Origin of the sequence: Chryseosolibacter histidinae, from assembly GCF_018598225.1 — a bacterium.
Taxonomy (GTDB): Bacteria; Bacteroidota; Bacteroidia; order Cytophagales; family Cyclobacteriaceae; genus Chryseosolibacter; species Chryseosolibacter histidini.
In genome coordinates this window covers 1-57,671 of the sequence record NZ_JAHESF010000008.1, presented here as the reverse complement: position 1 = coordinate 57,671, position 57,671 = coordinate 1, and the positions used below count along the sequence as shown (strand labels likewise).

Below are 57,671 nucleotides of genomic sequence, written 5' to 3'. Positions count from 1 at the left end.
CGGGCTCTATCTCGGAGCAGGGGTTTTATCACGATGCCAATGCTGCGTATGATTTTCTGATCGGCAAAAAGATCCAGCCGGATAACATCATCATCTACGGAAGGTCTATCGGTACAGGTGTTGCTGTTGATCTCGCTTCGAAACGACACATCAAAGGTCTTGTGCTCGAAGCACCATACACTTCGCTCGGCGCGCTGGCCAATGAAAAGCTCCCCTTCTTCTTTCCTTCTCTTTACCTGAAGTACCGGTTCGACAACCTCGGCAAGATCGACCAGGTAAAAAGTCCGGTGGTGTTCATTCACGGCACTGAAGACACGCTCATCCCTCCGGTACACAGTGAAAAATTGTTCCGCGCCTTTCAAGGCAAAAAAGAAATGATCGTGGTCAACGGCGGTTCGCACAATGACCTGAACGATTACCCTGCCTATCGCAAGTTTGTAAGTGAAACCCTTTTGTATTTTTTTGCCGCACCGTGATGCCCCCATCTAGCAACGGTACATCAACCAGCCGCACTGATCTGTAACAGGCGGACAGTGACACAGAAAGTGTAACGCAACACGTCTAAATCGTACTTCGTTCCCGATAGCTATCGGGATCGTGCCTCGTACCTGCGAGGGTTCTGGCATTTTATTTTTCATGCTTCTGCGTTAACCCCCGGATAAATATTTACACCGGCTGATGATGCGCATATGAAATTCAACGGACGTTCCTGTATGCTGATGATGTTGCTGTGCGCAGCGGTGAGCTGTTCAAGAACAGAGGATCCGGCACCGGAACCACCGCCGGTAGTCAACAAGGGAACTTCCTCTACCGAAACAGATACAACGGCTGTGGCCGGCCAATACCATGAGTACAAAGTGCTGGCCCACAAAACAGACTCGGCCATCACCAGTTCTGACGAGCCTCACTATGTTTACATCGATACACGTACCTCGCTGCGCAAGAAGTTGATGCTCTTTCTTGGCGGGACCAATACAGCACCCAAATCCTTTACGGAGTTCTCGAAGACCGCGGCTGCCATGGGCTACCATGTGATCAATGTAGAATATTCCAACGCGGTGACTGTACGCGTGTGTGAGCAGGCTGAGGATATGGAGTGTTTCACCCGCTATCATGACGCGGTGATCGACGGTGGTACACATAGTGACCTTGTTCACGTGACGGAAGCAGATGGTATCATGAATCGTGTTATAAAGCTGCTGAAGTATCTCAATGCACAGGACACAACGCAGGGGTGGAACCAATTCTATACCGGCGACATGCTGCAATGGCCAAAGATCGTAGTGGTCGGCCATTCGCAGGGCGGGGACCACGCAGCGTATCTGGCCTACAAATATGCCGTTGACAGGCTTGTTGTGTTATGCTCACCCAACGACTTCTCACGCAAGTACAACCAACCCGCCGACTGGTGCGGACAGCCTTTTGCGACTTCTGTTGGCAAGATCTATGGGTTGATGCACAAGCGCGATGAGCTGGTACCACCTGAAGAGCACTATGCGGCCTGGAAAGCCATGCGCTTGCTCGATGCTGCTGACACTACTGCAGCCGACAAGGACTCGTACAAGGGTGCCCATGCATTGTATACCGATATAGAGCCCAATCCATCCGCCAGTAAGTACAAGTCAAAGCACAATGCACCTATTATCGACGAAGCGATCCCCACCGGTGAGAAAGGTGAACATCTAAAGCAGGTGTGGAAATATCTGCTGGGCGAAGAAGGCCCTTCGGAGTAGAGATGTACTTATCCCCTCAGCAAACCCAGCACAGAGAAAAAGTGAAATGTGCTGCCAGCCAGCACAAAGATGTGCCAGATGCCATGGTAATATTGCTTGCTGTCTTTAAGGAAGAAGTAGGTGCCGGCCGTATAGAACACACCGCCCAGCATGAGGTACACAAAGGTCTGGAACGACAGGCTGCAGTAGAGTGGCTTGATGGCGGGAATGATGAGCCAGCCCATTAAAATATACAGAAAGGTGGAAGTGCCCTCGTGCATGCCCGTGTGAAACATCTTCAGCACAATGCCTGTGACGGCACAGGTCCATACAATGATGAGAACGGTCCACCCAACCCAGCCCGGGAGCGCGGTAAGGCAAAAAGGTGTATAACTTCCCGCGATGAGCAGGAAGATAGACATGTGATCGAATTTTCGGAGTAAATATTTAGTGCTTGTGCTGGTGATGCCATGATACAGGGTGGAAGCCAGGTATAGCGTAACCATGGTAACGCCGTAAATGGTGAAACCCACAACATGCGCTGCGGTTCCTTCGATTGCAGCAAATACCACAAGCACTACAAGGGCAGCTATGGCCAGTCCGGTACCGATACCATGTGTCACAGCATTGACAATCTCCTCACGTTTCGAAAAAAAGGCTGTATCCATCTCAACAAGATCTACGACGGGTATAACGGCGCTTCCCGCGATAATATTGTTTTAGACTGAGGAAGTTTCACCTCACGCTGCTGATCGGAAAAAAGGCAGAGATGTAATAATTGTCGCTTAAATGCAGGTCACTTTTTTTATTCTTGTTTATATTAATCACCTGTTTAGAAAAATATAACAAAATGCAAAGAGTCATCATTGCGGTCCTGGTGCTGGCTGCGTCTTTCAGCTGTGAGGAGGTTGACAAATTGCTCACCTTCTCTGTAAACAATGAAGTAACCATTCAGATCCCGGCTTCAACGGTGATCGATCTGCCGGTAGGTATACCCACGCCAGATGTCACGACCAATTCAGATCAGACCTTTCAGAACAACAATACAAGAGCGTCGCTGGTAAAGGACGTAAAGCTTCAGGAGATGAAGCTGACCATTACAGCCCCCACTGGCAAAACTTTCAGTTTTTTAAAATCCATCTACATTTATATCTCTACCGGTCAGAACGATGAGCTGCTGTTGGCCTCCCTTGAAGATGTTCCGGCTAACGTGAACAACATTACCCTCAAGCCTACCGGTGAAAAACTCGATCCGTATGTGAAGGCATCGAGCTACAAGCTGAGAACGTCGATCATAACCGACGAAACCCTGACGCAAAACGTTGATGTGAAGGCAAACCTGAGATTCAAGGTCACCGCTGCGCCCCTCTAGAAGACCAGACAGATATCCTTAAAATAAAAATCAGGGTAAGCTTACGGGCATACCCTGATTCATTTGCAGTAGCTTCTAAAAGTTGTGGTCTTAAAAGCTATTGTATATAAGTAGGTTTCTGTTCTGTATACTAAAAAAACAATGCCACTCCTTTTTCAGACTTAGCTGGCCCTCAGATCGCGGAATACCTGCGCAGCAGCCTGCCTGCTTACCCCTACCCCCTGCGTTAAAACTTTGTGTTTACACGCCGGATTTTATTGTTAAATTTAAGATGTGAGCCCCCAGACCGTCCGCTTTTTTATCGGTGCCCTTCTCTTTTTGCTGATACCCTTTGCGGGGATGGGACAGCGCGCTGTTGGTGGAAAGGCCGATCTCTCACAAGTCAACTTCGACACAAACGGTGCGGCCAATCTCTCAGGAACATGGGAATTTTACTGGAACCAGTTACTGACGCCGAAAGACCTGATGCGGAGCGAACATGCCCCAGTGCTGATCTTTGTGCCGGGTTCGTGGCACCGGCAGGGCGATTACAATGTGCTGGGTGTTGGTACGTATCGGCTGCAGGTAACCCTGCCCCCCAAACACAAAGGTCTTTCATTTCATTTTCCGGTGATCAACTCGGCGGCGAAGATCTGGATCAACGGGGAGCTTGCACACGAGGTGGGTACTGCAAGCGAAGACCCCGAAAAGTATGGGCCGATGTTCATGCGCACCATTGTGCCGATACCCGATAATGTTGCCGAGGTAGACCTGGTGGTGGCGGTGGCCAATTTCACCTATTTCAGAGGAGGCTTCGGGGCCACGCCGCAGGTCAACAAAGCGTCATCCATCTACACGGACATCGGCAGGTCGCAGGGCACCGTGAATTTCTTCGCGGGTTGCCTTATCGCCATGTGCATCTACCAGCTCATCCTGTTCTTTATGTATCACCGCGGTAAACCTTACCTGTGGCTTGCGCTGATCTGCCTGGGCGTGGCGTTGCGGTCGCTGATCGTACATGGAGGCTCTTACCTGCTGCCGAACCTGTATCCGTCGGTGCCGTGGGAGTTCTGGAAGAAGATCGAGTTCGGAAGCGTGTATGCCATGGTGGCTTTGTTCCCCTTGTATGTGTATAACCTGTTTGTGGAACATGCTCCGAAGAAACCGATCTATTTTTTCATTGGCGTGTCCACCCTGCTGCTGGTGACCGTTATCGTTACGCCCCAGTACGTCTATGGCAGGCTGCTCGAAGTGGGTCACATTTCACTACTGCTGATGTTTATCTATGCGGTGTATGCGATCGTCAAGGCATGGCGTGCCGGTAACAGGGATGCCCGCATCATACTCTTCGGCGTGCTTGCCTCGTTTCCATTTGTGATGGGAGAGATCATGAAAAATTCACTGTTGTATCCGCTCAACATCAGGTTCGCGCACCTGGTAGAGATGGGTGTTCTGGTGTTCCTGCTCTTCCAGGTATACCTCCTGGCCAACCATTATGCTAAATCGTATAAGAACCTGGAGACCCTGAACCTGAACCTTGAGAAGATGGTGCAGGAGCGAACCGGCCAGCTCATCACTGCCAATACTGTCAAAGATCGTCTCCTGTCAGTCATATCGCATGATATCCGCAGTCCGCTGCAGTCCCTGCGTGGCATTCTGCAGGTTTACAACAAAGGCGCTATCAGCAGAGACGAGTTCGATCATTTTGCGCAGCACATCGAAGGCGACCTCGATAAAACAAGCATGCTGGTTGAGAACATCCTTTACTGGACCGCGAACCAGCTGAAGGGCATGCAGGTGAAGATGGAAACGTTCGACCTCCAGGTGCTCATCAATGAGAATGTGCAATTGTTCGAGACCATCGCCGCCACTAAAAAGATCAGGCTGAACCATACCTCTGAAAGTATGGTGATCACCACTGACCGCAACATCCTGAACCTGGTGCTCAGAAATCTCATTTCCAATGCCATCAAGTTCTCTTATGAGCACGGTGAAGTGAACATTCACGCCAACCTTCACAACAAGGTGCTCACCATGTGTGTGAAAGATCACGGCGCGGGCATGGATGAAGAAACATTGCGGGCATTGACGGATCCCACGCTGCAGGTGAACATCAACAATACCACCAAAGAACAGGGCACAGGCCTGGGCCTGCTCCTCTGCCGCAGCTACCTCGAAAAAGCAGGAGGGCAGCTTTTTATTGAAAGTGATGCAGGGAAAGGGAGCAGGTTCAATATTGTGCTGCCGGTAATCTAAGGGATGTTGGTTTAAAGTTACAAGTTTGAAGTTACAAGTTGGGTCCCCTTGAACTTGGATGCACCAACCTTAAACTTTAAACTTTAGACTTTAAACTTTTAATTAAAGAGCTTCTTAAAGAATCCCTTCTTCGACTCTTTCTCGTGGAGGTTGTCAAGCGCGGAGCGAAGCCTTACCAGGGAGGCTGAGTTCTTGATGATGTATTGTTCTGCGCCCAGCGACATTACTTCGGCGCGTACAGCCTCATCGTCGAGGGTGGTATAGTAGATCACCGGTATGGAGCTGTGGTTCTTTCTCATGAGCCGGAGGTAATCCAGTCCGGTCTTGCCCATCTTGTCTGAAAAGAAATGATCGAGCACTACAGCAAAAGGTTTTTCGCGGAGGTGCTGCATCATGTCTTCAGGATTTGAAAAAGTGCGGGCAGTGTAGTTGCCCAGCATATCTTCAAAGTGCACCTGCAACATTTTCTGTTGCACAAGATCATCCTCAATAATAAAGACCAGTTTCTTCATTCCTCGTGTGGGTTTCGGGGCCTAATTTAATGTGTATAAATTACTTTGTTAATACTTTCCTGTACAATTATAAGTAAGTTGCAACTTGTAATCACGGGGAGCCCAATGAAATTATCTGAATTTCCTTTCAGGGAGAGTAATCATTTTGTAGTGATGGAGTATTACTGGCTGATCATGAACCGCACCTTTCTGGTGATCCTCATCGACGGTTTTATGATCGGCCTGAAAGCAAACGGAGTGATCGGTGCGTCGACGGATGGCGACCCTGTTACCAATATCGTGACCCATGTTTTGGCTAACAACGGTGACCTTACCAATCCTTACTCTTATGTCAACAGCCGGTATATTGCTGAAATGGAACAGGACAACCTGTTTGGAGAGAAGGTTCTGAAAATGCACCGTTCCAACTTCAGGATCGGCCGCAAAGACATTGTTGATGTGGAATACCGCAGTGGAAAAAAATGGGGAATGGGCAGTTATCCGCACGACGGTACCGTAACAGTGCGCACCCGGGATGGACGCAGGAGAGAGTTCATCGTGTTGGGAAATCAGTCGGGAGAAAATATCCGGCAGTGGATACTGGACAACCGAACAATTTTGTAAGTTAACTTACCGAACAACAGCCTTTTAAATAAAGCATCCATGACCAAGTTCATCGAATTGAAAGTTTCAGACGAATCCGAAACAAAAACCCAGCTGGTCAATGTGGCCTGCATCGGAAGGGTATACGCCAACCCGCAGAGCAATCGCAAAAGTATTGTGGAGCTCAATTATCAAAGTGTGACCGATGCCCCCGTATACCTGGAAGTGGAAATGGCGTATGAAACATTGCGCGCTTACCTGGTTTAATCATTCATGCCCATGAAAAAAGCTGCGATCTTTTCAGTGCTCATCGCCGTTGGAATCTCGTCCGGTTACAACGCAGGCGCACAACCTCAGCCAAAGAGCCTGTTCAACGGCAAAGACCTCACCGGCTGGCATGCCGATGTTCCTGCGATGGATAAGGATTCCGGTGTGCAAAACCCGTTCATCGTACGCGACGGACTGCTCGTGAGCCTGGGTACGCCCAACGGACACCTGATCACGGATGCCATTTACGAGAACTACCGGCTGGAAGTTGAATACCGCTTTGCCGGAAAGCCGGGTAACTGTGGTGTATTGGTACATGCCTCCACACCACGGTCGCTCTACAGCATGTTCCCTAAATCGCTCGAGGTGCAGATGATGCACGAGAATGCCGGCGATTTCTGGTGTATTGTTGAAGATATCAAGGTGCCTGACATGGAAAAACGGCGCGGCCCGCGCGAGAAGTGGGGCATCACAGAAGGAAAGGAACGTCGCATCATTAACCTTACCGATGGATCGGAGAAGCCGCTGGGAGACTGGAACACCATGGTCATCGAATGTGCCGGCAACACCATCAGGGTATGGGTCAACGGCGACCTTGTAAACGACGGATTTGAGTGTACCGCCACCAAAGGCCAGATCGCTGTGCAGGCAGAAGGCGCCGAAGTGGAGTTCAGAAAGCTCCTGCTGACACCGCTGAAATAAGAAGGTACGAGGTACGATCCCGATAGCTATCGGGAACGAAGTACGTGGTGCCTTGATTGTAAACCCTGCTTGTATCAGATCGTACCTCGTACCTTCCAAGATCGGTAGAATTCCCTCCCTTCAAATAATCTGCCTTGTGCATCGCCCTTAAATTCCATAGATTAGGTAGCAACGTTCTTCAAACCTAAGAGAATTATGGAGCTTCTGATCAACAACAAAAAGTATACGGTTGAGCCGCATCAGGATGAAAGCCTGCTGAGTGTGCTGCGTCATCAGCTTGATCTCACTGGCAGCAAATATGGTTGTGGTGAAGGTGCCTGCGGTGCCTGTACGGTGCTGATCAATGGTACTGCCGTACGTTCTTGTATGACCAAAGCTGAAAGCGCTGCGGGCAAGAACATCACAACCATTGAAGGATTGGAGAAGAATGGTAAGCTTCATCCCGTGCAGCAGGCTTTTTTGAAAGTGGATGTCTTTCAGTGCTCCTATTGCGCTTCGGGTATGATCATGTCTGCCGTATCGCTGCTCGAAAAAAATCCAAAACCCTCAACACAGGACATTATGAGATCCATGCAGGGAAATATCTGTCGCTGTGGTACCCATCCGCGCATTGTCAAAGCCATTCAGGAAGCATCGAAAGTTTAACCGTATTGTTATGAAAAAACATGAACAGGACCTCATAGCTCCGGAACAATACGAGCTGCATGCAGCCCCGGCGTATGATTTCAGCATGAACAGGCGCAAATTCTTCAGTGTGCTGGGCAGTGGCGTGGCGGTGGCCTTCACAGCGAGTAACAGTCTTGGCGCGGCGCTCACAGATACTTCCACAGCGCCCGAAGACCAGGTGAATGCGTGGATCCACATCGGCGAAAAAGGAAACATCACAGTTTATACCGGTAAGGCCGAGGTTGGTCAGAACATCCGCACATCGCTGGCGCAGATCGTTGCAGAAGAGCTCATGGTCCCGGTCGACAGGATCAGCATGGTGATGGGAGACACAGCCCTTACACCGTATGACAGGGGCACTTTGGGAAGCCGTTCCATTCCGTATATGGGGCCACAGCTCCGCAAAGCAGCGGCCACAGCACGCGAGCTGCTTGTGAACATGGCCACCGAACAATGGAAAGCTGATCGTGCTTCTCTGGCCGTTGCCGATGGCGTGGTAAAGAATATAAAGACCGGAGAGTCCATTGCGTACGGCGGGCTGACGAAAGGAAAGGAATTGCTGAAGCCGGTGGATGACAATGTTCAGGTGACCCCGGTAGACCGTTGGCAGGTAGCGGGCACTTCAGTCCCGAAGGTCAACGGTGTATCATTTGTTACCGGCAAGCACCAGTATGTTTCTGATATGAAGCTGCCCGGAATGTTGTATGGAAAAATACTTCGCGCACCCGCCTACGGTGCATCACTGGTGTCGGTAGATGTGAGCGCGGCAAAAAAAATGAAGGATGTGACCGTTGTGCACGATGGTGATTTTGTGGGTGTGGCGGCACCAAGTCCACACGCGGCAGGTGAAGCGCTGAAGGCTATCAAGGCAGAATGGAAAACCACACCCCAGCCTTCGCGCGGTGAGATCTTCGACTACCTGAAACAAAAATCAGGACAGGCAAACGGTCGCGACAGCAACGTGAAAGGTGATGTCGATAATGCTTATGCCAGTGCCGACATCAAAATTGCGCAGACCTTTTACATCGATTATATCGCGCACGCCCCGCTGGAGCCTCGCGCGGGCCTTGCAGAATGGAAAGACGATAAGCTCACGGTGTGGACAGGCACGCAGCGGCCGTTTGGTGTGCAGGAGGATCTTCAACAGGTTTTTCACATCCCTAAAGAAAATATACGGGTGATCCAGCCTGACACAGGTTCAGGCTATGGCGGAAAACACACAGGTGAAGCCGGCATAGAAGCGGCGCGACTGGCCAGGGATGCGCAGAAACCCGTGAAGGTGGTTTGGACGCGGGAAGAAGAATTTACGTGGGCGTATTTCAGGCCCGCAGGTGTTATTGAAGTGAAGGCCGGTGCAACAAAAGATGGCATAGTGACCTCCTGGGAGTTTCATAATTACAACTCTGGAGGTTCGGGCATCGAGACACCTTACAACGTTGCCAGCAAAAAGATCCAGTTTCACCCGGTTGATTCTCCGCTTCGTCAGGGTTCTTATCGTGGCCTGGCAGCAACAGCCAATGTGTTTGCGCGCGAGTCGGTGATGAATGATCTCGCAATAGAATTAAAAATGGATCCGCTTACCTTCCGTTTGAAGAACCTGACTGAGCAAAGAATGAAAGATGTGCTCGAAGCTGCTGCCAAAGCTTTCGGATGGAATAATATGAAACCTGCACAGGGTCACGGCTTCGGCATTGCGTGTGGCACTGAGAAAGGAAGCTTCGTGGCCACGTGCGCTGAAGTTGCCATCGACAACGAATCGAAAGAAGTGAAGGTTATCCGTGCGGTGACGGCTTTCGAATGCGGCGCGATCATCAATCCCACGCACCTTGAAAATCAGATCCAGGGTTCCGTGATCCAGGGACTCGGCGGCGCGTTGTTCGAACGTATCGATTTCAAAGAAGGCAAGATCCTCAATCCAGCCTTCTCAAGGTACCGTGTGCCACGTTTCAGTGATGTGCCCATAGTGGAAACGGTAATGCTCAACCGCAAAGATCTTCCATCGGTTGGCGCAGGCGAAACACCCATCCTCGGTATAGCACCCGCAGTACGCAACGCCATTGCTAACGCAACCGGCAAAAAATTATACACACTTCCCTTGGCACCGAATGGTGTGGAGGTTTAAGATAATGGTGCAGTATCAGACAGGATAGACAACATCTATTGGGCCTAGCTTGTTAAGAGCCCTTTTAATTCTTTAAGGTAATTTTTACGCTTGTCTATTTTTACGATGGTGATATTGTCTTTAGTCAAAAACTCTCTCACAAGGTCCGGAACATTGCACAAAGTTAGCATGATGAAATTATTGTATTGCTGGTTCAGGGACTGTTTCCATTTGCGCATGATTGGAATGGTGGCAATCGGCAAGTCGCTTTCTGGTACTGCTCCATGCAGGTCAATCACCGTTCTTTGAGCTGTTTTTTTATTCTCAACAACAAGGTCAACAAGGTCAGGGTGCACCAAATAATTATTAGTATCAACCGAAATGCTGTAATCATCACCTAATAATTTGGGTAACTCTTCCTTCAGTTGCTTTATGTAGTTTGGTCTTAATCTCATAAAACTATATTGTGCTTGAATTTCAACCCCTTTTTAAAAGTAAGAATTTGCCAGATCAGCCACACAAAAGTTGCACCCACCGAGATCAGCGCATTAACAAAGGCTTTTTTAACATCGTGATCCATCCAATAGCTCACAATCAGTGCTACCAAAGGTATATAAATTTTCAGGAAAACATCCGCTTTCAACAACTCGATAAATTTATTTCCCCTGGTTATATAAGCTCCCTCAATAAGATTACAGCCTTCAGCGTGCATAGATAGTTCCGCTGACAGAAGTGACATATCAATTGTCTTTAAGAATCTTTGAAATTGATGGAAAGTATCATTAACCCCTTTCGTCAGTAGATCTACACGACTTTTGTAATCTGAATGTTCAACATGGATGCCGAGCGTATTGGAATCATTATTGAAGACAATGAATATTTTGTCGTATGAACTATAAGCATAGACTATCCGTGGCATAAGATCATAACTACATTTAAAGATAGTTTCATCCAGAACACTTCTGAGGTCTGCTGAAGGACTGAAATAGGCTTCGAGAGATGATTTTAAATTTGCTGGCAGTGGTTTTCTGGTTTGTATTTTTATTCAGTATGCATTTTTCGGATTCATCGAAATTAGTACCATTAGAAATCTAATCATTTTTTAAATGATAAAATGATCATCTGGTGATATTTCGTGATCAAAGTTTCGATGCGGTAAATGCTTAAAAAAAAATGCAAGAGACAGCGGTGACTTCCATCTCCTGCATATGTTGTTATAATTGTTCCTGTTATCGCGACTAATACTTATATCGCTTTCTATGCGTCTTCGCCTCACGCGTTATCCTGCCGAATTGTTTCTCCATTCGCTTTTTGTCTTCGGCGTTGATGGTGAAACGCCTTTGCTCCCGGATGAGCTTCAGATAACTTTCATAGACCTGTGCGTCGAGATTGCCGGAGGCTACCGCTTCTGTTACGGCACATCCCGGTTCGCTCATGTGTGTGCAATCTGAAAAACGGCACGATGAAGAAAACCGTTGGATGGCCGGAAACAAGTCATCGGTGCTGTGTGCTTCATCGCCCGTGAGTCCGAATTCACGCATGCCCGGTGTGTCAATCATCAGGCTGCCGTTAGGTAACCTGAAGAGATCGCGACGTGTGGTGGTATGTTTGCCTTTGCTGGACCAATCGCTCGTGCTGTTGGTTTGCTGAACATTGGTATTCATCAGCGCATTGAGCAGTGAGCTTTTACCAACACCCGAAGACCCGATGAGAATGTAGGTCTTGTGCGCTTCGAGGATCTGGTGATTCAGCGCATCTATGCCGAACCCCGTGTACGTGCTGCAGAAATGCACGCTGCAATCGCGCATGAGCCGTGCTATGGCAAGCCTGTATTCCTCCTCGTCGCTGATCAGGTCTGCTTTGTTAAGGATCACGATCGGCGCAATACCACAGGCCGCAAGTTGTACAAGGTATCGTTCGAGCCGCATCAGGTTAAAATCGCGGTCAAGGCCCTGCACGATCAGCGCAAAGTCTATGTTGACAGCCAGCACCTGCCGTTCTGTTTTGTTGCCGGCGCTTTTTCTCGATAACACGTTCACTCTTGGAAACACATCGATGATATAGCCCGCGTCATCGTACTTCATAAAAAATACCCAGTCGCCCACCTTCGGCAGATCTTCAGGTGACGTGGCATACAGGAGCTTTCCGGATAGTTCTGTTTCTAGCTCGCCGGTCTCTGTGATGAGCATGTATTTGAATCCCTTGACGGAGATCACCCTGCCCGCAGGCAGGCCGTGATTTGAATGCGTGAAATATTGTAGATGGAAATCGCTCCAGCCGAAATCTGTTAATGATATCATGGTTGAAATAAAATTAGCGCGATCGCCAGTCCCTGGCATTGGAAATGGACATTACGATCGACTTTGTAAGACGATAAATGGAATTAAGAAAGCGGGATCAATTGCAGACTGAAAAAATGAACTCAGCCCGCAATCAGGCCACCATTATTCCGGCGATGAGGCGATATGTGGAAATTGTGGTTTTCACGTCACAAAAATAGTAAAAAGTGATCATATTGCGATGGCTCGTGATTTTTACGGCTTAGCGAAACAAATCCTCATTGATGAAAAAGTTTTTGATCCTGTTCTTTGTGCTCACCGCACTCACCCTGCGCGCACAGGAACCTCCGTTCTGGAGAGAAATACAAGCTTTTAAACGCCAGGATAGCATCAGCTTCCCTCCCAAAAAGGCGATTGTGTTTACCGGCAGTTCGTCTTTTGCCTTCTGGAAGGACCTGCAGCACGATTTCCCCGGTCACAAAGTGATCAATCGCGGATTCGGCGGCTCGAGCCTGCCCCATGTGATACGGTATGCCGATGACATCATCATTCCTTACAAACCCAAACAGGTGGTGATCTACTGCGGTGAAAACGACTTCGCTTTAGACACAACACTATCCCCGGAAGCAGTAGCCAAACGGTTCGAGGAGTTGTTCACGCTCATCCGGAAGGAAAGACGCAGGGCAAACATCGTTTATGTTTCCATGAAACCCAGTCCGCGGCGCCAGTCGCTGATGCCTAAAATGGAGAAAGCCAATGCATTGATCAGTGATTTTCTGAAGAAGCAACGCAAGGCTTCTTACGTCAACATCTACAACGCCATGCTCGATGCCCAGGGTGCACCGCGCAAAGAATTATTCCTGAACGATAACCTGCACATGAACGAAAAGGGTTATGCGATCTGGATCGAAGCGATTGAACCACACTTGAGGTAGTTGCCAGTTGCCGGTTGCCGGATGGCCAGTTCAGGGAGGTACATGAATCTTTCCTGTGTTATTTAAATCTTGACCACGAAGGGCGGTATGGTTTAATGAACGCCGAACAAACCGGTAACCGGCAACTGGCTAGCCGGCAACTTTTACAGTTCTTTGATTTTTATATTCCTAAAATAGACCGGGGCTTTATGATTCTGCAGCGAGATGGAGCCGGTTTTGAACTTGTTCCAGTCCGGGTATTCTGACCATTGGCTGTTGCTGAGGCGTTCTTTGAAGTCTTCGCTGTTCTCGTCGAATTCTACAGTCTTCTCACCATTAAGCCAGTGCTCAACGTGACCGTTATTGTAAATGATGCGGGCCGTGTTCCATTCACCTGCAGGCAGGAGCCTTTTGCCATAGGGCGCGCCATACATACCATAGTTGCTGCCGGCTTTCTGTGTATCTCCGAGCGAGTGACCTTTAAAACCCACGTCGTCAAGCACCTGGTACTCGGGGCCGGTAACATGGTCGAACTCGTATTCGGGTTTTTCCATCACATGATAGAGGATGCCGCTATTGGCGCCGGGTGAGACCTTCCAGTCTGCCGTAAGCTCAAAGTTACCGAACTGTTGTATGGTGATCAATGAGCCGCTACCGGTCTTACCTATGCCTTCGACAAGCCCTTCGCCATTGTACACGATCATACCATCCTGAACAGTCCACAACGGGCCGATGCTATCGTGGTTGTAGCGTTTCCATCCGTCAAGCGTTTCGCCGTTGAACAACAGCTTCCATCCTGCTTTTTCTTCCTCCTCCGTCAGCGTATTCAGCGTTGAAAGCGAAGCCCTGGACTCCTGAGGTGATCCCGATTTCTGGCATGACGATAATAGCGCCGCGGCCATGGTGAAGCAGGCAAGCAGACCAACAATTTTTCTCACAGGTGAAACTGGTTTGATCATAGCTCAAGTTAGTTTGTAAATAAGTAGCATCAAAACCCCTGTCCTGAAACGATCGACGAAGACGATCTACTTGTAGAAAAACGCCACATCAATAGTACACATTAGTTACATTTGTGTTGCCAGTTTTGTAGCTGGAGAAAATTATAAATTCTTACTACCCTGTCCAATGAGACTTATCGGAATTTTAGGAACCATTCCCCAGATCATTGTCGTGATCGCCGTAGCGATGTATGCCGCCAAACGTTCTACAACCGAAGCAGTGCTGCTGCTGATCGGGGCCACTATCGGATTGATATCTTCTGTCTTTTATTCGGTTGCACTGCCCTGGCTGTTCGAGACATACGGTTCAGCATGGTACGAATCGTACATCTCGATTATAGCCACCATTGGTATGGTTGGGGGGCTTTGCTTTGCCATCGGGCTTCTTTTGCTGGTGCAAAACATTCTGAGAAACAGATCTTAAGCGAATCAAAGGAGGAACGGTTGCAGGTAACATCGAAATCAGCTGGCATCTTGTGTGAAATCACATGACGAAACCGTTATGCGCAGAAGGAAGATCATCCATATCGACATGGATGCCTTTTATGCTTCCATCGAACAGCGTGATCACCCGCAGTATCGCGGCAAGCCCATCGCTGTAGGTGGATCGCCCGACGGTAGGGGTGGTGTGGTGGCAACGGCGAGTTATGAGGCCCGCAAATTCGGCGTGCGCTCTGCCATGCCATCAAAAAAAGCGCAGCAGCTTTGTGCCGACCTGATCTTTGTAAGGCCGCGCTTCGATGTTTACAAAGAGGTCTCCCGTAAGATCAGGGAGATCTTTCAACGTTACACAGACCTGATCGAGCCGCTTTCGCTGGATGAAGCATACCTCGATGTCACGGAAGACAAACAGAACATCGGATCGGCCATCGAGATCGCCAAGCTTATCCGCCAGGCTATCCGCGATGAGCTGCAGCTCACAGCTTCGGCAGGCGTATCCGTAAACAAGTTTGTGGCAAAGATCGCGTCAGACATGAACAAACCCGATGGCCTCACCTTTATCGGGCCCTCGCGCATCGAACGTTTTATGGAGCGCCTGCCCGTGGAGAAATTTCACGGCGTAGGCAAGGTAACGGCCGAGAAGATGAAAAAGATGGGACTGCATACCGGTGCCGACCTGAAGAAGCTCACGGTGGCGGAATTGATAAAACACTTCGGTAAAACGGGCCGTTTCTTTTATAAGATCGTGCGGGGCATCGATGACCGCGAAGTGCAGCCCAACCGTGAAACGAAATCCGTGGGCGCCGAAGATACTTTTCCCTACGACCTCGTTGCGCTGGAAGAAATGCATGACCAGATCGAGCGCATCGCAACAATTCTTCATGAACGTCTCGAACGTTACGGATTGAAAGGCCGCACCGTAACACTGAAGATCAAATATCATGATTTCAGGATCGTAACGCGCAGCCAGTCTTTCGCACAGCCAGTGGGTGATCTGGAAACGATCATCGCTACCGCGAAGCAGTTGCTGGAAGCCACCGACCCCGTTGACAGCAAGATCCGCCTCCTCGGCGTTTCACTTTCCAACTTCGAAGGCCTCCGGGTGAGAACTGATGATGATTCCGATCAGCTCAGACTTGAATTGTAATATGAGTCCACAGACCACAGTCGACAGTCCACGGCCGGGTGGTGCTGATACCTAATTTACCTGACTGTGCTTTGCTTATTGCCTACTCGCGGAAAGCACGAGGCACGTGGGTCGAAGTGCAATTTGTAGAATCATGGTGCGCTACTATCGATTGTCGACCGTGGGCCGTGGACTGTTTCAACGGCTGTAAAAGTTATTCACCGGAATAAAAGTTGTTTTCACACTTAATTCACTCAGGCATCTGCCACTGTGCTGCCCTGCGTCATCATCATTTCAAATTTTTTGAAAAATGCGCAAACGATTGTGGTAAAATTCTTTTAAATTGTGATAGCAGTACAACATGCAACACCAGGCCGATCATAACGAACAGATGTTACTGGAGAAGCTGCGTCAGGGAGATGCAGAAGCTTTTGAACGAATTTTCCGGCTCCACTGGCACCGGTTATATGTCCTTGCAAAAACAAAAGTTCAGTCGCACGACGAAGCGGAAGAGATCATTCAGCACATCTTTTCTTCACTTTGGGAGAAACGCGAAACACTGCTCATCACCAACCTCACATTTTATCTTAACACGGCCGTGCGAAATCATGTCATTAACTTGGTGAGGAACAGGATCACGCATGAGAAATACTGGACGTATTATAAAACCTTCATCCCGGAATACCGGAATGTGACCCACGAAGAAGTTGAGTTCGGCGATCTCAACAACGCTGTAGAAGAGGCCGTGAACCGGCTGCCCGAAAAATCCCGTAAGGTGTTCAAACTGAGCCGCATCGAAGGCCGCTCAAATGCCGAGATCGCTGACCTGCTGCACCTCTCTGAAAAAGCCATCGAATATCACCTTACCCAGTCGCTGCGCAAGCTTCGCGTGCACCTGAAAGACTTCATGGTGCTGTTTCTGCCGTTTTTTTTCTGAGGGACCTTACTTTATTTCAAAAATCCAGCAAAAATCCCTTTGCTCCCTTTAGGGATGCTCCGGAGTTGTGTGTCTTCTGGGTATGGAACCCCAAGAATTCAAAAAACTTCTAGACAAATATTCCAAAGGTGAATGTGACGCTGCAGAAGAAAAGATCATCCTGGAGTGGTATGAGAACATCGGCGCAAAAGGTCAGTGGCAGAAAGAAACGGTCTCACCCGAAATGGAAGCCAGGCTCTGGTCTAAGATCCGGCCCCAGTCTCCCCCAAAGCGCAGTCTTTTCTTCTACGTGGTAGGTGCCGCCGCAACATTTTTAGTGCTGGCCGTTGCTGCCGTCGGCCTCTACCTCACCTCCGGAAAAAAGAGCACATCACAGCAAGCTACGCCGGCAGACCGCTGGGTGGCACAAAACCATTCTCTTTCTTTTGAAGCCAACACCGGAGACACACCCCGTGAGGTGCGCCTGCCTGACGAAAGCATCGTTACCCTGAAGCCCGGCAGCGAGCTGCGTTTTTCCGAGAACTTCAGTGGCGATAAACGCGAGGTATATCTTTCGGGTGAAGCTTTTTTCCAGGTGCAGAAAGATGCAACGCGCCCGTTTCTGGTCTATTCCAACGAAGTGGTCACAAAAGTTCTGGGCACAAGTTTTAACATCAGGGCGTATGCCAATGATCAGGAAGTTACCGTGGCGGTGAAGACGGGCAAGGTATCGGTATACACAAACATGGACGATGCTGAAGGCAAAGGTGATGTGAAGCAGACCCAGCCCGAGGTGATCCTCACGCCCAATTACCAGGTGGTTTACAATCGCCAGAAAGACCAGGTTCGCAAGCAGGTGGTTGAAATGCCGGAGATCATATTGCCTGAACCTACGCTGTTTGAGATGCAATACGATGGCGTGCCTGTGTCGAAGATCTTTGCGGTGCTGGAAGAGAACTATGGTGTTGATATAACTTTTGATGAGTCGCAGCTGAAGAACTGCACGCTCACAACGTCGATGTCTGACGAAGGTTTTTACGAGCGCATCGAGATCATCTGCAGGGCTATCGGAGCTGAATATGTTGAAACAGACGCTGGCATTACCATCAGGAGTCACGGCTGTTTGTAAAATGATAAACCCAATTAACCCAAACCATTTTTGCCTATGACATAACCATACCCAATCAATCAAAACCCAACTAAAAGGGCCAATGATGCTGGTACCATCATCGGCCCGTCATGCGTGCCCCGGGAAACCCGGGACAGCACCAAGTTTTTGTCCGTTTTGTCAAAACAAAAACATTATCAATTTATGAAGATTAAACCTAAACCTAATAGCAGGACACTGCTATTTATTATGAAAATCACGCTGATTCAAATGTTGATTACCTCCTGTACCCTGGTGTTTGGATATGCCTTGGATTCGAGCGGGCAGGGGGTTCTTGAACGCAAGATCACATTGAAGGTGGAGAATGCGAAGGTGAAGGATGTTCTGCTCGTGCTCGAGCGGAGCGCCGGTGTTAACTTCACGTATCGCCCCAGGGTACTAAAGAACATCGCGAACGTAAACCTCAATGCCCGCGAGCTCCGGCTGGGCGATGTCTTATCACAGCTGTTTGATGAATCTGTTCGTTATGAAGTGATCGGAAAACAGATCGTGCTGAAAGAAACACCTGTGTTTATCGAAGAAGAAGATGACACTCCGCCGCCGGCCGTGTTCCAGGGAGTTCAGGTAAGCGGAAGAGTTGCTGATGAAGCCGGCAACCCCATACCGGGTGTAAACGTGATCGAAAAAGGAACCACCAATGGAACCGCTACCGACACCGACGGAAAATACAACCTGCTGGTGAGTGGTCAGAGCTCCATTCTCGTATTCTCTTTCATCGGCTACACCACACAGGAAATGCCGGTGAACAATCAATCCACCATCGATGTAACCCTTCCGCCCGACACCAAGACTCTGGCAGAAGTGGTTGTAGTAGGTTACGGTGAACAGAAGAAAGAAACCGTTACAGGTGCAGTAGCCATGGTGAAAGGAACCGAGCTGGTGAAATCGCCGGCGGTGAACCTCACCAACTCCATTGCCGGACGGATGCCGGGTGTGATTGCTGTGAACCGCAGTGGTGAGCCTGGTTATGACGGCTCCGGCATCAGGATCCGTGGCTCCAATTCACTGGGAAGCACCGAAGCGCTGATCGTGATCGATGGTCTACCGGCACGTCCGGGTGGCATCGCAAGGTTGAACCCCGCCGACATCGAGACCATCTCAGTTTTGAAAGATGCTTCTGCAGCGATCTACGGTGCGCGCGCGGCAAACGGTGTTATACTCGTTACCACCAAACGTGGCAAGTCGGGCAAACCGGAGCTCACGTATTCTTACAACCAGGGATGGGCGCAGCCGACACGCATTCCCAAGCTGGCCAACGCCGTGCAGTATGGAGAGATGCGCAATGAGCTGGAAGTATTCAACCTTCCGGTAAACGAGTGGTCTGCGGCAACGCAGGCATTCAAAGCAACGGGAAGTTACACCCGTCCCAATGGATCGGTGGTAGCGGCACCTTACAAGCCCGACGATTTTCAGAAATTCCGTGACGGGTCCGACCCCTGGGGACATCCCAACACCGACTGGTATGGGGCTACGCTAAAAACATGGTCACCACAGTCTGTACACAACCTTCAGCTCAACGGTGGCAGCGACAACTTCAAATACCTGTCGTCACTCTCCTATCGCAACCAGGATGCTTATTACAAGAACTCGGCCACCGGGTACAAGCAGTACGATCTGCGCATCAACCTCGATGGAAATATCAATCAGTACATCAAGACGAGCATCGGTGTGCTGGCGCGCCAGGAGAACCGTTTCTTCCCTACGCGCAGTGCCGGCGCCATCTTCCGCATGCAGATGCGGGGCATCCCGACACAACCTGCTTACTGGCCCAACGGAATGCCTGGACCTGACATCGAGAACGGTGAGAACCCGGTGGTGATCACTACCAACGAAACAGGTTATGACAAAGACACACGGTATTACCTGCAGTCGAACGGCTCCATCGAGATCTCCATTCCCGGGGTGAAAGGTTTGAAATTCACGGGCACTGCTTCCGTGGACAAATACATCAAACAAACTAAAAAATGGGAAACGCCCTGGTACCTCTATACGTGGGACAAAACATCTTACGAAGCTGACGGTGTTACGCCCGCGCTGGTGCGTGGCAAGCGTGGCCCTTCGGAGCCTCGCCTCACACAAGGCAATGAAGATCAGCTAAACATCCTGCTCGGTGGCTTGCTCACCTATGAACGCAAATTCGGCGATCATGCGCTCACCTTCCTCGCCGGTACCAACCGCGAAACCATTGAGAACTCCAGCTTCGGCGCATACCGAAGGTTCTTCATCTCCGATGCCATCGATGAGATCGCAGGCGGTGGTAACCCTGAGAAAAATGCTACCGGTGGCGCATGGGAACGTGCCCGCCTGAACTACTTCGGTCGTGTGGCTTATAACTTCAAGGAAAAATACCTCGCAGAATTTCTCTGGCGTTACGACGGATCGTACATGTTCCCCGAAAATACACGGTACGGTTTCTTTCCCGGTATTATGGCCGGATGGCAGATCTCCGAAGAAGACTTCTTCAAGAATAACATCGGCGTCGTGAACTACCTGAAGCTGCGCGCTTCTTATGGACAGATGGGTAACGACCAGATCTTTTACGACAGGAATGCCAACGGTGTGATCGATAGCGATGAACCTTTGATGGAGTATCAGTACCTCTCCACCAATGGATTCCGCAGTTACATCGTCGGCGGACAGGAAGTGCTTACGTTGTATGAAGCCCGCGTGCCGAATACTTCCATTACCTGGGAGGTGGCCAATAACTTCAACGTGGGTCTTGAAGGCCAGCTGATGCAGGGAAAATTCAACTTCGAGCTGGATTATTTTTACAACAAGCGCACCAATATCCTGTGGCCCAAGTTCGGTTCCATTCCACAGACCACGGGTATGACCCTGCCACCGCAGAACCTCGGAGAGCTCGCCAACAGGGGTGTTGATTTCCTGGTGGGTTATCATGCACAGGTGGGAGACCTGGCCCTGAATGTCAGCGTCAACGGAGGATTTTCTAAAAACAAAATACTCTTCTGGGACGAAGCTCCCGGCGCACCGGAGTGGCAAAGAACCACGGGCAGACCCATGTACACGTATCAGGCTTACATCTATGACGGTGTTTTCAAAGACCAGTCAGAAATCGATGCCAACACGCTCGATTACTCCGCCATCACCAATACACTTCGTCCTGGTGACATGAAGTACAAGGACTACAACAAGGATGGAGTGATCAACCCTGACGACAGGGTACGGAACGACAAGAACAATGTTCCCACTTTCCAGGGCGGTCTTAATATCGGCGCCACTTATAAGAACTTCGACCTGAGCATTCTGTTCCAGGGCGCAGCAGGGGCGCAGGTATACATCGGCGTGGGTGAAATGGGAAGCATTGGCAATTATCTTGAAGATATGTATGTCAATCGCTGGACGGTGGAAAAACCCAGCAGCACCCATCCCCGGATCGCTGACCGTGGCAACCAGTATTTCTCAAGTAACAACACGTACTGGCTGAGGGACACAGACTACATCCGTCTCAAGAACATCGAGCTGGGTTACAGTATCCCGGCGGTGCTTCTCAAGCGGGCCGGCGTGAGCAGCCTCAGGATTTATGCCAACGCACTGAACCTGCTCACTTTCGATAAGCTTGATCTCTACGATCCTGAGAATGCCAACCCTTCAGGCCAGTATTATCCGCAGGCCAGGGTGATCAATGCAGGCGTAAGTGTAACATTTTAACAACCAAGCCATGAAGAATATGAATAAGATAAAAGTAATATCATTCAGTGTTATCATCGCTTTGTTCACCGTTTCCGGTTGTAACGACGACTTTGTCAATACCAAGCCGCTTACGGAAGTGCTGAGTGAAGAAGTATGGAGAGACCCGGGCCTTGCCGATGCATTTGTTACAGAGATCTATGGCGGTCTCGGCAACGGTGGCTTCGATGAGCAGATGCTGGCGTCGCTGACAGATGAAGCGATCTTTACACACCCGGGCAGGGGCATCAATACCATCACCGAATCGCGTTCCAATCCAGCCGATCCGGGATGGATCAATAACACCATCGCCTGGGGAAACATGTATGCGCGCATCCGTGCCTGCAACCTCGCGCTCAAAAACCTGGAGACACCACAATTCAACGATGAAGCACTGGTGGCCCGCCTGAAAGGTGAAGCGCTTTTTATGAGGGCATATTTCTATCATCAGCTGGTGCGCTATTACGGTGCTGTTCCGCTGGTGAGCACCTCTTATGAGCTCGATCAGCCTGACTATTCCATTGCGCGGAACACCTTTGAAGAGTGTGTTAACTTCATTGTGGCCGATGCCGATGCTGCGGCTGCGTTGCTCGAAGGAAGAACCATGGTGAGTGGCCGTGCCACAAAAGCCGCCGCGCTGGCGCTCAAGTCGCGCATCCTGTTATATGCTGCAAGCGATCTCCACGATGTGCCTACTGCTACAGCCAAATCAACACTGCTGGCAGACTTCGCCAGTGCTGGCAATGCCGCATTGCTGGGTTACACTTCCGGCACGCGTATGGAGCGGTGGCAGAAAGCGCAGGCTGCTGCGAAAGCTGTTTTAGACCTGCCTGGTTTCGGCTATGCGCTCGGCCTCGCAGCTCCGGCAACCCCGGCGGAGGGAACAAACAATTACATGAACATTTCGCTGGCGCGGAACAGCGGTGAGAATGAGCTCATCTTCGCGCGTTATTTCATTAACTCCAAACCGGAGAATGGCGGAAGGCAGGGATTGTTCAATGGCCCGAATGGTTATCACAACTGGGCAGGTAATGCGCCGATCCAGAACCTTGTGGATGATTATGAGATGATGGATGGAACCCGGTTCGACTGGAACAACCCGGCACAGGCAGCAGCACCTTACAACAACAGGGATCCGCGCCTCGCTGCCACCATTCTTTACGATGGCGCCACCTGGAAACCGCGCCCCGCCGACGTTGCCGCTAAAGATCCGGCAAACCAGATCCAGACCGGGCAATACGAAATAATCGACAACACCGGAGCCAAACGCGCTTATTTCGGCCTCGACACCCGTCAAAGCTCTGTTGAAGACTGGAACGGGACACGTACAGGTTACTATACCCGTAAGTTCATCGATCCCAATCCTGCTGTGGTAGACCAGAACACCTGGCAGCAAATTCCGTGGCCGGTGTTCCGTTACACAGAAGCAGTGCTCAACTATGTGGAAGCTTCGATAGAGCTGGGGCAGGAAAACGAAGCCAGAACATGGCTGAACAAGATCCGGTTCCGTGCAGGTATGCCCGCCGTTGTGGATGCCGGTGATGCCCTGCGGCAACGTTACAGGAATGAACGTCGCGTGGAGATGGTGTATGAAGAGCAACGTTATCACGATGCACGACGGTGGATGATCGCATCGGAAACGTTGGGTAAAAAAGCGCGAAGGATCAACATTACCGCCACGCTGTTGCCGGGCAAGGATGTGAAGCTCTACAAATATGATCCAACGAGCTACCTGTACAAGTATGAAGTGTTCGATATCGATCCTGGAATTGAAAATCGCCTGTGGCTCGACAAGATGTATTTCCTGCCGATCCATCGCGATGAAATGAACAGGAACAGTAAGCTGGTGCAGAATCCCGGATTCTGACCCTGTTGTTCTTTCTTTGTTTGGGTTTTCTGGAGGCTGTCTCATCTTGAGGCAGTCTCTGGATTTTTATAAGCGATAGCAGATACATCCCGTTCATGAACATGCTCAAAAATTACATTGGTCTTTTGCTTCCCGCGATGCTGTTGGTGAGCTGTCGTACGCAGCCTGTGAATGAAGAAAAAGCACCCGTTACGCAGCAGGCTGACCCCCTGTTTGTATCGTTGCCACCCGAGCGTACCGGTATCAGCTTTAAGAATTTGCTGGAGGAAGGATTGAACACCAACGTGCTCATGTACGAGTACTTTTACAATGGCGGAGGTGTTGCCTTGGGCGATGTGAATGGCGATGGGCTGGATGATATTTATTTCACCGCGAACATGACGGCAAACCGCTTATACCTGAACAAGGGAAACATGCAGTTTGAAGATGCGACCCAGGCGTCAGGCGTTGCGGGCAGGGAAGGTCCCTGGAAGACCGGTGTTACCATGGCCGATGTGAATGGCGACGGCCTGCTCGATATTTACGTGTGTTATTCCGGCAACGTGAAGCCGGAGAACAGAACACAGAAGCTTTACATCAATCAGGGTGTGAATGAAAAGGGCGTGCCTGTTTTTAAAGAAGAAGCCGCACAATACGGACTTGCCCTTTCAACTTCTGCAACCCAGGCGTTCTTCTTCGATTACGACAATGATCACGACCTCGATGCGTTCCTGCTCAATCATAACATCAACGCGTTGCCTGAGCTGAATGAGACGGCAACATCAGCATTGCTGAAAAAGACAGACGACGTCAGTGGCGTGCGGTTGCTCAGGAACAACAACGGAAAATTTAGGGACGTCACTTCCCGCTCAGGGCTCAACAGCTCGGCTTTATCGTACGGCCTGGGCGCAGGCGTAGCCGATATCAACCAGGACGGCTTCACTGATATCTATGTTTCAAACGATTATAACGTGCCCGATTTTTTATATATCAATAACGGCAACGGCACTTTTACAGACAAGCTCAGGGAGTACATCGGGCACACCTCTCAATTCTCCATGGGCAATGACGTGGCCGATATTAACAACGATGCCCTTCCCGATATCTTTACACTCGACATGCTGCCCGAAGACAACCGGAGGCAAAAACTGCTGTTATCGCCCGACAACTATGGAAAATTTGAGCTGAACCTGCGCGTGGGATTTTATTATCAATACATGCGCAACATGCTCCACCTCAATACGGGTAATAATACGTTTGCCGAAGTGGGGCAGCTTGCCGGTGTATCGAACACCGACTGGAGCTGGGCATCGTTGTTTGCCGATTATGACAACGACGGATGGAAAGATCTTTACGTTACCAACGGATACCTGCGCGACTACACCAACATGGATTTTATCCGCTACATGGATAATTACGTGCAACAGAAAGGCAGGCTGAAACGTGAAGACGTGCTCGATCTCGTTCACAGGATTCCGGCATCCAACGTGGTGAACTATGCGTTCAGGAACGATGGCGGATGTACGTTCACCAACGCAACCACTGCCTGGGGAATGAAGCAACCCTCCAACAGTAACGGTGCTGCCTATGCAGACCTCGACAACGACGGTGATCTCGACCTGGTGGTGAACAACATCAATCAACCGGCGTTCATCTATCAGAACCAGGCTAACCGCCAGGGAAAACATCACTATCTGAAGATCAGGCTCAAGGGCAAAGACAAAAATACTTCCGGATTGGGGGCGCGGGTCACCGTTCATGTGGGTTCAAAGAAATTGTATGCGGAGCAAATGCCGTCGCGGGGTTATCAGTCGAGCGTATCGCCGGTGCTGCACTTCGGGCTGGGTGAAGATTCGGTGGCTGACTCTGTATCCGTGCAATGGCTGGGTGGCGGCAGTCAAATGTTGACGAACGTCAAAGCCGATGCACAGATAGAATTGAATGAAGCCGATGCGCGGCCGGGAAAAAGATCGTCACAAAAGTTGCAGGCAGTATTTAAGCAGACGAGCTCGTTGCTCCCATTCACGCATCAACGTGCTAAGGTCAACGATTTTAAACGGCAACCCTTGATGGTAAATCCGATGTCGTTTGAAGGTGGATGCCTAGTGAAAGGCGACGTTAATGGCGATGGACAGGAAGATGTTTACGCGGGAGGAGGGGCCGGGCAGGCTGGTGAATTGTGGTTACAACAGAACGGCAGGTTTGTCAGGAGCACACAGCCAGCTTTTGAAACAGATAAGAACAGTGATGATACCGATGCTGCATTTTTTGATGCTGATAGTGATGGCGATGCCGACCTTTATGTTTGCAGCGGAGGTTATCACAACTTTGAACCCGAAGATGCGCTGCTGCAAGACAGGTTATATGTGAACGATGGCAAAGGAAACTTCACCAAAAGCCTGGAAGCGCTTCCGCCAATGCGCACCAGCACCAGCTGCGTGAAGGTTTCAGACGTGAATGCTGATGGTCATCCTGACTTGTTCGTTGGTGGTAGGGTGATCCCCGGACGTTACCCTGAAGCGCCGCGCAGTTACGTACTCATCAACGATGGTCGTGGACGATTTCAGGATCTGACCGCGAAGCTTGCCCCTGCGATTCAAAACATCGGAATGGTGACCGATGCGCAGTGGCTGGACCTGAACAATGACAAAAGACAAGACCTTATTATCGTGGGAGAGTGGATGCCCGTGACCATTTTTATCAATCACGAAGGCACACTGACAGATGAGACCACAAACTATTTCGATAAGCCGTATCGCGGATGGTGGAATACCCTTGCGGCGGAAGACCTTAGCGGTGATGGCAATGTTGACCTGATGGTCGGCAACCTGGGACTGAACTCGCAGTGCAAGGTGTCAGACAAAGAGCCGGCCGAAATGCTCTACAAGGATTTTGATAACAACGGATCCGTTGATCCTGTGCTCTGCACTTACATCATGGGGCAACGTTTTCCATACGTGAGCCGTGATGAGCTTCTCGATCAGCTTCCCTACCTGAAAAAGCGTTTCCCTGATTACAAAAGTTTCGCCGATGCCTCGTTGCAAGATATCTTTCTTGACAATGAGCTGCAGGGTGTTGCACGCCTGTCTGCCAACACTTTGAAGACAACCTATTTTGAGCGGAATGCGAATGGAAAATTTTCAGAGAGGCCGTTGCCTGTGGAGGCACAGTATGCACCGGTTCATACCGTCACCGTGTTGGATTACAACGAAGATGGAAATTCCGATCTGCTGCTGTGTGGTAATATCAACGGTGCGCGCCTGCGGTTTGGCAAGTACGATGCGAACGAGGGGCTGCTGCTGCGGAATGATGGCAAGGGCAATTTCACCAGTGTTCCGCAGTCGCAATCGGGTCTCAGGCTGAAGGGTGATGTACGAAGTGTGATCAGGGCGAACGATGTATTCCTGTTCGGGATCAATGGCGGACAGGTAAGCGCATGTAAGTTGCTGGTGGCGAGAGAGAATATACCTTAACGGTCATGCGTCGTTTAAAAGTAATTGCTTAACTTATCCGGCTGTTAAAAAAACAAGTATATGAAAATGCGTGACGATCAGACCTCGAGACGAGGAGCATTGAAAAAGATGGTGGCGGCCACTGGTGCTGCCGCGGCAATATCTTTGTCGCACAGGGTGGAGGCGGCAGAAACTGCGCTTGCCCACGATCTGAAAGGAAAAGTAAACCACTCTGTTTGCCGTTGGTGTTATAACGACATTCCCCTGGAAGACCTGTGCAAGGCCGCCAAGAACATTGGCCTGGCTTCCGTTGAGCTGGTAGGACCGGAAGAGTGGCCTATATTGAAGAAGTACGGACTTACATCAGCGCTGCCGTGGGGCGCAGGCAAAGGCATCAACGACGGTTTTAACGATTTAAAATTACACGATGAGCTCGTGGCAAGTTATGAAGCCATCATCCCGAAAGTTGCCAACGCAGGGCTCAACCAGATCATCTGCTTCTCCGGCAACCGCAGGGGCCTTGATGATGAAAAGGGAATCGAGAACTGCGCCATAGGACTGAAACGCCTTATGCCCATCGCAGAAAAATACAAAGTTACCATGGTAATGGAGCTGCTCAACAGCAAAGTGAATCACAAGGATTACCAGTGCGACCACACCGAATGGGGCGTGGCGCTGTGCGACAAGGTGGGCTCTGAGAATTTCAAACTGCTCTACGACATCTATCACATGCAGATCATGGAGGGCGACGTGATCGCCACCATCCGCAAATACAACAAATACATCTCGCATTACCATACCGGCGGTGTTCCCGGCCGGAATGAGATCGACGACACACAAGAGCTGCATTATCCCGCCATCATGAAGGCCATTGTGGAAACAGGATTCAAAGGTTTTGTTGCCCAGGAATTTATTCCGAAGCGCGAAGACAAGATCGCATCGCTGAAACAAGGCGTTCAGATCTGTGACGTGGCTTAATGGTTGCCGGTTGCCAGTTTCCGGATGGCCGGTTTCGGGAGGTGTAAAAACACACTTCTGTGCTTCGTATCCCCTGTTTCGATCTTTGCACTGAACGTCAAAGATACACTACCCTAAACTGGCAACTGGAGACCGGCAACTGGCAACCAGACTAGAGCGTGGCCATATCGATCACAAACCTGTATCTCACGTCACCTTTCAGCATCCGTTCATACGCTGCGTTGATATCTTTCATGGCGATCACTTCAACATCTGAAACGATCTTGTTGGCGGCGCAGTAGTCGAGCATCTCCTGTGTTTCGGGAATGCCGCCGATCATGGAGCCAGCAATACTTTTTCTGCTCACAATGAGGCTGAATGCTTCTACTTCCGCAGGTGTTGGCGGTGCGCCCACGCAGATATGTGTACCGCCGGTTTTCAGCATGCGCAGGTACATGTTGTAGTCGTGGGGAGCGGAGACTGTGTCGAGAATAAAATCGAAATAACCCCTGAGTGATTTTACTTTCTGGGCATCGGAAGTGAGGGCGAAGTGATGGGCCCCTAACCGTTTGGCATCCGCTTCTTTCGAAGGTGAGGTGCTGAGCATTGTTACTTCGGCGCCGAACGCAGAAGCGAATTTCACAGCCATGTGACCCAGGCCCCCGAGCCCGAGCACGCCGATCTTGTGGCCCTTGCCAACTTTCCAGTAACGCAGCGGCGAGTAAGTAGTGATGCCTGCACAAAGCAGCGGCGCTACACCCTGCAGCGGCAGGCTGGCATCGACAGTTAAAACAAAATCCTGGTGCACCACGATCTCATTGGAGTAGCCTCCATAAGTGGGTGTTTTTCCATCTCTTTCATAGCTGTTGTAGGTGCCCACCATGCCGTTGAGGCAATACTGCTCGAGTCCTTTTTTGCAATTCTCGCAGGTGCGGCATGAATCCACCATACAACCTACAGCGGCCAGGTCGCCGGCTTTGAATTTTTTAACGTTGCTTCCAACACTCGTCACACGGCCAACGATCTCATGCCCCGGAACCATGGGATAGATCGATCCGCCCCACTCATCGCGTATCTGGTGAAGATCCGAGTGACAAACGCCACAATACAGGATCTTGAAATGTACATCATTCTCTCCCGGCGTTCTTCTGCTGAACGAGAAAGGTGCCAATGGCGATTTCGCGTTCTGCGCCGCATATCCTTTTGCTGCTATCATTAGATTTTGGATTTAAAATTTGAAGCGAAAAGGTATACAAATTCTCAACACATGCACCGGACTCACCAACTAAATAGCCTGTTTGTAGGTACGAAGTACGAGGGACGAGGTACGGAATGCAGGGCCTACAATCAAGGCACCACGTACTTCGTTCCCGATAGCAATCGGGATCGTACCTTTTACTTACTCACTGCTACTATTCTGGTGGGATGACTCAGTTTATAATCTTTCTTCCGGTTGTTAACACCAATCCGTTTATTCACGTACCCCTTTGAATATTCCTTTACCCTCGCTTCGAACTCAATGGAAACTCCTTCGGTGAGACCGGCCTTTTCAAATCCTGCAGTATAGGTGAACCAAAGATGATCCGCCACCACCTTGCCGGTTTCAACATCAACAATATTGGTGAGCAGAACCGTAGTCTCGCTATACCCCTTATAATTCACCTTCTTCCCAAACCGCGCAAAAGTTGCACTGAACTTTTTTCTTTCACCCTCTTCAGCAGCAAGCTTTTTTCTCATAACAATTCAGGTGCGATCCCGCTAGCTATCGGGAACAAAAATTCGAAATACGCGAGCCCACCCATCAATCGAAGACTACCCCCCTCCTTACTACTTACTTCTTACTCCTGACTCCTTCTTCTGACTCCTGGCTCCTGACTTCTTTTTATCCTTCAACCTCCGTAATCACAACCTTCTCCATCTTATCTCCCTGCCTGATCTGATCGATCACTTCAAGACCTTCATATACTTTTCCGAAAACAGTATGGTTGCGGTCGAGATGTTTGGTATTTTCACGGTTGTGGCAGATGAAGAATTGTGACCCTCCGGTGTTGCGTCCGGCGTGCGCCATAGAAAGTACACCGCGGTCGTGGTACTGGTTGTCGCCGGTAAGCTCGCAGTCGATCTTGTAACCGGGGCCTCCGTTACCAATGCCGTTAGGACAACCGCCCTGGATCACAAAATTCGGGATTACCCGGTGAAAGATGAGGCCATCATAAAAGTTATGCTCAGCAAGGTCAATAAAGTTCTTCACGGTGTTGGGAGCATCTTTTTCGAAGAACTTGATCTTCATCACTCCTTTTTTTGTATGGATCTCTGCTATCTTCATTTGATTTTTAATTTAAAGCGCGAAATTACTATTAATTGAGGATATTTAACTACCCATGAAACTGGAAGTTGCCATCCGTCTTATTGAAAAAGGTATCCATCATACCACCGGGCCACAGCATTGGGCAGACTTTGGCGCCGGAAATGGATTGTTCACCAGGGCGCTGGCAACACGTCTGCCTTCCGGTAGCTCCCTGCATGCCATTGATAAAGACGCTACTGCCTTGAAAGCCATCGATCTGGGATCGGCGCCGGTAACGCTGAATAAGCTCCGTACGGATTTTATCAACGAAGAACCTGATCCCGGTCCGCTGGATGGTATACTGATCGCCAATGCATTGCACTATGTGCCACACACCCTGGCGTTTCTGACGTACCTGAAAAAGATCCTCAAACCATCGGGCCGCATCATTTTGATCGAGTACGACAGAGATACCGGCAACCAATGGGTGCCCTTTCCCGTGAGCTACGCCGCCTTACAGTTGCTTGCACCCCAGGCCGGTTTTAAAGCCGTTACCAAAATGGGTGAAGAACCTTCCGTTTATAGCCAGGTAAATATTTACTCAGCACTGCTGTTACAAGAGATGGGTAACTAAAAATCCCGGTTTCCCGTTAACTGTCTTTTCAGCATCTTTAAAGTTCAAAATCCCACAAGCAAAATGACCTCATCAGTTCCCTGTATTTTGTTGGCGTTACTGATCTCCGTCACGTTTTGCGCACAGGCAAACAGTGATGCCTTTCAGCAAGAGTCTTCTTTCACGTCAAGTGCTGCCAACGATTCAGCGCAATATTATCTTGACCGGGGGCAGACAAAACTGGCCCGTTACTGGGTTGAACGTGCGCTGGCTATATCGCAGGAGTCCGGATCAGCACCCGGCGTTTCTTATCTGTTGTTGGGTGATGTTGAAGATGACGATGGATACACCACCAAGGCGCTGGAAGCGTATCGTAAAAGTCGTCCGCTGATCACCGGTGCGTTGCGTGCGCGGGCATTCAATGGCATCGCCAACTGCCTTGCGTCATTGGCTGCTTACGACTCCGTTCTCTGGTACCTTGGCGAAAGCATGAAGCTGGATCCATCGCCCAGAAATGAGGTGATGACAGCCATGGCCACGGCGCGTTGCTGGTACAACCAGAACCTTCATGAAAAATCGTTGCCGTACTGGCAGCAGGCTTATGACAAGGCTGCAGCGTTGAAAGACTCCAGGCTGATGGCCCTTAGCCTGAGCGGTATGGCGCGCATTTATTTCAACCAGGATACCGACATGAATGTGGTGATCGGCCATCTCAGGAAAGTGGTTGCCCTCTGCGACTCGTCCAGGCATGCCAACCTCATCGCACAGAACTACACCCGCATGGCCAACGCCTACATGGTGATGGACAAAGGAAAAGAGGCCGCCCATTATCTCGGCCGTGCGAAAAATATAACTGACCTTTCGGGGAATTTACCTGTGCGCAGTTATGTGCTGGCCTCGCTCGCCATTCTCAGGCACGGCGATGGAGATCTTGCCGGTTCGATCGAATTTGCAGAAGAAGCCATTGCCATCAAAAGAAAGCTCGGCCAGCTTCGCCAGTTGCAGAACGACCTGCTGAACATCGCTGAATCGTATGGCGAGATCAAAAGATACGATAAGGCACGGGCTGCGTTGAAAGAAGGCATGTCAATCAGCAAAACCCTGGGTGACGTGATGTTCATGTACTACTTCTACAGGGATGCTTCGAAGATCGATTCGCTCACAGGAAATTACAGGGACGCTTATTCGAATTTGAAACGATCAATCTTTTACCAGGACAGTGCCCAGTCGCTGAAACGGTTCACGGCCGTGGAGGAGCTGCGCGAGCAGTACGAAGCCGAGCAACATAAAAAAACGATCGCTGAAAAGGAAGTGGTGATTGAGCATCAGAAGTATCAGCAAGCCGTGATCGCAGGCGTTTCAGTTGTTACGGTGCTGGTGCTGATGGTCGTTCTCATCGTTCTGAGAAACCGTCACCGGGTGCGGCTGCAACGTGAGAAGCAGCGGCAGGATCATCTGCGCCTTCAAACCATTGTGCATACCCAGGAAGAAGTTCAGCAGAGCATTGCTCGCGACATTCACGATGGCCTGGTGCAGGTGCTGGGCGCGGCCAAGATGTCGCTGGAAGCAGTGGATACCAACACCGACAAGAATCTCATGGTGAACCGGATCCGCGAAGCTTCAAAGATCATGGATGAAGCCTGCACCGAAGCGCGCAACATCTCGCACCAGATCCTGCCTTATTCCCTGATGAAAGACGGACTGGTTCCTGCCCTCGAGGAGCTGCTGAAAAAAAGCCTGGCGCAATATGAGTTCAGTGCGCCGCCGGAATTGAAACGCCTTCAGGGCGACCTCGAAATAAACCTGTACCGCATTGCCCAGGAGTTGGTGAACAACGTAGTGAAGCACGCGGAGGCATTGCATGTTACCGTAGGGCTGGCGCGCAACAACGGATCGCTCGTGCTTTCATTCCGTGACGATGGCAGGGGATTTGACCGCGCATCGCAGCAACAGGGTGCGGGCATCACCAACATCATGACCCGGGCAGAGCTGATCGGCGGTAAGGCGCTGATCGAGTCGAACCCTGGCCAGGGAACCTTCGTTCAACTCACCGTTCCGTTATGAAAGAACCTGTACGTATTTTTATTGCTGACGATCATAAGCTGATGCTGGAAGGGCTGGCCACACTCATCCAGAGCATCGACGGATTTTTGCTGGTGGGCAAAGTAAACTCAGGCAAAGCCCTCATCGAAGCGATGCAGAACATGCAACCTTTGCCTCATATTTGTATCGTTGACATCGAAATGCCCGAGATGGATGGCTTCGAAACGGTGAAGGCGATCTGTCAGAAATTTCCGAAAGTGAAAACCATGGTGCTGACCATGCACAATGAATCACATTTTGTAAGCAGGATGATCGCTGCCGGCGCCAATGGCTACCTGCTCAAGAACGTAGATCGCGAAGTGTTCATCGAGAGCATCCATAAGATCCTGAGCAGCGACGGATTCGTGACCGAAGGCATAAGCCCCGGACGATCACCGCAGCACACAGAGGCCAACGACCTTACCCATCGCGAAAAGCAGATCCTGCGACTGATCGTTCAGGGAAAAACCAACAAAGAAATTGCCGAAGAGCTCTTCATCAGCGATCGCACCGCAGACACCCATCGCACCAACATCAAACGCAAGCTTAAGATCACCAGCCTCGCCCAGTTGATCCAGTATGCTAAAGATCACGGCTTGTCCGGCTTTTGAAGTACTGCCAGCTACAGGTACGATCCCGATAGCTATCGGGAACGAGGTACGATTAATACAAGCAGGGTTTACAATCGAGGCTCCACGTATTTCGTATTTCGTACCTCGTACCTTCCCAGTACGGTGATCCCCGTATTTCGTCCTGCATAGTCAAAATACGGTACACCTGTAGCAACTTATCCCGCCCGGCAGGAGTATATGTATCGCCGTGGAACTGCAAAGCTTCCAGGCACCCATTCATGTTGAAACGTATAATTCTCTCATTAAAAAAATGAAAACCTCATTCAAACATTTTTTATTTCTCGTTTTGCTCGTGAGCAGCTTAAGCTGTGATCGTGAAGAGGCCATTACCGAAAAGGATGGCCAGGTTTCTTTTGTGGTAGGCGCTAAAACCGCAGAAGATGGACGTCAGTCGGCGGAAAGTACGCCCGCATCATTGCTGCTGACACTGGAAGACAATCAGGGGAATGTTGTGTTGGAGAACAAAAAGCTCGACTTGCTGCAATTCGGACAGGGTTATGTTACGGAAAGTTTAGCGCTCACGGTAGGACGTTATTCCATCACTAAATTTCTCGTGCTGAACAGCGACAACAAAGTGATCCACGCCACGCCACTGGAAGGTTCTGAAAAGGCTGCTGCCGTGAATGATCCGCTTCCGCTGGATTTTACAGTCACCGCGAATGCCAGCGTTGAAGTGAAGCCACAGGTGCTGACGGTTACGGCACTGGATAAGCCCCAGAGCTTTGGATACGCAAGCTTCGGTTTTGAAGTGGTGGATGCTCCCGAAACGATGAAGATCAAAGTGAAAGTACAACTTCGCGTTGGTAATACCGATTACCTCGATGTTGATACAAAGCTTGTGGTAAGAGGATTTGACTCGCTCAAGGTCGAGAAATGGAAAAAGGAATTTGATTATGTCGGTCCCGCCGATAATGTGCTCGAGATCAACGCAGGCCTGGATCTTTATACCATCGAGCTTCGCCAGTGGGGGATCTATGACCAGCAGATCTTCAAAAGAGAATACCTCTGGGCAAATCGTGAAGACGGCCCTCAACCCGTTACGTACGTGCTGGGCGGCGCTGCAGCACCGAAGAAGATCTCTCATTACATCAGCTATTTTACGACCGCTGATCCGGAAAATCCCGGTTCACACACCATGGAGCCTCAGTCCAAGATCGGCTACGAGTACGATGCTGCCGGAAAGGTGACCAGGCTCACGCACTACAGGTATGTGAAGGAAACGGATTCATTTGTTCCTGAACGTTATGCCAAATTCAACTACATCGCCGGAAGGGTAAATATGATCCTGTATTTTCAGCAGGGTGCCACCAGCGCCGATCTTGTATACGGTTACGATTATGAGGATAACGGCAACGTGTCTCGTATTGTGGAGCTGAAGAACGGTGTTGAAAGTGCGGCGGTAGACTTCACCTACAATTATACCGACAGGCTGATCAACGCCGCGTACACTTTTTCTAACGGACAGGGATTTCAATACGAATTCTTCTACAAATGGAAGAACATTCAAACCGATAAGACCACCCGGGGAAGCCAGCTTTGCAGCGAAGGAAGTTATTTCTACGACAAGAACATCAACCCTTTGAAGCATGTGGGTTATGTCGACTTCCTGCTGCGCAATTATTCTGTGAACAACAGGCTAACGGAAGATGTAGTGTATACCGGGTGTGCCTTCCCTACAATGATACCCATGGTCTATACTTATGAGTACGATGCCGATGGATATCCCACGGTGATGACTACGCATTATAAAAAGACCCCGGCGAAATCAGAAACGCGATATTATTATAATTAACCTAAGCTCTCTTTGTGGTGCTTTGTGTTCCTCGTGCCTTTGTGGTGTTTTACGGTTATTCAACACAACGGCATCAGGGGCACGAAGCACCACGAAGTTTTTTTAAAGCAATCCCTTCACGATTCTGTCTTTGCCCGACAGGTCTTTTATAATTTGTACGTCTTTATATCCGGCAGCTGTAAGCAATTCGAGCACCGCTTCGCCATACCGTTCGTTGATCTCCATGCATAATAATCCTCCGCTCCTGAGGGCAGCTTTTGCTTTGTTAACGATGGTCCGGTAAAAGATCAGCGGATCATCTACGGGGGTAAAAAGTGCGAGGTGGGGTTCGTGATCAACCACATTGCTTTTCATATCGCGCTGCTCTTCTGGTGCGATGTAAGGCGGGTTGCTCACCACTACATCAAGTGCGCGCAACGTGAGCTCCTCTTTGAGGATGTCGTGTTCCATGAACGTGACTCTGGCGTTGAGTTTTATGGCATTGTCTTTCGCCACCGCCAATGCCGCAGTGCTAACATCCGTAGCGTAAACGATAGATCCGGCGATCTCCAGCGCCAGGGTTATAGGTATACATCCGCTTCCCGTGCCGATGTCAAGGATCTTGGGCTCATCCGTTGTAGTGCGGTCAATGATCAAACGTACAAGCTCCTCCGTTTCAGGTCGGGGGATCAGCACAGCCGGACTTACCTGAAACTTGCGGCCAAAAAAATCCGCTTCACCCAGCACATATTGCACAGGCTCATGTTGGTTGATGCGCTGCACGGCGTCCCGCAGCTTCGCCTCATGAGATGGTGAAACTGTAATGGTCTTTTCGGCCAGGATCTGGGCTTTGGAGAGCCCCAGCAGATTTTCAAACACGAGATAAGCAATGCCCTGTATTTCTTCCCTGCTTTCGGGCAGGGTGATCGCTTTAACGAAATCGTAAAACAACAGTTTGGAATTGTTCATGGCTTGGCAATCTTTGCAATAATAAGGCAATGCCTACCCAACATCATCATATGGACGAGATTTTTATGCGGCGTGCGCTGGAGCTGGCTACCCTGGGCCGTGGTCATGTGAGCCCGAACCCACTGGTGGGCTGTGTGATCGTGCATGAGGGTGTGATCATCGGCGAAGGCTGGCATAAGAAATACGGGGAGGCCCATGCCGAAGTGAATGCTGTGCGCGATGTCACCGATAAAATGCTGTTGTCGCACAGTACTGTTTACGTAACTCTCGAGCCCTGCTCGCACTTCGGAAAAACGCCACCGTGCGCCGATATGCTGATTGCTGAAAAAGTAAAAAAGGTGGTGATCGCCAACCTCGATTCCAATCCGCTTGTTGCCGGCAGGGGCATGAAAAAGCTTCAGGCCGCGGGTATTGAAGTTATTACTGATGTGCTCAGCGATGAGGGACGCGAGCTTAACAGGCGTTTCTTCACTTTCATGGAGCGGCAGCAGCCGTACATGATCCTGAAATGGGCAGAGACCGCAGATGGTTTTGTTGCCCGTGAGAACTTCGACTCGAAGTGGATCAGCAACGAGCTTTCACGCCAATGGGTGCACCGGTGGCGAACCGAAGAAGATGCCGTGCTGGTAGGCATACGTACCGCACAACATGACAACCCCAGGCTCAACGTACGCAGCTGGACAGGCCGCGACCCGATAAGGATTGTGATCGACCGATTCCTGAAGCTCAACCCAACGTTACACCTGTTTGATGGTACGCAGCGCACCATCTGCTACAACACTGTTAGAAGTGAAGAAAGACCTAACCTCTCATTCGTCAAGCTCCCGGCTGAAGATTTTTTGCAAGCGCTTGTCACCGATCTTTACCACCGCAAGATCCAATCTGTGATCATCGAAGGCGGCGCACAAACCCTGCAACTGTTCATCGATCAGGGATTGTGGGATGAAGCAAGGGTATTTACAGCTCCGGTAACGTTCGGCAAAGGAATATCCGCGCCCCGCATGAATGCAAAATTGATAGAGCAACACAAAATCCAGTCTGATACGTTGAAGATATTCCGCCCGTAATACGCCCGCACGTCTCCACCCTAAGGCCCGCCTTCGCGGAACCCGATCTCGCGCGGAAGTTTCTTCCGTGCGCACCAAGAAATCTCATTCGAAGCTTCTCTCTCCCAAGCGGAAGTTACTTCCGCAACTCGAATTGAATATGATTAAAGTACCAACGGATCCTGTCCGAGAAGTTTCACCATCACCTGGTACAGATCCGGCAGCTCTTTCTTGAACTGCTCGCTGCGTTCAAAAAAATTCTCCACGGCAACGCTGAAGAACTCATGCTCGTTGGTGCAGGCGTAAGGCCTGAAAAATGTTTGTGTAGCGAATACGGGATCGTTGCAGATACGATGCGCATAAAGATCGAACTGCGCCAGCATCTCCTCTTCGAACGGAGGAAAGTCTTCGCTGCGGATCATCACCTCCAGCCGAAGCGCATGGGCCATCTCGTGAAGGCCAAGGTTTTTCGAGTCGTTTGGTTGGATGTATCCGTCGATGAAGCTTTGCCACGACAGCACAATGATGCCGAAGCGCGGGTTCACCTCACCCTTGTGATAACGTTTGGTGATGGATGAATAATAATCGTTTGGATAAACGAGGATCTTGGTGAAGTAGCTGAGATAGATATTCGGCAACCCGAAGGTGAGCTGCACTGCCGAGGCCGCGATCAGCACCCTGGCTTCGATCGTCACCTCATCTACCTGCCGGGGAATGAACCGTTTTCCGTAAATGAACTGCACTACCTTTTTCTCAAACCGGGTCTTGTTTTCCGGCGACAGCTTCTGGTAGTAAGCAAAGTATTTTTGCAGGATCTCCTTATACCGGATCGGTACAGGAAGCAGCAGCGTTTTTACCGGTGCCGCTTTCTGGCCCGCATACACATAGCTCTCTCTGACCTCATGTTTGAAGTAATAGACAACCAGCGCTACTACTCCCGTGAAGATCAGAAAGATGACCATGTTTTAGATCTTCCTTAAAAGATTGTTGATCGAGCAGGCGTCGATAAGTTTTGATCGCACATCGGCGATCCGCACGCGCTCCTGCTTCATGCTGTCGCGGTCGCGGATGGTTACCGTATCGTCTTCCAGGGTCTGGTGGTCGATCGTGATGCAGTAAGGTGTGCCGATCGCATCCTGCCTTCTGTATCGTTTTCCGATCGCATCCTTTTCTTCATAGAAGCAGCGCAGGTCGTATTTCAGATCGTTCATGATGGCCTGCGCTTTCTCCGGCAGCCCATCTTTTTTCGTCAGTGGCAGAATGGCAACCTTGTTGGGCGCCAGCGGTGCCGGTATGCGCAGCACTACACGGTCTGAGCCGTCTTCGAGCTTTTCTTCCTGGTACGATTTGGAGAGAATGCCCAGAAAGCACCGGTCAAGGCCTACAGAAGTTTCTACAACGTAGGGGATGAAGTTCTGGGTATCTTCCGGATCGAAGTATTGCAGTTTTTTGCCTGAGTACTTCTCATGGCTCTTCAGGTCGAAGTCGGTGCGTGAGTGAATGCCTTCAAGCTCTTTAAAGCCCATCGGGAAGTTGAACTGGATGTCGCAGGCTGCGTTGGCATAGTGCGCCAGGTTCAAATGGTCGTGGTAACGGTAGTTGTCATTGCCCAGGCCCAGGGCGAGGTGCCACTTCAACCGTTTTTCTTTCCAGAACTCGTACCACTTCATTTCTTCGCCGGGTTTCACAAAGAACTGCATCTCCATCTGCTCGAATTCACGCATGCGGAAAATGAACTGGCGGGCAACGATCTCGTTCCTGAATGCTTTGCCGATCTGGGCGATACCAAAAGGGATCTTCATCCGGCCGGTCTTCTGCACGTTCAGGAAATTGACAAAGATGCCTTGCGCGGTCTCGGGGCGCAGGTAGATCTTGCTGGCGTCTTCGGCAAGCGAGCCGATCTCTGTTGAGAACATCAGGTTGAACTGCCGCACGTCTGTCCAGTTTTTAGTGCCTGAAACAGGGTCGGTGATCTCCAGGTCGATGATCAGCTGCTTCATGCCAGCCATGTCACCGTTGCTCATGGCATCTTTCAGCCGCGCGTTGGTCTCATCTATCTTCTTTTGGTATTCCAGCACACGCGGGTTTGTAGACTTGAACATGGCCGCGTCGAATGATTCGCCGAAACGTTTGGCTGCCTTCTCCACTTCCTTGTCGATCTTCTCTTCCATTTTGGCGATGGCGTCTTCCACCAGCACATCGGCGCGATAACGTTTTTTAGAATCTTTGTTGTCTACCATCGGATCGTTGAAGGCGTCAACGTGGCCGGAAGCTTTCCAGGTGGTGGGGTGCATGAAGATGGCGGCGTCGATGCCCACGATGTTGTCGTGCAGCAGGGTCATGAACTTCCACCAATATTCTTTGATATTGTTCTTCAGCTCTGCGCCGTTCTGGCCATAGTCGTAAACAGCGCTGAGGCCGTCATAGATCTCGCTTGAAGGAAAAATAAATCCATACTCCTTGGCATGGGATATAACATTCTTAAAAAGGTTGTCTTCTTGATTCGCCATAGAAGGCAAAGATAGAGCAGTATTTCTGGGATTTAAAACGCCGGATTAACTTTAAAACCGGAACGCCTGTTAGGGTCACTTGCGCTGCGGCTTGAGGATGAGCACAGAAGGTGTCTGTGTCAGCCAGCGCTCTTTGGTGCGGGTCAGGTCTTTCCAGCCCGAGTAGCTGACCATCACCAGGTTAAAACCCGCCAGGAACTCGGTAGTGAGGGTATGGTGCTCGTGAAGCTGGACCTGTTGGGTGTTCTCGGCGTTGATCTTGTCTACCGCCATGCTGAAGATCATGTTGGATTTCAGCAACCGGTTGGGGTCATACAGGGTTACCCGGGCATTGTTGTTCTGGATGAACCGCTCGGCGAACGAGATCAGGAAAAGATCGTTGAAATCTTGTAAGGCCACCAGGATCCGGTCTGCCACTTCAAAATCCTTGTCTACAAGAACGCCTACATGCCCCGTGGTGTCTTCCAGGAAATTTTTCACCTTGCCGCCTAACACATCGTCGCCGCTGAACAGTGAGTGCGATCCGCCCACCAGCAACAGGTCATATTTCCCCTTGTTCGCCTCTCGGGTGATCTCCTTGTTGATGTCGTTGGTAGCCCGGTACACGGTCTTCACCTTGATGCCGAGGCTTTGTGCTTCGTGCCGCACAAGCCTGAAGCTCTCGTGCTCATATTCCCGGGCCTCCTTGGGATTGATGTCGGCGCTGGGCGTAAGGTGAAAGGCGGTCATGTCTGCCTCCTCGGTCTTTTTATGCGTGAGCTGGTCGGCAAGGCGCAGTAGTTTTTTTCCTTTGATGGCCGGACCGAAAGAGATCAGGATCTTGAAAAATTTTCCGCCATTCGGGGCGGTGGCTGCATCGCGATCTGGAAAAACATAATTGATCAGGTCGAGGGCAGGGCCGGTCATGAAGGTGGTCACCAGCGCCATGATCACCATCATCGCAAATACTTCGGGGGTGAGCACGCCCAGGTCATAGCCGATGTTCAGCACAATGAGCTCCATCAGCCCGCGTGTATTCATCAGCGCACCGATGGAGAGACTTTCTTTCCAGCTTTGTCCTACCACCCGTGCCGCGAACGTGCTTCCGCCGAACTTGCCCGCCACCGCGGTGAGAATGATCACAGCGCACACAGACCAGAGGTGTGTTTCATTCAGCAGTCCGATCTGTGTTCGGAGGCCGGTGAATACAAAAAACAGGGGCAGCAACAGCACGAGACTTACATCTTCAATTTTTTCCATCATCACGCGTCTGAACCCGAAATTCGGTGGCATGATCACGCCCGCCAGAAAAGCGCCGAACAAGGCATGGATACCGATGATCTCCGCCAGGTACGCCGATGCCAGCAGGATGAGAAAAGCTACCGCCACAATGGTCTTGCTGATGGTCTCCCGCTCTGAATAAACATCGCCTACCTTTTTCAGGAAGGGCTGAACCAAAAAGATCATGGCGAGCACATACAGCAACGCGAGCACGATGGTATACAGAGCGCTGACAAAAGTGCCGGCTTTTACAATGGCGATCACGGCGGCCAGGATACACCAGGCCGTAACATCATCCGCGGCAGCGCAGGTGATGGCAATGCTGCCGAGCTTCGTTTTGGTGAGGTCACGTTCCTGGATCACACGCGCCAGCACGGGAAAAGCGGTGATGCTCATGGCAATGCCCATGAACAAGGCGAACGAAAGGAACGAGATATTGTCGGGCGCGAAATCTTCGTACATGTAGTAAGCCAGCCCCATGCCCAGGAAATACGGAATAACAATGCTGGCGTGGCTGATCACCACAGCATCATGTGCCTGGTTGCGCAGTACCTTCAGGTCGAGCTCCATGCCGATGACGAACATGAAGAGGATCAGCCCCACCTGGCTCAGGAACTGGAGGTTGGGCAGCGATCCTTTCGGGAAGATAAAACCGGAAAATTCGGGAAAGAACAGGCCCAATAAAGAAGGCCCCAGCACAATGCCGGCAACGATCTCACCGATCACCGTAGGCTGGCCGATCTTGTTGAAGATATAACCGAAGATCCTGGAGACAAGAATGATCGAGGTGATCTGGAGAATGAGCACCGCCAACGGATGAACGAGGTTGTGGCTGAACGCGTCGAGAAAGAGGTTGAAAGGTTTTGCCTGTGGCCCTTCCGTTGTCTGCTTCGGAACGTCGGCTGCCCTGGCCAATTCGAGTTTCTCACCTTCCTGCGTGATCCAGTACATCAGCGCACCGAACACAATGATGATCAGAATATAAAAGACGAGATTTTTATTAAGCTTCATACGGCAACGCTCCGACTCATTAAAGGCCTAAAAATAACAGGTTCCCGCAGATCACGCAGATTTTCGAGGATATATAAATAGCTTCTGCGTTTATCTGTGGTCCCGATAGCTGTTCGGGACAGCGGGAGATGTATTTTAAATTATTTAAGTGTCTTTGCCCTGTTCCAGTACACATCCATTTCAGCGAGTGTCATTTCTCCCATCTTTTTGCCGTCTTTGGCAGATTCTGTTTCAAGGTATTGAAATCGTTTGATGAATTTTTTATTGGTACGCTCCAGCGCTTCTTCCGGATCGATGTCGATAAAACGCGCATAGTTCACCAGTGAAAAAAGAAGGTCGCCGAATTCTGCCATCGCTTTTTCTTTATTGATGGGTTCGTTGCGCTCGGCATTGAATTCTTTTTTGAACTCCTGCATCTCCTCTTCCACCTTTTCCCACACCTGCTCTTTTTTCTCCCAGTCGAAGCCCACGCCCCGCGCCTTGTCTTGAATGCGGATGGCCTTCACCAGCGCCGGCAGCGATTTGGGCACACCTTCCAGCACCGATTTATTTCCCGACTTCAGCTTGATCTTTTCCCAGTTCGCTTTCACCGTCTCTTCATCGTTGGCCACTACATCGCCATAAATGTGAGGATGTCTTTCGATCAATTTATCGCAGATGCCGTTGAGCACATCGGCCACGTCAAAAGCCTTTTTTTCGGAAGCAATGCGGGCGTAGAACACCATGTGCAGCATCAAGTCGCCGAGCTCTTTCCGGATCTCCGGAAGGTCTCCCTCCAGGATGGAATCTGAAAGCTCATAAGTCTCTTCTATGGTCAGGTGCCGGAGGCTCTCCAGGGTTTGTTTTTTATCCCACGGACAGTTTTCACGCAGTTCGTCCATGATCGTAAGCAGCCTGTCAAAAGCCTGCAGTTTTTCCTGCCGTCTGGCATCGGGAGCTGATAGCACTTTAGTCATATAACCGGGTAATTGCGGTGCAAGGTAGTGAAAATGGTAATCGGTAAACGGGTAATCAGTAATCAGTATCCCAATACCGATTACCAACGACTGAATACTGATTACCAATTTTTAAGATTTTACCCCGGGCAACGGACTAACAGCCAAAAGCTTATTACCTTTGCCCACCAATTTAAAAAAAGAACAACGTGGCTTTAATAAAATCGATTTCGGGTATCAGGGGCACTATCGGTGGAAAAACAGGGGATAACCTCACGCCGGTTGATGTTGTAAAATTTGCGGCCGCTTACGGCAGCTGGCTGAAAAAAAAGACCAGTCCTACAAAAGTAGTAATAGGGCGCGATGCCCGGTTGTCTGGTGAAATGGTGAACGCGCTGGTGTCTTCCACTTTGCAGGGCCTCGGCATCGATGTGATCGACCTGGGCCTTTCCACTACGCCAACGGTAGAGATGGCAGTAGTGTGGGAGAAAGCGGCCGGTGGCATCATCCTTACGGCAAGTCACAATCCCATTCAATGGAATGCGCTGAAGCTGCTCAATGAAAAAGGTGAGTTCATTTCAGGCAAAGATGGAGAAGAAGTGCTCACCATTGCAGAGAATGAAGACTTTGAATTTGCACAGGTCACCAAGCTCGGCCATTACGAAAAGAAAGACGGATATATCCAGAAGCATATTGCGGAGATCCTGAAACTGCCGCTGGTAGATGCGCAGCTTGTGCATAGCCGTGGCTTCAGGGTGGTGGTAGATGCAGTAAACTCTACGGGCGGTATAGCCGTTCCCATGCTGCTGAGCGCGCTTGGCGTTACGATAAAAGAATTATACTGTGAGCCTACTGGCCACTTCCCTCATAACCCCGAACCGTTGCCGGAGCACCTCACCGATATCTCGCGCGAGATCGTGAAAGGAAAATACGATCTGGGAATAGTGGTCGACCCCGATGTTGACAGACTCGCGCTTGTATGCGAAGACGGAACGCCTTTCGGCGAAGAATATACACTGGTGGCAGTGGCCGACTATGTGCTGAATGCAGGCAAGAAGAAAAATGGCAACACTGTTTCCAACCTCTCCAGCACACGGGCGTTACAAGATGTTACAGAAAAAGCTGGTGGTCAATACGCGGCTTCAGCGGTAGGAGAAGTGCACGTAGTTACCAAGATGAAGGAGATCGAAGCGGTGATCGGTGGCGAAGGTAACGGCGGCATCATCTATCCCGATCTGCACTACGGCCGCGATGCGCTGGTGGGCATTGCGCTGTTCCTCACGCACCTGGCCAAATCGCAAACCACGGCGCTGCGTCTCCGCAAAAAATATCCGGACTATTTTATTTCGAAGAACAAGATCGAGCTTACGCGCGATATCAACGTAGACAAGATCCTGGACTACGTTAAAAAGAAATACAAGAACCAGCCCATCAGCACCGTGGATGGCGTTCGCATCGAATTCGACAAAGAGTGGGTACACCTTCGCAAATCGAATACAGAGCCCATCATCCGCATTTACGCGGAGTCTGATATGGAAACGAAGGCCGATAATCTCGCCAAGAAGATCATGAGCGACATCAAAGAGATTATTGCAGAAAAATTGCGTCCGATGTAAGAAAGTTTAAAGTTTAAGGTTGAAAGTTCAAAGTTGAAAGTTGGGGGCGCTCCCAAACTTGAAACTTCTAACTTTTAACTTGAAACTAGAAGGCGTTCTGTTAATTTTGTACATTCATTAACCGACAATGAGAGTATACTTAGACAACGCCGCAACTACGCCGCTCGACCCGGAAGTATTTGAGGCCATGAAACCTTTTATGCTGGAAGATTTTGGAAACCCGTCTTCCACTCACGCCCACGGCCGCAAGGTTCGCTCAGCCATTGAATCGGCCCGCAAAAAGGTTGCGGAGCTTCTGAATTGTACACCTGGTGAGATCATTTTTACCTCTGGCGGCACGGAAGCAGATAATGCCATCATCAGAAGCGCCGTTGCCACATACGATATCAAACATATTATCTCGTCGCCCATCGAGCACCATGCAGTGACGCACACCGTAGAGCACCTTGCCAAGCAGGGCGCCGTGAAGCTGCACATGGTGAACCTCGATGAAAAAGGCCATGCAGACATCACCCACCTCGAAGCGTTGCTGGCTAAACATCCCGGCGCGCTCGTCTCGCTGATGCATGCCAACAACGAGATCGGAAACCTGTTGAATCTCCAGCAAGTTGGTGGTCTTTGCGCAACCCACAACGCCTTTCTGCATTCAGACACCGTGCAGACCATGGGCCATTACAAGCACGATATGAAGGTCCTTCACGTTTGTGGTATGACCGCGGCGGCGCATAAGTTTCACGGCCCCAAAGGCATCGGCTTCATGTACATCCGCAAAGACAGGAAGATCCATTCTTTCATCCATGGCGGCGCACAGGAAAGAAACATGCGTGGCGGCACTGAAAATGTTTATGGCATCATAGGCCTGGCCAAAGCGCTGGAGATCGCCTATCGCGAAATGGATGATCATATCAGCTACATCAAAGGGCTGAAGGCGCGTATGATCCAGAAGCTGACAGAGCAGATCCCCGGTGTAACGTTCAATGGTGATTCTGCCAATCTTGAAAAAAGCCTTTACACCGTATTGAATGTAAGTCTGCCCGAGTCGGATGAGAGCGATATGCTGTTGTTCAACCTCGACCTGCAAGGGATCTCCGCTTCCGGAGGCAGTGCCTGCTCCAGCGGTGCCACTACTGGCTCGCACGTGTTGGGCGCACTCTACCCCGAGTCAAAAAGAGGCGCCGTAAGATTCTCGTTCAGCAAATACAACAAACCCGAAGAGATCGATTTTGCTGTGCATAAACTCGCGGAATTATTTAAGGTGGAAGCAGGATTGTAGAGTTCCTGATTTAATTAAATTCAGGAGGCTCCTATGGAGCCAAAAATGTGGCCATCGAATTTTCTAGAGACAGGGTGCTCCTAACGGAGCTTTTTGAAAGTATAGCTTGATAGGTGAATTTGGCTCACTTAGGTATTCGTTTTTTAAACTCCGTCAGGAGTTCCCTGTCTATAGCGTTAGATGATGTGGCATCTATGGCTCCGCAGGAGCCTCCTAACAACCGGGAATCCCTTCGCACGCTATCACGAAATAATTTCATCATATGCTTTCGTGAAAAGCCTCATCTCATCTGACGTTCCAATGCTCACGCGAAGCCACTGCATACCTTTGTAATCCCATGCACGGATGGCGATGCTGCGTTCTGCGAGCTTGTTGAGAATGCCGAGCGCATCTCCCTTGGGATCGAACATCACAAAATTGGTATGCGACTTTCCGTAGAAATAACCTTTTTTATCGAGGAAGTCGGTGAGGTGCTTGCGTGCTTCCGCATTTTTCTTGCGCGACATTTCCATAAAAGCAGTGTCGCCCAACGAAGCCCGTGCCGCGGCCAGCGCGATCTGGTTGTTGGGGATGCCGGGTTGATTACGCGTAATTTTTTTGATCAGCTCAGGTTTCGCCACCAGGTAGCCCACCCGTAAGCCCGCAAGCCCATAGATCTTGGAGAAAGTTCTGGAGACGATCACATTCGCGCCCTTCTTCACCAGGTCCACCATGGAAACCTGTTTTGATGGCTCCAGGAATTCGAGGTATGCCTCGTCTGAAAATACAGTTACTTTTTTGGAAACCTCTTCGCAGAAAGCTTTCACCTTCGCGGGATCTACCAGCGTTCCGGTAGGGTTGTTGGGATTGCATACAAACACAAGGCGGGTGTCGTCTTTGATGCGCGAGGCTACCGCTTCATAATCGTAGGCGAGATTCTCGTCCATATCCACTTTGTCCCAGGTGGCTTTGAAAACTTCGGCGTAGTTCATCAGCATGGGGAAGGTGGGGAACCCCGAAAGGATGCGGCCACCTTCAAGCCCGAACGCGGCCCCTGTGGCAGAAAGCAGGTCGGCTGAGCCCGAGCCCACGGCAATATGATCGGGTGTTACACCTTCATGTGTTGCCAGCACTTGTTTGAAATCTACCGTGGCCTGGAACGGGTAGCGGTTGGCTTCGGTAATGATCTGTGTGATCGCAGCGCGTGCCTTGTCCGATGGGCCATACGGATTTTCATTCGACGCCAGTCTGATCTTCATCGGAGGAAGATTTCCGGAGAAAAATATCTTTTCGGTTTCACTGACAGGGGCGGCCATCAGGCGTTCTGCCAACGTTGTGCCCAAGGGTAGACCCGCTGCGAGTGCCAGTGAAGTTCTTAACCAGTCTCTTCTGTTTGCCATATTGGGTGAATAGTTACGAGTTGTTGGCTACGAGCTCCGAGAAGGGGGGAGCCAACTGGAGGTTCGAAGCTCTACTAATGTAATGATTCCGCTTCGGAAATTCACGGAGTCTCACCCGTATTCCTCCAACGCACGGAGATAGCAATGAGCGGCATAAGCTGTCTCAGTCTGGCATTCTCTCGCGGCTTGAAACGCTTAGCTTGAAACTCACTTCCTCGCAGCTCAAAGCTCGTATCTCACAACTAGCTAAGCGGGAATGATGCCCATTTTCTTCATCAGAAAAGTAGCATTCATCTTCTGCGCCAGGCCGGGTTTCAGCTTGTAATCGAACGAAAGCTGATCATTTTCGATATTGGCTTCAAAGCAGTAGTTCCGGATGTGCTCGGGGAATTCTTCTTCAAGCGTTCCGAGTGCAAGGTCGTGCGTAGCGATGATTGCCAGGCATGGATGTGGAGTAAGCTGCTTCACCAGCGCGATGGATCCGGCCTGCTTGTCGGTGGAGTTTGTTCCTTTCAGGATCTCGTCAAGCAGGATCAGCAACGGTACATCTTGCCTGAGCTCATCCATGATACCTTTGAGCCTGTCGAGCTCGGCATAAAAATACGACTGGTGGTCTTTGAGCGAGTCGGCCGTTCGCATGCCGGTGCGCAGGTGAATGATGGGGCACCGGAATTCTTTTGCAAATACAGGAGCGCCGTTCAAGGCCAGCACAATGTTAACGCCGAGCGTGCGCAGAAAAGTGCTCTTGCCGGCCATATTGGCGCCGGTAACGATCAGCACCGATGGACCGTTGCCGATCTGAAAATCATTTACCACACATTCTTCAGGTGCAATGAGCGGATGCCCCATCGCTTTCGCGGAGATGGCCAGCGTCGGCTCAACAGTGGCATACGTGAACTGTTTGTGATTGAAAGCATACGTGGCAAAGCTGCCAAGCACTTCAGTTTCGCTCGCAGCTTCAAGCCATTGGTCGAGATTGGTGGCGTTCTCTTCCTTCCACCGCTCCAGCCGGTAAACACACTGCAGATCATACAGCACCAGGCTGTTGGTGAACAACGAGGTCATGCTGTTGAGGCGCGCATCGAAAGCGTGCACCAGCGAGGCAAGCTGTTGTACTTTGCTGCCGGCGTTTTGTGCTTTTTCTGCAAGTCCTGTCATCAGCGGAGACGTAAAACGTTCGCCCTGCAGGTAGTGCAGCAGGGTAGCATATTTCTGAAGAATGTTTTTCTTGCGGCTGATGTACTCGTGGAAGGCATTCACTTTTTTGATATGGAAGCCCAGGAACGCCCATTGAAAGGCGGCCGTCAGCACGGCAAAAGGTCTTAAAAAACTAAAGAAAAATGTTCCTGCCACCAACGCCAGGGTGATCACAGGCACGGCGGTGAGCACGATCCTGTACGCAACTTTTCCAAACAGAAAAGAAGGTTCTTTCGCCCAGGCCAGCAGTTGCTCCCGGTCTCTTGGCAGCTCTTCCATCTCCATACCTGCCGCCTGGAAGTGCTGACGGAACTCGGTCTTTTCAGAAAGCTCACGGATGGCCTGCTGGTTTTTAACGATCGCGTCAGACGACAGCAACGGGTTCATCAGACGCATGGCAAATTTGCTTTTACCGATCAGCGTATTGCAGCGGTTCACAAACTGGAACACGGAGCCTGTGCCGAACATATCAAGATCATGGGCATAGGGATGATGGGTATCGGTGAATTCGGCGCCGGTTCCAAAAGCAGAAACGTCACCACCCGCGGCCTGCTGCTCATACTGGTTGATCTTCACCAGGTTTTGCAGATGCTGGCGCTGCTGGAAAAGTTTTCCATGGCGGCTGATGAGCACTGTAAAAACAACGATGAGGACAGGCAGCAGGTATAAAAGGGCATGATACGTGAATCCGAAATACAGAACGCCCACAAAAACGATCGCTATCAGCAGCCTGGCGTTGGAAACGATGTTGATATGCGTGGAAATTTTTTGAAGCTGTGATGCAAATGCGGACCTCCTGTCTGCATAAAATGACAATAGCTCTTCGCGCGACATGGGATTAAATGAATTTTTCGATGAGGCTTATGACTTTTTCAAGATGTTGCCGATCAACCGTATCGAAGTCGTTGAGCCTGTCGCTGTCTACATCGAGCACCAGCGCTACGGCACCTGCTTTGAAGGCCGGCAATACGATCTCTGATTTTGATGCTGAATTGCAGGCGATGTGTCCCGGAAATTCTTCTACGTTGGGAACAACGATGGTTTTTTGGGCTTCCCATGCGGCGCCGCATACACCTTTTCCAAAATCAATGCGTGTGCAGGCAATAGGCCCCTGAAAAGGCCCCAGCACCAGTTGGCTGCCCCTGACGAAATAAAATCCTACCCAGAAAAAATCGAAAGTTTGTTTCAGCGCGGCAGCGATGTTAGACAGATTGGCAATGACGTCGCGCTCGCCACCGATGAGAGACTCGAGTTGCGGGATCAGTGTGGTGTATTTTTCCTTTTTATCGGTTGCAGACGAGATGATCAGTTCTTCAGCCATGTTTTTTAGTGATTTTCAAATAAAACGTTTTTGTAAATGAAGTGGTTTGCGCAATACAATGCAATCCGTCAGGAATACAGGTTGTGGATTTTCATGGTCTTTTTGCTGCTTCGCATCGGTCTGAAACACTTTACGCAAGTTATCTTATAAGTAAAAGAAAGCGGTTTGCCCGGATGGTCGTTATAGGCATATTTTTTTTACGTCACTTTCAATTTTAAAATCATGCAAGATACCGTTGAAAGAAGCAGGAGTTTGATTTCAGTGCTGGAGCTGAAACGGTTACTCGTTGATCTGAAGGATAAACGCCCCGACATATGCCTCCGTTATCGCCTTTTGGGTGAAATGTGGGGTGTCAATTTCATGCGGGTGATCCACATTACCGAAAAAGGGGCATTGATGAACGATGAGCAGAACAACAGGCTGGTGAACCTTACCGACCTTTCTTCTGTGATGCAGTTCGAAATAGATGCGCCTTTTCAGGGATTTCAGCCCCATTTTCATTACCACGTCAAGCCCATGACTGATTTTAAGCAGTTCTAAGGGCCTCAGATCTTCTCGAGCGTTTTCCGGGTCCGCTCATTCTCCACATTCCCGGTATTCAAAGTCGATGCCGGCTCAAATAACAGGATGTGTACTTCTTCGGGTGCCACGGGCCTGTGCTCCACTTTCCGGGGCACAATAATGAACTCGCCTTCGTTCACCTCCACGGTCTTGTCCCTGAATTCCATTTTTAAGGTTCCTTTGGTCACGAGAAACAATTCGTCTTCGTGGTCATGGTGATGCCAGACAAATTCACCTTTAAGTTTGACGGCTTTTACGTGCTGGCCATTGAGCTCTCCTACGATCCTGGGGTTCCAGTGATCGTTGAACTGGCCAAGCTTTTCACGGATATTTACTTTTTCCATATGGGTTGGGTTGTGCGCGTACACTGAGAAACGGATCGGGGGCGGTTTGGTTTTCGGTTGCTTATCGTTTACTTCGTGCAAATTTTTTTCATGAACTGGCTTCGTCTTTTGTCTTCCGCCCGGCTCAACCAGCGATCCGAGCAGGGCTCCTTGCCTTCGCGCAGCGCTTTTGAGCAGGACTACGACCGCATTATATTCTCCCATCCCTTCCGCAAGCTGCAGGATAAAACGCAGGTACATCCGCTCCCGGAGCAGGACTTTGTGCACACCCGGCTTACGCACAGCCTGGAGGTGTCGAGCGTGGGAAGGTCGCTTGGCAAACGCGCCGGTGAGGTGATCATGCAGCGTCATCCGGCACTGAAAGATAACTATTCACTTTTCGATTTCGGCGCCATTGTGGCTGCGGCATCGCTGGCGCATGACCTCGGTAACCCGCCCTTTGGCCACGCCGGCGAAGACTCGATCTCCGATTTTTTCAGGGAACATCCACAGGGCCAGGCGTTCAGGGAAAAAGTTTCTGAAGCGGAGTGGGAAGATCTTATAAAATTTGAAGGTAATGCCCAGGGTTTCCGCATCCTCAACAAAGATGAATATGGCCTCAAGCTCACGCTGGCAACGTTGGGCGCCTTTACAAAATATCCGTGTCCCGCGCTGTTCCCCGAAAGGGATAAGAAAAAACGGAGCCAGAAGAAGTTCGGGTTCTTTCAGTCGGAGCTGACCCATTTCGAGTCGGTGGCCGGCGAGCTTCAATTGATCCGGCAGCAGGGCCCAAGCTGGAGCCGCCATCCGCTGGCTTACCTGGTGGAGGCCGCCGACGATATCTGTTACAGCATCATCGATCTGGAAGACGGCTGCAGATTGGGACTGATCTCGTTCGATGAGACCGTAGAATTGCTTTCCGGCATCCTGAGAGACAAACTGGACCGGAATAAACTAAAAGTCACCACGGGGTTGAATGAAAAACTTGGAACACTGCGGGCGATGTCTATCGGTGTATTGATCGACTCCTGCACGGAGATCTTCCTGGCGCATGAAGCGGAGATCCTCGATGCAAAATTCGATCATGCCCTCACAGACCTGTGCGAGTTCAAGGATGCGCTGAAGCTGATCAGCGATGTCTCGGTAAAAAAGATCTACCGCGCCAGGCACGTGGTGGAGATCGAAGCCTCAGGCCATCAGATACTTCCGGGCTTGCTCGAAGAGTTTTGCAAAACAGGTGAGCACCTGATGCTGAACAGGAGGTCACGGAAATACGACAACCTGTTGCTGCTCCTGCCCGAAGAAGTTGTGGCCGCCATTGGCCGCCATCCCGGAAATACTTACCTGATGCTTAGGCAGATCGTTGATTTTGTTTCGGGCCTTACGGATAAACATGCCCTTTCACTCTACCGGAAAATAAAAGGCATCAGCCTGTAATTTTTTCCCGAAACGGCAGTTGGAATCATTTTTTGTTCACAAAAGAAACGCAGAAATTACCATAATGTGGTAGATTTCTGCGGCTGGCATGAAAAATCCGTTCAGAATTCGTTTTATATATCTCACCGTTGCAGTAATCGGTATACTGCTGGCGATCAGCATTGCGCTTACCTATTATAACAACAAGATCATTGAACGGAACCGTGCCGTACAGCATGAGGTTGAGGCGGTCAAGATCTATTACGATCAGATCGGCAAATCGATCATTCACTCCCTGGATATTGGCCTGCGTGGTTATGCGATCATCCGCAACGAAAAATTCGGCTCGCCGCTCGACAGTGCCCTGTCCTGGAAAGACAGCATCATTACCAATGCTGTAACACCCCTGAAGAAGCTTCACTATAATTTCAGCAAGTTCAATGTGTTCATCGATTCGGTGCATGCCTACGCAAGGTATTGTTACAAGCTGAAGCAGCTCCTGTCACAGGGAAAAGAGGAAGAGTTCAGGCAGATCTTCGCTTCCGATAAAGGTGCGCATCTGTGGTGGCAGTATTTGAAAGTTGAAGAAGATATTCAGCTGTATGTGAACCGGATCGGCAGCGAAGCCCGCGAGGAGTATGAGGCCGCGTTGTATCGAAATGTGATCGTGCAGGTGTTGCTCTTCGTCATCTGCGTGCCCACACTGATCTATACCGCCATTCACACCGGAAAAACATTCCAGCTCTCGGAGCTGCTGCGCAAAGCGGAGAAAGAAAAGAACAGGATGTTGTACGAGCAGAACATCATGCTCGAACGCAAAGTGACTGAACGCACGCAGGAGATCCAGACGCAGAACGAGGAGATCAGCTCGCAGAGTGAGCAGCTTTCGGCGCAACGTGACGCCCTGCTGATGCAGAACAGCGAGCTGCAAACAGCCCGTGAAACCATCGAGAAGCAGCACGCGGAGATCCACGCCATGAACCTGCATTTGAAAGAAGAGGTGGAGAACCGCACAAGAGAAGTGCACGTGGCCAACCGCGAGCTGATCGAGCAGAACACGCAGCTCGAGCAATTCGCCTTCATTGCAGCGCACAACCTGAGAGCTCCCTTGGCACGCATCCTCGGCCTTACAACCCTTATCAAGATCAGCGAAACTGAGAACGATAAACAAACAGCTTTCGAGAAGCTGGAAGAATCCACCAGAGACCTCGATCATGTGATCAAAGACCTCACCGTGATCCTGAACATCAAAAAACACACGAGCAATCTTACCGAAGTAGACCTCGAAGACTCGTTTGTGCGCGTGAAAAGAATGTTGGAGAAAGAGATCGAAGAGACCCACACCAACATTCATCACAACTTCGCGGAAGCCCGTAAGGTGTATGCCGTAACGCCCTACGTGGAGAGCATCTTGTACAACCTGATCAGCAACGCAATCAAATACCGCAACCCCGAGCACCTGCCGGTGGTCAGCGTGAGCACCCGGGCCGAAGAAGAGTACGTCTGCCTGGTAGTAAATGACAACGGCCTCGGCATCGACCTGCCGCGGTATAAGTCGAGCATGTTCACCCTCTACCGGCGGTTCCATTTGCACATGGAGGGCAAGGGGCTGGGACTGTACCTCGTAAAAACACAGATCGAAGCGCTGGGCGGCAAAATAGAAGTGCAAAGCAAGCCCAACGAGGGCACCACTTTCTTTGTTTATTTCAAACGTTCGCAGGTTTAGGCCTCCCCGGATGACAACTTTTTAAAAGGTGTCATCCTTAGGGTAAATTCACTAGCTTTGGCCCACTTTTAAAACTGCAGACCGTCCATGTGGAATAAAATCGCCAGGTTCATTATTCAGTACCGCCTTTCGCTCATTCTTTTGATCGGCATCATCACCATTGTTATGGGATATTATGCGTCCCGGGTGCAGATGAGCTACGATTTTGCCCGCACGGTGCCCCTGGACGATCCTGATATGGTGATGCTGCAGCGTTTCAGGGCACAGTTCGGTGAAGACGGTAACATCATAGCCATTGGTGTGAAAGACAGCGCCATTTATGAGCAGCGCAATTTTGAGGCGTATCGCACACTGGGCAGGAACATCAAACAGATCAGCGGTGTGAGCGAAGTGATCTCACTGCCCCTGATGAAGATGATCCTCAAAGACACGGCCAACACCAGGTTCTACCTGGCCAATATTTTCCCTGACCGCATGAAAGACTCCAGGCAATACGACAGCCTGCTGAAGTTTGCGCTCGACCAGAAATTCTACAGTGGCCGCCTCATCAATGAGACCAACGGCGCCACCATGGCGGTGATCACCGTCAATAAGGATGTGATGAACTCTTCACTGCGCGAGCCGTTGACCGCTGCCCTGGTGAAAGAATGCGAGGCCTTTGAGCACCAGACGGGCATCAAGCTTCACCTTGCAGGGCTTCCCTTTATCCGCACCGTGGTAGCCAATAAAGTGAAACGTGAGATGCAGCTCTTTTTGTATGCATCGGCCATTATCACCGGCCTCATCATGTTTGTTTTCTTCCGCTCGTTTCGCGCCGTCATGTTCTCCATGATCATCATCGCCATCGTGGTGGTGTGGACGCTGGGCACCTTGTCGATCTTCGGCTTCAAGATCACCCTGCTCAGCGGACTCATTCCTCCGGTGATCGTGACCATCGGTATCACCAATGCCATTTACCTGCTGAACAAATATCATCTCGAGTTCGTCAGAACCAAAGACAAGCTTGAAGCGATCACCACCGTGGTGAAGAAGATGGGGCTCGCCACATTTCTCACCAACCTTACCGTAGCCATTGGTTTCTTAACACTGCTCTCCACCGATATCCTCATCCTGCGTGAATTCGGTATTGTTGCAGGTATCAATATCATGGCGCTCTTTTTTGTGAGCCTGGTGATGATCCCCAGCATTTTCTCATGGCTGCCCACACCCACGGAGCGGCACCTGCGTCACCTCAACTTCCGTGTGATGGGCCGTTTCCTCAAGGCGATCGATATTACCGTGCACCGTCACAGGCCCATTATCTATATCGCGTCCATGGCGCTGACGATATTATCGATACTGGGCATCGCCAAGCTGAGGTCGGTCTCTTTTATGGTGGATGATGTGCCGGAAGACAGCGACGTGAAAAAAGATCTCGTTTTCTTCGAGCAGAATTTCAGCGGTGTGATGCCCCTTGAAATGGTGGTGGAGTTCAAAAGCAAAAAACGGCGCCCCCTGATGGAAGTGAATAATCTTCAAAAGATCGAAGCGTTCGAGAGCTTCCTCGATTCATTGCCCGAAGTATCCAAGCCCCTGTCGCTGGTGAGCCTGGTGAAGGCGGCCAAGCAGGGATTCTACAATAACAACCCTGCCCGCTATTCCCTTCCCTCGAGAGGTGAACGCAACTTCATTCTTCCTTACATGAAGAACCAGAGCGACAACAGTGGGGTGTTTACCTCGTTTGTGGATTCAACGTTGACCACTATGCGCATTTCGTGCCAGATGGCAGACATCGGCTCCGTACGCCTCGATTCGCTCGTGCACTACACCATCGAGCCGAGAATGAAGGCGCTGCTCGTTCCGGAAGGAAAAGACACCGTAGTAACCGCCATCACGGGATCAACCAAGATCTTTATCAAGGGTACCAAATTCCTGATCGCCAACCTGCAGGAGAGCTTGCTGCTGGCCTTTTTGCTTATCACACTTTCTATGGCGGCGTTGTTTGCCAATGTGCGCATGATCGTGATCTCGCTCATCCCCAACCTGCTGGCGTTGATGATCACGGCGGGCATCATGGGTTATCTTGACATTCCGCTGAAAGCCAGCACGGCGCTGATCTTCAGCATCACTTTCGGCATCTCGGTAGACAACTCCATCCGTTTCCTGGCCAAATACAGGCAGGAGATCCTGGCCAACAACTTCTTCATCCCCGTGGCTGTGAGCGATAGCATCATGGAGACCGGCAAAAGCATCATGTATACTTCCATCGTGCTTTTTGCAGGCTTCATCATCTTTGCGTTCTCTTCTTTTGGCGGAACCATCGCGCTGGGCCTGTTGACATCAACCACGCTGGTGATCTCCATGTTCACCAACCTGATCCTGTTGCCGGCGCTGATCATGACGTTTGACAAGCCCCGCAAGAAAGACGATATGCTCATCGACGAGCTGGGCCCCAGCTACTACGGCGAGCACGAAGATGAGGAGATAGACCTGGATAAGATCAGGATCCACAACAGGCACTCGGCTGCTGAATAATTAAAGGAAACTAAAGGAACTGTAATTCCGGTTATTATACCGGCGTCTAAATAGGGGCCTTAGGATCAGCATTGCAGGAGGGAAATACCCTCAAAAAAGTGCCGGATGGCTAATGCCCAATCCCTAATGCCTAACTATCTTTGCGCTCTTATTCACACTGAAAACCTAGTTTTTGCACTCCATGGCGGGTAAATACAAAGAATTTAAAGAACTGAACTTTGCGCGGATCGCGGAAGAAGTGCTTGATTTCTGGAACAAAGAACAGATTTTTGAAAAATCGGTAACTAACCGGGAAGGCGCCCCCACCTTTACTTTTTATGAGGGGCCGCCATCGGCTAACGGAACACCCGGCATCCACCACGTGATGGCCCGCACGGTAAAAGATATCTTCTGCCGTTACAAGACCCTCCAGGGTTTCCAGGTGAAGCGTAAAGGAGGCTGGGATACACACGGCCTTCCGGTGGAGCTTCAGGTTGAAAAACTGCTGGGCATCACCAAAGACGACATCGGCAGAAAGATCTCCATCGAAGATTACAATAAGAAGTGCCGCGAGACGGTGATGATGTACAAAGACCAGTGGGACGACCTGACCCGCAAAATGGGCTATTGGGTCGATCTCAAGGCGCCTTACATCACCTACGAGAAAGAATACATCGAAACACTGTGGTGGATCCTGAAAGAGCTCTACGATAAAAAGTTATTGTATAAGGGCTACACCATACAGCCTTATTCACCTGCCGCCGGCACAGGGCTGAGCTCACACGAGCTGAACCTGCCGGGCTGTTATAAAGACGTGAAGGATACCTCCATCGTAGCCCAGTTCGAAGTGAAAAAGAACCCGGCCTCGGATTTCCTTTTCACGGCACAGGCCGGAGAACGCAAGGTGTACATCATGGCCTGGACCACCACACCCTGGACCCTTCCCTCTAACACCGCCCTTGCCGTGGGAGAGAAGATCACCTACGTGCAGGTGAATACGTTCAACCCGTACACCCACAAGCCCGTGAGCGTGGTGCTGGCCAAAGACCTGTTCGGAAAATACTTCTCTGACAAGAATAAAGACCTGAAGCTGGAAGATTACAAACCCGGCGACAAGGCCATTCCTTACCAGGTGATCCAGGAATTTGCAGGCAAGAAGCTGGTGGGCGTGCGTTACGAGCAGCTGATGCCCTACCTTCAGCCACTGTATGATGCCGACAAGGCGTTTCAGGTGGTGGCAGGTGATTTTGTGACCACTGAAGATGGTACCGGTGTGGTACATACCTCGCCTACTTTCGGTGCCGACGACTTCAGGGT

General features: G+C 50.4%; 48 protein-coding genes (1 of these 48 running past the window's edge). 30 read left to right on the top strand and 18 right to left on the bottom strand.

Going from position 1 to position 57,671, the window contains the following annotated elements:
* Nucleotides 1–476, top strand: the 3' portion of a protein-coding gene (locus KK083_RS09995) for an alpha/beta hydrolase (RefSeq protein WP_254163025.1). Its footprint begins 337 nt before the window's first position; the window shows 476 of its 813 coding nt (coding positions 338–813); its start codon lies off the left edge, out of view; the stop codon is at nucleotides 474–476.
* Between the two features lie 213 nt (nucleotides 477–689).
* Nucleotides 690–1,733, top strand: a complete 1,044-nt coding sequence (locus KK083_RS09990) for an alpha/beta hydrolase (RefSeq protein WP_254163023.1) — start codon at nucleotides 690–692, stop codon at nucleotides 1,731–1,733.
* An 8-nt stretch (nucleotides 1,734–1,741) separates the two neighbouring features.
* Here KK083_RS09990 and trhA read toward each other — a convergent pair whose 3' ends face one another.
* Complete coding sequence (trhA, locus tag KK083_RS09985; RefSeq protein ID WP_254163021.1) at nucleotides 1,742–2,380, bottom strand: PAQR family membrane homeostasis protein TrhA; 639 nt, start codon at nucleotides 2,378–2,380, stop codon at nucleotides 1,742–1,744.
* Between the two features lie 182 nt (nucleotides 2,381–2,562).
* Here trhA and KK083_RS09980 point away from each other — a divergent pair, with 182 nt between their 5' ends.
* Together KK083_RS09980 and KK083_RS09975 are read left to right on the top strand one after the other, a co-directional pair.
* On the top strand, nucleotides 2,563–3,084 hold the full coding sequence (locus KK083_RS09980) for a hypothetical protein (RefSeq protein WP_254163019.1): 522 nt from the start codon (nucleotides 2,563–2,565) through the stop codon (nucleotides 3,082–3,084).
* Between the two features lie 339 nt (nucleotides 3,085–3,423).
* Nucleotides 3,424–5,319 (top strand): 7TM diverse intracellular signaling domain-containing protein, encoded by a 1,896-nt coding sequence (locus KK083_RS09975; RefSeq protein WP_254163017.1) that lies wholly within the window; start codon nucleotides 3,424–3,426, stop codon nucleotides 5,317–5,319.
* Nucleotides 5,320–5,417: 98 nt separating this feature from the next.
* Here the strand turns inward: KK083_RS09975 and KK083_RS09970 are convergent, their stop codons facing one another.
* Nucleotides 5,418–5,831 carry a response regulator gene (locus KK083_RS09970; protein WP_254163015.1) on the bottom strand — a complete coding sequence of 138 codons (414 nt, stop codon included), beginning with the start codon at nucleotides 5,829–5,831 and terminating at the stop codon, nucleotides 5,418–5,420.
* A gap of 105 nt (nucleotides 5,832–5,936) precedes the next feature.
* Between KK083_RS09970 and KK083_RS09965 the strand changes: the two genes are divergently transcribed.
* The 5 genes from KK083_RS09965 (at nucleotide 5,937) to KK083_RS09945 (ending at nucleotide 10,170) form a co-directional block, all read left to right on the top strand.
* Nucleotides 5,937–6,434 carry a hypothetical protein gene (locus tag KK083_RS09965; protein WP_254163013.1) on the top strand — a complete coding sequence of 166 codons (498 nt, stop codon included), beginning with the start codon at nucleotides 5,937–5,939 and terminating at the stop codon, nucleotides 6,432–6,434.
* A gap of 39 nt (nucleotides 6,435–6,473) precedes the next feature.
* The gene (locus tag KK083_RS09960) at nucleotides 6,474–6,680 is read left to right on the top strand and encodes a hypothetical protein (protein WP_254163012.1); all 207 of its coding nucleotides are present in this window, start codon (nucleotides 6,474–6,476) and stop codon (nucleotides 6,678–6,680) included.
* Nucleotides 6,681–6,692: 12 nt separating this feature from the next.
* Entirely contained in the window at nucleotides 6,693–7,382 is a 690-nt protein-coding gene (locus KK083_RS09955; protein ID WP_254163010.1) for a 3-keto-disaccharide hydrolase, read from the top strand.
* Nucleotides 7,383–7,577: 195 nt separating this feature from the next.
* Nucleotides 7,578–8,027 carry a (2Fe-2S)-binding protein gene (locus tag KK083_RS09950; RefSeq protein ID WP_254163009.1) on the top strand — a complete coding sequence of 150 codons (450 nt, stop codon included), beginning with the start codon at nucleotides 7,578–7,580 and terminating at the stop codon, nucleotides 8,025–8,027.
* Nucleotides 8,028–8,037: 10 nt separating this feature from the next.
* Nucleotides 8,038–10,170: a xanthine dehydrogenase family protein molybdopterin-binding subunit gene (locus KK083_RS09945; RefSeq protein ID WP_254163007.1), complete on the top strand. Its 2,133-nt coding sequence runs from the start codon at nucleotides 8,038–8,040 to the stop codon at nucleotides 10,168–10,170.
* 44 nt (nucleotides 10,171–10,214) lie between these two features.
* On the opposite strand, the gene KK083_RS09940 is transcribed toward KK083_RS09945, so the two are convergent.
* From KK083_RS09940 to rsgA, 3 genes are all read right to left on the bottom strand, one after another.
* Nucleotides 10,215–10,604 carry a hypothetical protein gene (locus KK083_RS09940; protein ID WP_254163005.1) on the bottom strand — a complete coding sequence of 130 codons (390 nt, stop codon included), beginning with the start codon at nucleotides 10,602–10,604 and terminating at the stop codon, nucleotides 10,215–10,217.
* Nucleotides 10,601–11,068, bottom strand: a complete 468-nt coding sequence (locus tag KK083_RS09935) for a hypothetical protein (protein ID WP_254163004.1) — start codon at nucleotides 11,066–11,068, stop codon at nucleotides 10,601–10,603. Before KK083_RS09935 ends, KK083_RS09940 begins: the two co-directional genes overlap by 4 nt.
* 319 nt (nucleotides 11,069–11,387) lie before the next feature.
* On the bottom strand, nucleotides 11,388–12,449 hold the full coding sequence (gene rsgA / locus KK083_RS09930; protein ID WP_254163002.1) for a ribosome small subunit-dependent GTPase A: 1,062 nt from the start codon (nucleotides 12,447–12,449) through the stop codon (nucleotides 11,388–11,390).
* Between the two features lie 263 nt (nucleotides 12,450–12,712).
* Between rsgA and KK083_RS09925 the strand changes: the two genes are divergently transcribed.
* The gene (locus tag KK083_RS09925; RefSeq protein WP_254163000.1) at nucleotides 12,713–13,363 is read left to right on the top strand and encodes a GDSL-type esterase/lipase family protein; all 651 of its coding nucleotides are present in this window, start codon (nucleotides 12,713–12,715) and stop codon (nucleotides 13,361–13,363) included.
* A gap of 143 nt (nucleotides 13,364–13,506) precedes the next feature.
* Here the strand turns inward: KK083_RS09925 and KK083_RS09920 are convergent, their stop codons facing one another.
* Complete coding sequence (locus KK083_RS09920) at nucleotides 13,507–14,301, bottom strand: 3-keto-disaccharide hydrolase (RefSeq protein WP_254162998.1); 795 nt, start codon at nucleotides 14,299–14,301, stop codon at nucleotides 13,507–13,509.
* A gap of 166 nt (nucleotides 14,302–14,467) precedes the next feature.
* Between KK083_RS09920 and KK083_RS09915 the strand changes: the two genes are divergently transcribed.
* From KK083_RS09915 to KK083_RS09880, 8 genes are all read left to right on the top strand, one after another.
* Nucleotides 14,468–14,764 (top strand): hypothetical protein, encoded by a 297-nt coding sequence (locus KK083_RS09915; protein ID WP_254162996.1) that lies wholly within the window; start codon nucleotides 14,468–14,470, stop codon nucleotides 14,762–14,764.
* 78 nt (nucleotides 14,765–14,842) lie between these two features.
* Entirely contained in the window at nucleotides 14,843–15,928 is a 1,086-nt protein-coding gene (dinB, locus tag KK083_RS09910) for a DNA polymerase IV (protein ID WP_254162994.1), read from the top strand.
* Nucleotides 15,929–16,268: 340 nt separating this feature from the next.
* Nucleotides 16,269–16,844 (top strand): RNA polymerase sigma-70 factor, encoded by a 576-nt coding sequence (locus tag KK083_RS09905; protein WP_254162992.1) that lies wholly within the window; start codon nucleotides 16,269–16,271, stop codon nucleotides 16,842–16,844.
* Between the two features lie 82 nt (nucleotides 16,845–16,926).
* On the top strand, nucleotides 16,927–17,952 hold the full coding sequence (locus KK083_RS09900) for a FecR family protein (protein WP_254162990.1): 1,026 nt from the start codon (nucleotides 16,927–16,929) through the stop codon (nucleotides 17,950–17,952).
* A 249-nt stretch (nucleotides 17,953–18,201) separates the two neighbouring features.
* Entirely contained in the window at nucleotides 18,202–21,660 is a 3,459-nt protein-coding gene (locus KK083_RS09895; protein ID WP_254162988.1) for a SusC/RagA family TonB-linked outer membrane protein, read from the top strand.
* A gap of 19 nt (nucleotides 21,661–21,679) precedes the next feature.
* Nucleotides 21,680–23,545 carry a RagB/SusD family nutrient uptake outer membrane protein gene (locus tag KK083_RS09890; protein ID WP_254163249.1) on the top strand — a complete coding sequence of 622 codons (1,866 nt, stop codon included), beginning with the start codon at nucleotides 21,680–21,682 and terminating at the stop codon, nucleotides 23,543–23,545.
* A 95-nt stretch (nucleotides 23,546–23,640) separates the two neighbouring features.
* On the top strand, nucleotides 23,641–26,997 hold the full coding sequence (locus KK083_RS09885) for a VCBS repeat-containing protein (RefSeq protein WP_317195222.1): 3,357 nt from the start codon (nucleotides 23,641–23,643) through the stop codon (nucleotides 26,995–26,997).
* Between the two features lie 60 nt (nucleotides 26,998–27,057).
* A complete protein-coding gene (locus KK083_RS09880; RefSeq protein WP_254162986.1) occupies nucleotides 27,058–27,954 on the top strand; it encodes a hydroxypyruvate isomerase family protein in 897 nt (298 codons plus the stop codon).
* Between the two features lie 151 nt (nucleotides 27,955–28,105).
* Here the strand turns inward: KK083_RS09880 and KK083_RS09875 are convergent, their stop codons facing one another.
* The 3 genes from KK083_RS09875 to KK083_RS09865 all read right to left on the bottom strand — a co-directional run bounded on the left by KK083_RS09875 (nucleotide 28,106) and on the right by KK083_RS09865 (nucleotide 30,259).
* Entirely contained in the window at nucleotides 28,106–29,149 is a 1,044-nt protein-coding gene (locus KK083_RS09875; protein ID WP_254162985.1) for an NAD(P)-dependent alcohol dehydrogenase, read from the bottom strand.
* Between the two features lie 179 nt (nucleotides 29,150–29,328).
* Nucleotides 29,329–29,670 (bottom strand): hypothetical protein, encoded by a 342-nt coding sequence (locus tag KK083_RS09870; RefSeq protein ID WP_254162983.1) that lies wholly within the window; start codon nucleotides 29,668–29,670, stop codon nucleotides 29,329–29,331.
* A gap of 145 nt (nucleotides 29,671–29,815) precedes the next feature.
* On the bottom strand, nucleotides 29,816–30,259 hold the full coding sequence (locus KK083_RS09865; protein ID WP_254162981.1) for a peptidylprolyl isomerase: 444 nt from the start codon (nucleotides 30,257–30,259) through the stop codon (nucleotides 29,816–29,818).
* Between the two features lie 55 nt (nucleotides 30,260–30,314).
* On the opposite strand from KK083_RS09865, the gene KK083_RS09860 reads away from it, so the two are divergent.
* The 4 genes from KK083_RS09860 to KK083_RS09845 all read left to right on the top strand — a co-directional run bounded on the left by KK083_RS09860 (nucleotide 30,315) and on the right by KK083_RS09845 (nucleotide 35,339).
* Entirely contained in the window at nucleotides 30,315–30,854 is a 540-nt protein-coding gene (locus KK083_RS09860) for a class I SAM-dependent methyltransferase (RefSeq protein ID WP_254162979.1), read from the top strand.
* A gap of 63 nt (nucleotides 30,855–30,917) precedes the next feature.
* Nucleotides 30,918–32,897 (top strand): ATP-binding protein, encoded by a 1,980-nt coding sequence (locus KK083_RS09855; RefSeq protein ID WP_254162977.1) that lies wholly within the window; start codon nucleotides 30,918–30,920, stop codon nucleotides 32,895–32,897.
* Entirely contained in the window at nucleotides 32,894–33,526 is a 633-nt protein-coding gene (locus KK083_RS09850) for a response regulator (RefSeq protein WP_254162975.1), read from the top strand. The genes KK083_RS09855 and KK083_RS09850 overlap by 4 nt, the downstream gene beginning before the upstream one ends.
* Before the next feature lie 271 nt (nucleotides 33,527–33,797).
* On the top strand, nucleotides 33,798–35,339 hold the full coding sequence (locus KK083_RS09845) for a hypothetical protein (RefSeq protein ID WP_254162973.1): 1,542 nt from the start codon (nucleotides 33,798–33,800) through the stop codon (nucleotides 35,337–35,339).
* Between the two features lie 102 nt (nucleotides 35,340–35,441).
* Here the strand turns inward: KK083_RS09845 and prmC are convergent, their stop codons facing one another.
* On the bottom strand, nucleotides 35,442–36,287 hold the full coding sequence (gene prmC / locus KK083_RS09840) for a peptide chain release factor N(5)-glutamine methyltransferase (RefSeq protein ID WP_254162971.1): 846 nt from the start codon (nucleotides 36,285–36,287) through the stop codon (nucleotides 35,442–35,444).
* 50 nt (nucleotides 36,288–36,337) lie between these two features.
* Between prmC and ribD the strand changes: the two genes are divergently transcribed.
* On the top strand, nucleotides 36,338–37,354 hold the full coding sequence (ribD, locus tag KK083_RS09835) for a bifunctional diaminohydroxyphosphoribosylaminopyrimidine deaminase/5-amino-6-(5-phosphoribosylamino)uracil reductase RibD (protein WP_254162969.1): 1,017 nt from the start codon (nucleotides 36,338–36,340) through the stop codon (nucleotides 37,352–37,354).
* A gap of 143 nt (nucleotides 37,355–37,497) precedes the next feature.
* On the opposite strand, the gene KK083_RS09830 is transcribed toward ribD, so the two are convergent.
* From KK083_RS09830 to mazG, 4 genes are all read right to left on the bottom strand, one after another.
* Nucleotides 37,498–38,295: a zinc-dependent peptidase gene (locus KK083_RS09830; protein WP_254162967.1), complete on the bottom strand. Its 798-nt coding sequence runs from the start codon at nucleotides 38,293–38,295 to the stop codon at nucleotides 37,498–37,500.
* Between the two features lie 3 nt (nucleotides 38,296–38,298).
* Complete coding sequence (locus tag KK083_RS09825) at nucleotides 38,299–39,843, bottom strand: glycine--tRNA ligase (protein ID WP_254162965.1); 1,545 nt, start codon at nucleotides 39,841–39,843, stop codon at nucleotides 38,299–38,301.
* Nucleotides 39,844–39,918: 75 nt separating this feature from the next.
* Nucleotides 39,919–42,114 (bottom strand): cation:proton antiporter domain-containing protein, encoded by a 2,196-nt coding sequence (locus KK083_RS09820; RefSeq protein WP_254162963.1) that lies wholly within the window; start codon nucleotides 42,112–42,114, stop codon nucleotides 39,919–39,921.
* Nucleotides 42,115–42,254: 140 nt separating this feature from the next.
* Nucleotides 42,255–43,070: a nucleoside triphosphate pyrophosphohydrolase gene (gene mazG, locus KK083_RS09815; RefSeq protein ID WP_254162961.1), complete on the bottom strand. Its 816-nt coding sequence runs from the start codon at nucleotides 43,068–43,070 to the stop codon at nucleotides 42,255–42,257.
* Between the two features lie 188 nt (nucleotides 43,071–43,258).
* Between mazG and glmM the strand changes: the two genes are divergently transcribed.
* Nucleotides 43,259–44,665, top strand: a complete 1,407-nt coding sequence (gene glmM / locus KK083_RS09810; protein WP_254162959.1) for a phosphoglucosamine mutase — start codon at nucleotides 43,259–43,261, stop codon at nucleotides 44,663–44,665.
* A gap of 127 nt (nucleotides 44,666–44,792) precedes the next feature.
* Nucleotides 44,793–45,938, top strand: a complete 1,146-nt coding sequence (locus KK083_RS09805; protein WP_254162958.1) for a cysteine desulfurase family protein — start codon at nucleotides 44,793–44,795, stop codon at nucleotides 45,936–45,938.
* A gap of 242 nt (nucleotides 45,939–46,180) precedes the next feature.
* Here KK083_RS09805 and KK083_RS09800 read toward each other — a convergent pair whose 3' ends face one another.
* From KK083_RS09800 to KK083_RS09790, 3 genes are all read right to left on the bottom strand, one after another.
* On the bottom strand, nucleotides 46,181–47,317 hold the full coding sequence (locus KK083_RS09800) for a pyridoxal phosphate-dependent aminotransferase (protein ID WP_254162957.1): 1,137 nt from the start codon (nucleotides 47,315–47,317) through the stop codon (nucleotides 46,181–46,183).
* A 246-nt stretch (nucleotides 47,318–47,563) separates the two neighbouring features.
* The gene (locus KK083_RS09795) at nucleotides 47,564–49,348 is read right to left on the bottom strand and encodes a MutS family DNA mismatch repair protein (RefSeq protein WP_254162955.1); all 1,785 of its coding nucleotides are present in this window, start codon (nucleotides 49,346–49,348) and stop codon (nucleotides 47,564–47,566) included.
* A 4-nt stretch (nucleotides 49,349–49,352) separates the two neighbouring features.
* Nucleotides 49,353–49,835, bottom strand: a complete 483-nt coding sequence (locus tag KK083_RS09790; protein WP_254162953.1) for a free L-methionine (R)-S-oxide reductase MsrC — start codon at nucleotides 49,833–49,835, stop codon at nucleotides 49,353–49,355.
* Between the two features lie 222 nt (nucleotides 49,836–50,057).
* On the opposite strand from KK083_RS09790, the gene KK083_RS09785 reads away from it, so the two are divergent.
* Nucleotides 50,058–50,375, top strand: coding sequence for a hypothetical protein (locus KK083_RS09785; protein WP_254162951.1), 318 nt, complete (start codon nucleotides 50,058–50,060; stop codon nucleotides 50,373–50,375).
* 5 nt (nucleotides 50,376–50,380) lie between these two features.
* Here KK083_RS09785 and KK083_RS09780 read toward each other — a convergent pair whose 3' ends face one another.
* On the bottom strand, nucleotides 50,381–50,740 hold the full coding sequence (locus KK083_RS09780) for a cupin domain-containing protein (RefSeq protein ID WP_254162949.1): 360 nt from the start codon (nucleotides 50,738–50,740) through the stop codon (nucleotides 50,381–50,383).
* Nucleotides 50,741–50,830: 90 nt separating this feature from the next.
* On the opposite strand from KK083_RS09780, the gene KK083_RS09775 reads away from it, so the two are divergent.
* The 4 genes from KK083_RS09775 to KK083_RS09760 all read left to right on the top strand — a co-directional run.
* Nucleotides 50,831–52,156 carry a deoxyguanosinetriphosphate triphosphohydrolase gene (locus KK083_RS09775; RefSeq protein WP_254162947.1) on the top strand — a complete coding sequence of 442 codons (1,326 nt, stop codon included), beginning with the start codon at nucleotides 50,831–50,833 and terminating at the stop codon, nucleotides 52,154–52,156.
* Nucleotides 52,157–52,244: 88 nt separating this feature from the next.
* Nucleotides 52,245–53,861 (top strand): sensor histidine kinase, encoded by a 1,617-nt coding sequence (locus KK083_RS09770; RefSeq protein ID WP_254162945.1) that lies wholly within the window; start codon nucleotides 52,245–52,247, stop codon nucleotides 53,859–53,861.
* An 87-nt stretch (nucleotides 53,862–53,948) separates the two neighbouring features.
* On the top strand, nucleotides 53,949–56,375 hold the full coding sequence (locus tag KK083_RS09765) for an efflux RND transporter permease subunit (protein ID WP_254162943.1): 2,427 nt from the start codon (nucleotides 53,949–53,951) through the stop codon (nucleotides 56,373–56,375).
* 181 nt (nucleotides 56,376–56,556) lie between these two features.
* Nucleotides 56,557–57,671: class I tRNA ligase family protein (locus KK083_RS09760; protein ID WP_254162941.1), on the top strand; the 1,115-nt coding region annotated here is incomplete at its 3' end.

What these genes read in the sequence shown, in the direction of transcription:
- KK083_RS09990 (WP_254163023.1), top strand. Translation starts at nt 690, where the DNA reads ATGAAATTCAACGGACGTTCCTGTATGCTGATGATGTTGCTGTGCGCA.
- trhA (WP_254163021.1), bottom strand. Translation starts at nt 2,380, where the DNA reads ATGGATACAGCCTTTTTTTCGAAACGTGAGGAGATTGTCAATGCTGTG.
- KK083_RS09980 (WP_254163019.1), top strand. Translation starts at nt 2,563, where the DNA reads ATGCAAAGAGTCATCATTGCGGTCCTGGTGCTGGCTGCGTCTTTCAGC.
- KK083_RS09975 (WP_254163017.1), top strand. Translation starts at nt 3,424, where the DNA reads ATGGGACAGCGCGCTGTTGGTGGAAAGGCCGATCTCTCACAAGTCAAC.
- KK083_RS09970 (WP_254163015.1), bottom strand. Translation starts at nt 5,831, where the DNA reads ATGAAGAAACTGGTCTTTATTATTGAGGATGATCTTGTGCAACAGAAA.
- KK083_RS09965 (WP_254163013.1), top strand. Translation starts at nt 5,937, where the DNA reads ATGAAATTATCTGAATTTCCTTTCAGGGAGAGTAATCATTTTGTAGTG.
- KK083_RS09960 (WP_254163012.1), top strand. Translation starts at nt 6,474, where the DNA reads ATGACCAAGTTCATCGAATTGAAAGTTTCAGACGAATCCGAAACAAAA.
- KK083_RS09955 (WP_254163010.1), top strand. Translation starts at nt 6,693, where the DNA reads ATGAAAAAAGCTGCGATCTTTTCAGTGCTCATCGCCGTTGGAATCTCG.
- KK083_RS09950 (WP_254163009.1), top strand. Translation starts at nt 7,578, where the DNA reads ATGGAGCTTCTGATCAACAACAAAAAGTATACGGTTGAGCCGCATCAG.
- KK083_RS09945 (WP_254163007.1), top strand. Translation starts at nt 8,038, where the DNA reads ATGAAAAAACATGAACAGGACCTCATAGCTCCGGAACAATACGAGCTG.
- KK083_RS09940 (WP_254163005.1), bottom strand. Translation starts at nt 10,604, where the DNA reads ATGAGATTAAGACCAAACTACATAAAGCAACTGAAGGAAGAGTTACCC.
- KK083_RS09935 (WP_254163004.1), bottom strand. Translation starts at nt 11,068, where the DNA reads ATGCCACGGATAGTCTATGCTTATAGTTCATACGACAAAATATTCATT.
- rsgA (WP_254163002.1), bottom strand. Translation starts at nt 12,449, where the DNA reads ATGATATCATTAACAGATTTCGGCTGGAGCGATTTCCATCTACAATAT.
- KK083_RS09925 (WP_254163000.1), top strand. Translation starts at nt 12,713, where the DNA reads ATGAAAAAGTTTTTGATCCTGTTCTTTGTGCTCACCGCACTCACCCTG.
- KK083_RS09920 (WP_254162998.1), bottom strand. Translation starts at nt 14,301, where the DNA reads ATGATCAAACCAGTTTCACCTGTGAGAAAAATTGTTGGTCTGCTTGCC.
- KK083_RS09915 (WP_254162996.1), top strand. Translation starts at nt 14,468, where the DNA reads ATGAGACTTATCGGAATTTTAGGAACCATTCCCCAGATCATTGTCGTG.
- dinB (WP_254162994.1), top strand. Translation starts at nt 14,843, where the DNA reads ATGCGCAGAAGGAAGATCATCCATATCGACATGGATGCCTTTTATGCT.
- KK083_RS09905 (WP_254162992.1), top strand. Translation starts at nt 16,269, where the DNA reads ATGCAACACCAGGCCGATCATAACGAACAGATGTTACTGGAGAAGCTG.
- KK083_RS09900 (WP_254162990.1), top strand. Translation starts at nt 16,927, where the DNA reads ATGGAACCCCAAGAATTCAAAAAACTTCTAGACAAATATTCCAAAGGT.
- KK083_RS09895 (WP_254162988.1), top strand. Translation starts at nt 18,202, where the DNA reads ATGTTGATTACCTCCTGTACCCTGGTGTTTGGATATGCCTTGGATTCG.
- KK083_RS09890 (WP_254163249.1), top strand. Translation starts at nt 21,680, where the DNA reads ATGAATAAGATAAAAGTAATATCATTCAGTGTTATCATCGCTTTGTTC.
- KK083_RS09885 (WP_317195222.1), top strand. Translation starts at nt 23,641, where the DNA reads ATGAACATGCTCAAAAATTACATTGGTCTTTTGCTTCCCGCGATGCTG.
- KK083_RS09880 (WP_254162986.1), top strand. Translation starts at nt 27,058, where the DNA reads ATGAAAATGCGTGACGATCAGACCTCGAGACGAGGAGCATTGAAAAAG.
- KK083_RS09875 (WP_254162985.1), bottom strand. Translation starts at nt 29,149, where the DNA reads ATGATAGCAGCAAAAGGATATGCGGCGCAGAACGCGAAATCGCCATTG.
- KK083_RS09870 (WP_254162983.1), bottom strand. Translation starts at nt 29,670, where the DNA reads ATGAGAAAAAAGCTTGCTGCTGAAGAGGGTGAAAGAAAAAAGTTCAGT.
- KK083_RS09865 (WP_254162981.1), bottom strand. Translation starts at nt 30,259, where the DNA reads ATGAAGATAGCAGAGATCCATACAAAAAAAGGAGTGATGAAGATCAAG.
- KK083_RS09860 (WP_254162979.1), top strand. Translation starts at nt 30,315, where the DNA reads ATGAAACTGGAAGTTGCCATCCGTCTTATTGAAAAAGGTATCCATCAT.
- KK083_RS09855 (WP_254162977.1), top strand. Translation starts at nt 30,918, where the DNA reads ATGACCTCATCAGTTCCCTGTATTTTGTTGGCGTTACTGATCTCCGTC.
- KK083_RS09850 (WP_254162975.1), top strand. Translation starts at nt 32,894, where the DNA reads ATGAAAGAACCTGTACGTATTTTTATTGCTGACGATCATAAGCTGATG.
- KK083_RS09845 (WP_254162973.1), top strand. Translation starts at nt 33,798, where the DNA reads ATGAAAACCTCATTCAAACATTTTTTATTTCTCGTTTTGCTCGTGAGC.
- prmC (WP_254162971.1), bottom strand. Translation starts at nt 36,287, where the DNA reads ATGAACAATTCCAAACTGTTGTTTTACGATTTCGTTAAAGCGATCACC.
- ribD (WP_254162969.1), top strand. Translation starts at nt 36,338, where the DNA reads ATGGACGAGATTTTTATGCGGCGTGCGCTGGAGCTGGCTACCCTGGGC.
- KK083_RS09830 (WP_254162967.1), bottom strand. Translation starts at nt 38,295, where the DNA reads ATGGTCATCTTTCTGATCTTCACGGGAGTAGTAGCGCTGGTTGTCTAT.
- KK083_RS09825 (WP_254162965.1), bottom strand. Translation starts at nt 39,843, where the DNA reads ATGGCGAATCAAGAAGACAACCTTTTTAAGAATGTTATATCCCATGCC.
- KK083_RS09820 (WP_254162963.1), bottom strand. Translation starts at nt 42,114, where the DNA reads ATGAAGCTTAATAAAAATCTCGTCTTTTATATTCTGATCATCATTGTG.
- mazG (WP_254162961.1), bottom strand. Translation starts at nt 43,070, where the DNA reads ATGACTAAAGTGCTATCAGCTCCCGATGCCAGACGGCAGGAAAAACTG.
- KK083_RS09805 (WP_254162958.1), top strand. Translation starts at nt 44,793, where the DNA reads ATGAGAGTATACTTAGACAACGCCGCAACTACGCCGCTCGACCCGGAA.
- KK083_RS09800 (WP_254162957.1), bottom strand. Translation starts at nt 47,317, where the DNA reads ATGGCAAACAGAAGAGACTGGTTAAGAACTTCACTGGCACTCGCAGCG.
- KK083_RS09795 (WP_254162955.1), bottom strand. Translation starts at nt 49,348, where the DNA reads ATGTCGCGCGAAGAGCTATTGTCATTTTATGCAGACAGGAGGTCCGCA.
- KK083_RS09790 (WP_254162953.1), bottom strand. Translation starts at nt 49,835, where the DNA reads ATGGCTGAAGAACTGATCATCTCGTCTGCAACCGATAAAAAGGAAAAA.
- KK083_RS09785 (WP_254162951.1), top strand. Translation starts at nt 50,058, where the DNA reads ATGCAAGATACCGTTGAAAGAAGCAGGAGTTTGATTTCAGTGCTGGAG.
- KK083_RS09780 (WP_254162949.1), bottom strand. Translation starts at nt 50,740, where the DNA reads ATGGAAAAAGTAAATATCCGTGAAAAGCTTGGCCAGTTCAACGATCAC.
- KK083_RS09775 (WP_254162947.1), top strand. Translation starts at nt 50,831, where the DNA reads ATGAACTGGCTTCGTCTTTTGTCTTCCGCCCGGCTCAACCAGCGATCC.
- KK083_RS09770 (WP_254162945.1), top strand. Translation starts at nt 52,245, where the DNA reads ATGAAAAATCCGTTCAGAATTCGTTTTATATATCTCACCGTTGCAGTA.
- KK083_RS09765 (WP_254162943.1), top strand. Translation starts at nt 53,949, where the DNA reads ATGTGGAATAAAATCGCCAGGTTCATTATTCAGTACCGCCTTTCGCTC.